Origin of the sequence: Pseudarthrobacter sp. NKDBFgelt (assembly GCF_046097905.1) — a bacterium.
GTDB lineage: Bacteria > Actinomycetota > Actinomycetes > Actinomycetales > Micrococcaceae > Arthrobacter > Arthrobacter polychromogenes.
The window spans coordinates 1-49850 of record NZ_JBJURL010000025.1; the positions used below are offsets into that span (position 1 = coordinate 1).

General features: G+C 65.9%; 54 protein-coding genes and 3 tRNA genes. 39 read left to right on the plus strand and 18 right to left on the minus strand.

Annotated features, from left to right (window positions below; translation table 11 throughout):
• From ACKAE7_RS08765 to ACKAE7_RS08780, 4 genes are all read left to right on the plus strand, one after another.
• Positions 1–720: PEP-utilizing enzyme (locus ACKAE7_RS08765; RefSeq protein WP_408978959.1), on the plus strand; the 720-nt coding region annotated here is incomplete at its 5' end.
• Positions 721–839: 119 nt separating this feature from the next.
• The gene (locus tag ACKAE7_RS08770; protein WP_408978960.1) at positions 840–2078 is read left to right on the plus strand and encodes a hypothetical protein; all 1239 of its coding nucleotides are present in this window, start codon (positions 840–842) and stop codon (positions 2076–2078) included.
• Positions 2075–3085, plus strand: coding sequence for an ATP-binding cassette domain-containing protein (locus tag ACKAE7_RS08775; RefSeq protein ID WP_408978961.1), 1011 nt, complete (start codon positions 2075–2077; stop codon positions 3083–3085). The genes ACKAE7_RS08770 and ACKAE7_RS08775 overlap by 4 nt, the downstream gene beginning before the upstream one ends.
• A 28-nt stretch (positions 3086–3113) precedes the next feature.
• Entirely contained in the window at positions 3114–3953 is an 840-nt protein-coding gene (locus tag ACKAE7_RS08780) for an ABC transporter permease (RefSeq protein WP_229666387.1), read from the plus strand.
• Between the two features lie 33 nt (positions 3954–3986).
• Here the strand turns inward: ACKAE7_RS08780 and ACKAE7_RS08785 are convergent, their stop codons facing one another.
• From ACKAE7_RS08785 to ACKAE7_RS08800, 4 genes are all read right to left on the minus strand, one after another.
• On the minus strand, positions 3987–4907 hold the full coding sequence (locus tag ACKAE7_RS08785) for a cation diffusion facilitator family transporter (protein WP_408978962.1): 921 nt from the start codon (positions 4905–4907) through the stop codon (positions 3987–3989).
• Between the two features lie 10 nt (positions 4908–4917).
• On the minus strand, positions 4918–5346 hold the full coding sequence (locus ACKAE7_RS08790; protein WP_408978963.1) for a metallopeptidase family protein: 429 nt from the start codon (positions 5344–5346) through the stop codon (positions 4918–4920).
• A 9-nt stretch (positions 5347–5355) separates the two neighbouring features.
• Entirely contained in the window at positions 5356–6339 is a 984-nt protein-coding gene (locus ACKAE7_RS08795) for a DMT family transporter (protein WP_408978964.1), read from the minus strand.
• Between the two features lie 86 nt (positions 6340–6425).
• Positions 6426–7469 (minus strand): PHP domain-containing protein, encoded by a 1044-nt coding sequence (locus ACKAE7_RS08800; RefSeq protein WP_408978965.1) that lies wholly within the window; start codon positions 7467–7469, stop codon positions 6426–6428.
• A gap of 165 nt (positions 7470–7634) precedes the next feature.
• On the opposite strand from ACKAE7_RS08800, the gene ACKAE7_RS08805 reads away from it, so the two are divergent.
• The 10 genes from ACKAE7_RS08805 (at position 7635) to ACKAE7_RS08850 (ending at position 14568) form a co-directional block, all read left to right on the plus strand.
• A tRNA-Glu gene (locus ACKAE7_RS08805) sits at positions 7635–7707 on the plus strand.
• Positions 7708–7798: 91 nt separating this feature from the next.
• Positions 7799–7872, plus strand: a tRNA-Asp gene (locus ACKAE7_RS08810).
• Positions 7873–7920: 48 nt separating this feature from the next.
• Positions 7921–7996, plus strand: a tRNA-Phe gene (locus ACKAE7_RS08815).
• A gap of 275 nt (positions 7997–8271) precedes the next feature.
• Entirely contained in the window at positions 8272–10134 is a 1863-nt protein-coding gene (locus ACKAE7_RS08820; RefSeq protein ID WP_188810373.1) for a BCCT family transporter, read from the plus strand.
• A 462-nt stretch (positions 10135–10596) separates the two neighbouring features.
• The gene (locus tag ACKAE7_RS08825) at positions 10597–12192 is read left to right on the plus strand and encodes a glycoside hydrolase family 68 protein (RefSeq protein WP_188731976.1); all 1596 of its coding nucleotides are present in this window, start codon (positions 10597–10599) and stop codon (positions 12190–12192) included.
• A 124-nt stretch (positions 12193–12316) separates the two neighbouring features.
• Positions 12317–12790: an Asp23/Gls24 family envelope stress response protein gene (locus ACKAE7_RS08830; RefSeq protein WP_188810375.1), complete on the plus strand. Its 474-nt coding sequence runs from the start codon at positions 12317–12319 to the stop codon at positions 12788–12790.
• The gene (locus ACKAE7_RS08835; protein WP_066273523.1) at positions 12787–12978 is read left to right on the plus strand and encodes a hypothetical protein; all 192 of its coding nucleotides are present in this window, start codon (positions 12787–12789) and stop codon (positions 12976–12978) included. The genes ACKAE7_RS08830 and ACKAE7_RS08835 overlap by 4 nt, the downstream gene beginning before the upstream one ends.
• Positions 12975–13355, plus strand: a complete 381-nt coding sequence (locus tag ACKAE7_RS08840) for a hypothetical protein (protein WP_408978966.1) — start codon at positions 12975–12977, stop codon at positions 13353–13355. The genes ACKAE7_RS08835 and ACKAE7_RS08840 overlap by 4 nt, the downstream gene beginning before the upstream one ends.
• Positions 13352–13960: a hypothetical protein gene (locus tag ACKAE7_RS08845; RefSeq protein WP_408978967.1), complete on the plus strand. Its 609-nt coding sequence runs from the start codon at positions 13352–13354 to the stop codon at positions 13958–13960. Before ACKAE7_RS08840 ends, ACKAE7_RS08845 begins: the two co-directional genes overlap by 4 nt.
• A complete protein-coding gene (locus tag ACKAE7_RS08850) occupies positions 13957–14568 on the plus strand; it encodes a hypothetical protein (RefSeq protein ID WP_408978968.1) in 612 nt (203 codons plus the stop codon). Before ACKAE7_RS08845 ends, ACKAE7_RS08850 begins: the two co-directional genes overlap by 4 nt.
• 7 nt (positions 14569–14575) lie before the next feature.
• Here the strand turns inward: ACKAE7_RS08850 and ACKAE7_RS08855 are convergent, their stop codons facing one another.
• Positions 14576–16378: a glycoside hydrolase family 13 protein gene (locus ACKAE7_RS08855; RefSeq protein ID WP_408978969.1), complete on the minus strand. Its 1803-nt coding sequence runs from the start codon at positions 16376–16378 to the stop codon at positions 14576–14578.
• A gap of 140 nt (positions 16379–16518) precedes the next feature.
• Here ACKAE7_RS08855 and ACKAE7_RS08860 point away from each other — a divergent pair, with 140 nt between their 5' ends.
• The 5 genes from ACKAE7_RS08860 to ACKAE7_RS08880 all read left to right on the plus strand — a co-directional run bounded on the left by ACKAE7_RS08860 (position 16519) and on the right by ACKAE7_RS08880 (position 21180).
• Positions 16519–17805, plus strand: coding sequence for an ABC transporter substrate-binding protein (locus ACKAE7_RS08860; RefSeq protein WP_408978970.1), 1287 nt, complete (start codon positions 16519–16521; stop codon positions 17803–17805).
• A gap of 6 nt (positions 17806–17811) precedes the next feature.
• Positions 17812–18849, plus strand: coding sequence for a carbohydrate ABC transporter permease (locus ACKAE7_RS08865; RefSeq protein WP_408978971.1), 1038 nt, complete (start codon positions 17812–17814; stop codon positions 18847–18849).
• Positions 18846–19742 carry a carbohydrate ABC transporter permease gene (locus ACKAE7_RS08870; RefSeq protein WP_408978972.1) on the plus strand — a complete coding sequence of 299 codons (897 nt, stop codon included), beginning with the start codon at positions 18846–18848 and terminating at the stop codon, positions 19740–19742. Before ACKAE7_RS08865 ends, ACKAE7_RS08870 begins: the two co-directional genes overlap by 4 nt.
• Positions 19739–19993: a hypothetical protein gene (locus ACKAE7_RS08875; RefSeq protein WP_408978973.1), complete on the plus strand. Its 255-nt coding sequence runs from the start codon at positions 19739–19741 to the stop codon at positions 19991–19993. Before ACKAE7_RS08870 ends, ACKAE7_RS08875 begins: the two co-directional genes overlap by 4 nt.
• Positions 19994–20127: 134 nt before the next feature.
• Positions 20128–21180, plus strand: coding sequence for a LacI family DNA-binding transcriptional regulator (locus ACKAE7_RS08880; protein WP_188810385.1), 1053 nt, complete (start codon positions 20128–20130; stop codon positions 21178–21180).
• Positions 21181–21229: 49 nt separating this feature from the next.
• On the opposite strand, the gene ACKAE7_RS08885 is transcribed toward ACKAE7_RS08880, so the two are convergent.
• Together ACKAE7_RS08885 and ACKAE7_RS08890 are read right to left on the minus strand one after the other, a co-directional pair.
• Positions 21230–22126, minus strand: a complete 897-nt coding sequence (locus tag ACKAE7_RS08885) for a hypothetical protein (RefSeq protein ID WP_188811363.1) — start codon at positions 22124–22126, stop codon at positions 21230–21232.
• A gap of 34 nt (positions 22127–22160) precedes the next feature.
• Positions 22161–22967 carry an exodeoxyribonuclease III gene (locus tag ACKAE7_RS08890; protein WP_191035356.1) on the minus strand — a complete coding sequence of 269 codons (807 nt, stop codon included), beginning with the start codon at positions 22965–22967 and terminating at the stop codon, positions 22161–22163.
• A gap of 256 nt (positions 22968–23223) precedes the next feature.
• On the opposite strand from ACKAE7_RS08890, the gene ACKAE7_RS08895 reads away from it, so the two are divergent.
• Genes ACKAE7_RS08895 through ACKAE7_RS08910 form a run of 4 tightly spaced genes read left to right on the plus strand, consistent with a single transcriptional unit; the run spans position 23224 to position 27603 of the window.
• Positions 23224–24723 (plus strand): CoA-acylating methylmalonate-semialdehyde dehydrogenase, encoded by a 1500-nt coding sequence (locus ACKAE7_RS08895; RefSeq protein WP_408978974.1) that lies wholly within the window; start codon positions 23224–23226, stop codon positions 24721–24723.
• Positions 24723–25838 (plus strand): enoyl-CoA hydratase/isomerase family protein, encoded by a 1116-nt coding sequence (locus ACKAE7_RS08900; RefSeq protein ID WP_408978975.1) that lies wholly within the window; start codon positions 24723–24725, stop codon positions 25836–25838. The genes ACKAE7_RS08895 and ACKAE7_RS08900 overlap by 1 nt, the downstream gene beginning before the upstream one ends.
• A 2-nt stretch (positions 25839–25840) precedes the next feature.
• The gene (gene mmsB / locus ACKAE7_RS08905) at positions 25841–26830 is read left to right on the plus strand and encodes a 3-hydroxyisobutyrate dehydrogenase (protein ID WP_408978976.1); all 990 of its coding nucleotides are present in this window, start codon (positions 25841–25843) and stop codon (positions 26828–26830) included.
• On the plus strand, positions 26827–27603 hold the full coding sequence (locus ACKAE7_RS08910) for an enoyl-CoA hydratase (protein ID WP_190613160.1): 777 nt from the start codon (positions 26827–26829) through the stop codon (positions 27601–27603). The genes mmsB and ACKAE7_RS08910 overlap by 4 nt, the downstream gene beginning before the upstream one ends.
• On the opposite strand, the gene ACKAE7_RS08915 is transcribed toward ACKAE7_RS08910, so the two are convergent.
• Positions 27590–28567, minus strand: a complete 978-nt coding sequence (locus ACKAE7_RS08915) for an NAD(P)/FAD-dependent oxidoreductase (RefSeq protein ID WP_408978977.1) — start codon at positions 28565–28567, stop codon at positions 27590–27592. The two genes, ACKAE7_RS08910 and ACKAE7_RS08915, sit on opposite strands and share 14 nt — an antisense overlap.
• A 90-nt stretch (positions 28568–28657) precedes the next feature.
• On the opposite strand from ACKAE7_RS08915, the gene ACKAE7_RS08920 reads away from it, so the two are divergent.
• Both ACKAE7_RS08920 and ACKAE7_RS08925 read left to right on the plus strand, forming a co-directional pair.
• A complete protein-coding gene (locus tag ACKAE7_RS08920; RefSeq protein WP_188811657.1) occupies positions 28658–29233 on the plus strand; it encodes a helix-turn-helix domain-containing protein in 576 nt (191 codons plus the stop codon).
• Between the two features lie 71 nt (positions 29234–29304).
• Complete coding sequence (locus tag ACKAE7_RS08925) at positions 29305–29958, plus strand: DedA family protein (protein WP_188811372.1); 654 nt, start codon at positions 29305–29307, stop codon at positions 29956–29958.
• A gap of 43 nt (positions 29959–30001) precedes the next feature.
• On the opposite strand, the gene ACKAE7_RS08930 is transcribed toward ACKAE7_RS08925, so the two are convergent.
• Positions 30002–30508, minus strand: a complete 507-nt coding sequence (locus tag ACKAE7_RS08930; protein ID WP_104188143.1) for a MarR family winged helix-turn-helix transcriptional regulator — start codon at positions 30506–30508, stop codon at positions 30002–30004.
• 148 nt (positions 30509–30656) lie between these two features.
• Here ACKAE7_RS08930 and ACKAE7_RS08935 point away from each other — a divergent pair, with 148 nt between their 5' ends.
• Positions 30657–31790, plus strand: a complete 1134-nt coding sequence (locus tag ACKAE7_RS08935; RefSeq protein ID WP_408978984.1) for an acyl-CoA dehydrogenase family protein — start codon at positions 30657–30659, stop codon at positions 31788–31790.
• Here the strand turns inward: ACKAE7_RS08935 and ACKAE7_RS08940 are convergent.
• From ACKAE7_RS08940 to ACKAE7_RS08965, 6 genes are all read right to left on the minus strand, one after another.
• Positions 31787–32572, minus strand: a complete 786-nt coding sequence (locus ACKAE7_RS08940) for a MerR family transcriptional regulator (protein WP_408978978.1) — start codon at positions 32570–32572, stop codon at positions 31787–31789. The two genes, ACKAE7_RS08935 and ACKAE7_RS08940, sit on opposite strands and share 4 nt — an antisense overlap.
• A gap of 33 nt (positions 32573–32605) precedes the next feature.
• Positions 32606–32959, minus strand: a complete 354-nt coding sequence (locus ACKAE7_RS08945; RefSeq protein ID WP_188811378.1) for a hypothetical protein — start codon at positions 32957–32959, stop codon at positions 32606–32608.
• A 146-nt stretch (positions 32960–33105) separates the two neighbouring features.
• On the minus strand, positions 33106–33309 hold the full coding sequence (locus ACKAE7_RS08950; RefSeq protein ID WP_013599688.1) for a cold-shock protein: 204 nt from the start codon (positions 33307–33309) through the stop codon (positions 33106–33108).
• 270 nt (positions 33310–33579) lie between these two features.
• Positions 33580–34770, minus strand: a complete 1191-nt coding sequence (locus ACKAE7_RS08955) for an acetyl-CoA acetyltransferase (protein WP_188811381.1) — start codon at positions 34768–34770, stop codon at positions 33580–33582.
• On the minus strand, positions 34767–35438 hold the full coding sequence (locus ACKAE7_RS08960; RefSeq protein WP_188811383.1) for a CoA transferase subunit B: 672 nt from the start codon (positions 35436–35438) through the stop codon (positions 34767–34769). Before ACKAE7_RS08960 ends, ACKAE7_RS08955 begins: the two co-directional genes overlap by 4 nt.
• Positions 35439–35471: 33 nt before the next feature.
• On the minus strand, positions 35472–36203 hold the full coding sequence (locus ACKAE7_RS08965; RefSeq protein ID WP_188811384.1) for a CoA transferase subunit A: 732 nt from the start codon (positions 36201–36203) through the stop codon (positions 35472–35474).
• Between the two features lie 176 nt (positions 36204–36379).
• Between ACKAE7_RS08965 and ACKAE7_RS08970 the strand changes: the two genes are divergently transcribed.
• Entirely contained in the window at positions 36380–37177 is a 798-nt protein-coding gene (locus tag ACKAE7_RS08970) for an IclR family transcriptional regulator (RefSeq protein ID WP_408978979.1), read from the plus strand.
• A gap of 4 nt (positions 37178–37181) precedes the next feature.
• Here the strand turns inward: ACKAE7_RS08970 and nadE are convergent, their stop codons facing one another.
• Entirely contained in the window at positions 37182–38036 is an 855-nt protein-coding gene (gene nadE, locus ACKAE7_RS08975; RefSeq protein ID WP_408978980.1) for an ammonia-dependent NAD(+) synthetase, read from the minus strand.
• Between the two features lie 74 nt (positions 38037–38110).
• On the opposite strand from nadE, the gene pyrE reads away from it, so the two are divergent.
• From pyrE to ACKAE7_RS08995, 4 genes are all read left to right on the plus strand, one after another.
• Complete coding sequence (gene pyrE / locus ACKAE7_RS08980) at positions 38111–38695, plus strand: orotate phosphoribosyltransferase (protein ID WP_188811390.1); 585 nt, start codon at positions 38111–38113, stop codon at positions 38693–38695.
• Positions 38696–38820: 125 nt separating this feature from the next.
• Positions 38821–39588 carry a GAF and ANTAR domain-containing protein gene (locus ACKAE7_RS08985; RefSeq protein ID WP_188811392.1) on the plus strand — a complete coding sequence of 256 codons (768 nt, stop codon included), beginning with the start codon at positions 38821–38823 and terminating at the stop codon, positions 39586–39588.
• Positions 39589–39699: 111 nt separating this feature from the next.
• Positions 39700–40323 (plus strand): hypothetical protein, encoded by a 624-nt coding sequence (locus ACKAE7_RS08990; RefSeq protein ID WP_408978981.1) that lies wholly within the window; start codon positions 39700–39702, stop codon positions 40321–40323.
• An 83-nt stretch (positions 40324–40406) separates the two neighbouring features.
• Positions 40407–41447, plus strand: a complete 1041-nt coding sequence (locus tag ACKAE7_RS08995; protein ID WP_190613149.1) for an alpha/beta fold hydrolase — start codon at positions 40407–40409, stop codon at positions 41445–41447.
• Between the two features lie 9 nt (positions 41448–41456).
• On the opposite strand, the gene ACKAE7_RS09000 is transcribed toward ACKAE7_RS08995, so the two are convergent.
• Positions 41457–42287: an HAD-IIA family hydrolase gene (locus ACKAE7_RS09000; protein ID WP_229666440.1), complete on the minus strand. Its 831-nt coding sequence runs from the start codon at positions 42285–42287 to the stop codon at positions 41457–41459.
• 52 nt (positions 42288–42339) lie between these two features.
• Between ACKAE7_RS09000 and ACKAE7_RS09005 the strand changes: the two genes are divergently transcribed.
• From ACKAE7_RS09005 to ACKAE7_RS09015, 3 genes are all read left to right on the plus strand, one after another.
• Positions 42340–43014: a TrmH family RNA methyltransferase gene (locus ACKAE7_RS09005; protein WP_188811399.1), complete on the plus strand. Its 675-nt coding sequence runs from the start codon at positions 42340–42342 to the stop codon at positions 43012–43014.
• A 115-nt stretch (positions 43015–43129) separates the two neighbouring features.
• The gene (gene fbaA, locus ACKAE7_RS09010) at positions 43130–44149 is read left to right on the plus strand and encodes a class II fructose-bisphosphate aldolase (RefSeq protein ID WP_188811400.1); all 1020 of its coding nucleotides are present in this window, start codon (positions 43130–43132) and stop codon (positions 44147–44149) included.
• The gene (locus ACKAE7_RS09015) at positions 44150–44572 is read left to right on the plus strand and encodes a DUF3151 domain-containing protein (protein ID WP_188811401.1); all 423 of its coding nucleotides are present in this window, start codon (positions 44150–44152) and stop codon (positions 44570–44572) included.
• Between the two features lie 75 nt (positions 44573–44647).
• On the opposite strand, the gene ACKAE7_RS09020 is transcribed toward ACKAE7_RS09015, so the two are convergent.
• Positions 44648–45280, minus strand: a complete 633-nt coding sequence (locus ACKAE7_RS09020; RefSeq protein WP_363956446.1) for a uracil-DNA glycosylase — start codon at positions 45278–45280, stop codon at positions 44648–44650.
• A gap of 327 nt (positions 45281–45607) precedes the next feature.
• On the opposite strand from ACKAE7_RS09020, the gene ACKAE7_RS09025 reads away from it, so the two are divergent.
• From ACKAE7_RS09025 to ACKAE7_RS09045, 5 genes are all read left to right on the plus strand, one after another.
• Entirely contained in the window at positions 45608–46669 is a 1062-nt protein-coding gene (locus ACKAE7_RS09025; RefSeq protein WP_066273598.1) for a M14 family zinc carboxypeptidase, read from the plus strand.
• Positions 46670–46928: 259 nt separating this feature from the next.
• The gene (locus ACKAE7_RS09030) at positions 46929–48218 is read left to right on the plus strand and encodes an adenylosuccinate synthase (protein ID WP_104188403.1); all 1290 of its coding nucleotides are present in this window, start codon (positions 46929–46931) and stop codon (positions 48216–48218) included.
• Between the two features lie 198 nt (positions 48219–48416).
• Positions 48417–48773, plus strand: a complete 357-nt coding sequence (locus ACKAE7_RS09035) for a YegP family protein (RefSeq protein WP_408978982.1) — start codon at positions 48417–48419, stop codon at positions 48771–48773.
• Between the two features lie 285 nt (positions 48774–49058).
• The gene (locus ACKAE7_RS09040) at positions 49059–49607 is read left to right on the plus strand and encodes an RNA polymerase sigma factor (protein WP_188811658.1); all 549 of its coding nucleotides are present in this window, start codon (positions 49059–49061) and stop codon (positions 49605–49607) included.
• A partial coding sequence (locus tag ACKAE7_RS09045) for a hypothetical protein (protein WP_408978983.1) occupies positions 49604–49850 on the plus strand: 247 nt, incomplete at its 3' end. The genes ACKAE7_RS09040 and ACKAE7_RS09045, both read left to right, overlap by 4 nt.

Below are 49850 nucleotides of genomic sequence, written 5' to 3' on the forward strand. Positions count from 1 at the left end.
CAGGTGTTTGGCACCGTCCACGCCCACCACGCGGGCCTGCGGCACCAGGCTGAAGCGTTCGGCCGCCTCGGCAGGCTGTTCGCCGGGCTGCGGGAAATGCCCAAATACCAGCTTGTCTTGGGGCTGGCGGAAGTGCGGAAGCAGGTGGCCCTGGTGGGAGCCGGGCTTGCGGCCGATGGCAGGCTGGACAGCCCGGAGGACATCTTCTTCCTCGATTTCGGGGAGGCCCGGCAGGCGCTCCAGGGCCCGGAGGCACAAGGGCCCCGGAATCTGCGTGAACTCGTGGTGGACCGGCGGGCCGCTTACGCCAGCGAGCTGGGCAGGCGCCACATCCCCAGGGCCCTGCTCTCGGACGGCACCGAACCCGAGGTACTGTACGCCGCCGCACGTGGTGCGGCGGGCAGCGCCACATTGTCCGGCAGCCCGGCCTCAGCGGGATCCGTCACCGCCCGGGCCCGCGTCATCCTGGACCCCGTAGGTGCCCACCTCGAACCCGGCGAGATCCTGGTGGCTCCGTCCACCGATCCGGGGTGGACGCCATTGTTCCTGACCGCCGGCGGCCTGGTGATGGAGATGGGCGGGCCCAACTCGCATGGCGCCGTAGTTGCCCGGGAGTACGGCATTCCGGCCGTGGTGGGGGTGCCGGAGGCCACCGTCCGGCTTGCCACGGGACAAAGAATAACGGTCGACGGCGGCGCCGGAACCATCGTGCCCGAATAGGCCCGCGGGTTCCCCGCCCTGCCCGGGCACTGCCCCCCACTGCCCCGCAGGCAGGTGTGGGGAGCCGTGCCGAGGCGTACCCTTGAGCTATGGACTCCCATCAAGGAGACGGCCGGACAATGAACCACCGGAATATGGGCGACCCCCTCACCACCAGGGCCGCAAAACAGCGCCGGAACCGCGCGTGGTTGCGGTGGGTTCCCGCCGTGGCTACACCTGCGGTGATCGCTGCCGGAGTGCTGGTGGGATCCATCCCGGCACGCGCCGGCGACGCCCTGGCGGACAAGACCCCGGCCGACGTACTTGCCCTCCTCGCCGGCCACAACACGCACACCTTCTCGGGCACGATTGAACAGGCCTCCGAGCTCGGGTTGCCGGAACTGCCTGCAACGGGCCCAAGTTCGGGTGCCGCGTCGGATGACCCCGCCGCCTCCGCGATCGAGATGCTCACCGGTGAGCATACGGCGAGGGTCTTCATGGACGGCAAGGCCAAAGTCCGTATCCAGGTGGTGGACCGGTTCGCCGAGCGGAACATCATCCGGCGGGACAACGATGTGTGGTTCTACTCGTCCAAGGACAACTCAACAGCGCACCTGACGTTGCCGGCCCATGCCCGCGACCTCCCGCTGGAAGACCCGGCATTGCCTGGCACCAGCCCGGAAAGCGCCACTCCTGAAGGCAGCATGGTCCCGCCGACGCCCCAGGATCTCGCGGCGAAGTTCCTCGCTAAAGCAGACAGCACAACGGCCGTGTCTGTTGGCCCGGACGTCCAGGTTGCCGGGCGCGCCGCCTATAACCTGGTCCTCGAGCCGCGCACCGGCGGCACGCTGGTGGGGATGATCGCCATCGCCGTGGATGGAGAAACCGGCATGCCGCTTTCCGTGGAGGTTACGGCACGCGGGGCAGGAGAGCCTGCCTTCAGGACGGGCTTCACCAGCCTTTCGCTGGACGCACCGGATGCCGCCCTGTTCAACTTCGTGCCACCGCCGGGCAGCACGGTTGAAGAGCTTCAGTTCCAGCATCCTGTGCACCCGTCCACCGGCCCAGGGGTGCCCGGTTACCCCGGAGCGCACACCGATCCGGAGCAGCTTGCGGCCGGCATCAAGGACAAGGCCGGCTCCTACCTGGCCGGGACCGGCTGGGAAACGGTTGTGGAACTGCCGGCGGAAAGCGGAGCCGGTGCAAAGCTCGGCACCGCGCTGGCGCAGAATCCGCTGCTCAGCCAGGCAGCCGTCGTCGTTCCTGGCGGGCGGCTGCTCTCCAGCGCACTCTTCAACGTCCTGCTGACCGACGACGGCCGCGTCTTTGCGGGCATGGTCCCGGCTGACAGGCTGCAAGCCGCATCCTCCGCCCCGTGACGGGACCCGCAGGGGTTCCGGGACGGCGGACGTACGGCCTGACCATCGAGACGCTGGGCCTGACCAAGCGCTTCGGGCAGCAGGTGGCCGTGGACAGCCTGGATCTCGCGGTGCCGTCAGGCGCGGTGTTTGGCTTCCTGGGCCCCAACGGCTCGGGAAAGACCACCACCATCCGGATGCTGCTGGGCCTCGCCGCGGCGTCCGCAGGGACCGTCAGGATGCTGGGAAAGGAGATGCCCGGCAGCTTCCAGGATGTCCTGCCACGGGTGGGGGCGCTCGTGGAGGGGCCCGCCTTCTATCCGTTCCTTTCGGGGACCGCGAACCTCCACCGGCTGGACGCCGCCGGCCGGCACGCGGATCCCGCCACCCGCCGGGAACGGGTGGGCCTGGCCCTGGAACGGGTAGGGCTTGGCCACGCCGCCGGCAAGCGGGTCCACGCGTACTCGCTCGGCATGAAGCAACGGCTGGGCATCGCCAACGCCCTCCTGTCCCCCCGCGAACTGCTGGTGCTGGATGAACCCACGAACGGACTGGACCCGCAGGGCACCCGGGAAGTTCGGAACCTGGTCCGGTCCCTGGCAGCAGACGGGACCACTGTTTTCGTCTCCAGCCACCTGCTCGCCGAAGTTGAACAGATCTGCACGCACGCGGCCGTCATGAGCGCCGGCCGCCTCGTGGCGCAGGGCCCGCTGGCCGAACTGCGCCGGTCCGGGAGCTCGCGCCTGCGCCTGGTGACCCCGGACGCGGGTCCGGCGTCGTCGGTCCTGGCAACGCTGGGGCTGTCCCCGGAAACAGGGGCTGGCCAGCCGGATGGGGACGTGGTGCTGGCTGCCCTGGCAGCGCCGGGATTCCCGCCGGAGGCCGGGGCGGGGCGTCCCGCCCCGGAGGACATTGTTGCGGAGCTCGTCAAGGCAGGCGTCCGCGTGCGCGGTTTCGCGGTGGAACGGGAGAGCCTCGAGGACCGGTTTGTTGAACTGACGGGGGAGGGGTTCGACGTTGCCCAGTAGTGCGAAGGAGAAGTCGAAGGCGGAGGGCATGTCGGCCGTGGCGGGACCGCGGGGAGCCGGCATGTCCCTCCTGCTGTCCGAAATCGCGGTCCTGTTCCGGCGGCGCCGAACCTGGGCCCTGCTGCTCGCGCTGGCCGCCATTCCGGTGCTGATTGCCGTGGCCGTGAGGGTCTCTTCGGCGGTTCCTCCCGGGCGCGGCCCGGCCTTCCTGGACCGGATCACGCAGAACGGCCTGTTCGTCGCGTTCACGGCAATGCTGGTGTCCGTCCCCCTGTTCCTGCCGCTGACAGTGGGTGTGGTGGCGGGGGACACCATCGCGGGCGAGGCCAACCTGGGAACGCTGCGGTACCTGCTGGTTGCGCCGGCGGGCCGGGTCCGGCTGCTGCTGGTGAAATATGCCGGAGCCCTGGCGTTCTGCCTCGCTGCACCCCTCACAGTTGCCCTCGCCGGAGCCGCCATCGGTGCCGCCCTTTTCCCCGTGGGCCCCGTGACCTTGCTGTCCGGGGATGTCATCGAGCCGCCGGAGGCCGTGCTCCGGCTCCTCCTGATCTCGGCGTACCTGGCCGTTTCCCTGGCCGGGCTGTCCGCCATAGGCCTGTTCCTGTCCACGCTGACCGTGGTTCCGGTGGGCGCCATGGCAGCCACAGTGGTGCTCTCGGTGGTATCCCAGGTCCTCGACCAGCTGCCGCAGCTCGAGTGGCTGCACCCGTGGCTGTTCAGCCATTACTGGCTGGGCTTCGGGGACCTGCTCCGCCAGCCCGTGCTGTGGGACTCGTTCGCCAGCAATGCGCTGCTGCAGGCCGGATACGTGGCCGTGTTCGGCGCACTCGCCTACGGCCGGTTCGTCACCAAGGACGTCTTGAGCTAAGCCGGGGTCAGGAATCCCGGCCGGCACGCGTCCTCAGGCGTGCTGGTGCGCCTCGTGTTCTGAATGGCTGGCGGGCTCCAGCTGGAACGTGCAATGGTCGGTATCGAAGTGCGAGCCCAGGCAGGTGATCAGCTTGTCCAGCAACTGGTCGGCGCCGCGGGCGTTGAGCACCCCGTCCTCCACCACCACGTGCGCCGAGAAGACCGGGACGCCGGAGGTGATGGTCCAGATGTGGATGTCGTGCACGTCCGTGACTCCCTCCACGGACAGGATGTGTTCGCGGATCATCTGCACTTCCACGCCCTTGGGACTGGCCTCCAGCAGCACATCCACCACGTCGCGGAGCAGGCTCCAGGCCCGGGGCAGGATCATCAGGGCGATGATGACGGACGCGATGGTGTCCGCCGCCTGGAACCCGGTCGCCATGATCACCACGGCCGCGGCGATCACGGCGAAGGAACCCAGAAGGTCGCCCAGGACCTCCAGGTAGGCGCCCCGCACGTTGAGGCTCTCCCGGTGCGCTCCGCGCAGGATCACCAGGGACGCCACGTTTGCGGCGGCGCCCAGGACGGCGGCGAACAGCATGATGTCCGTCTGCACGTCCGGCGCCGCACCGATCCGGCGGATCGCCTCGCTGAAGATGACCACGGAGATCACGATCAGGATCAGGGCATTTGCCAGCGCAGCCAGTACCTCCGCCCGCTGGTACCCGTAAGTCCTTTGGTCGCTGGCAGGCCGCCCTGCAATCCACGCAGCCAGCAGGGCGATTGTTACGCCCGCTGCGTCTGAGAGCATGTGGCCGGCATCGGCAAGCAGGGACAGCGAGCCCGAGAGGACCGCGCCGGCAACCTGGACCAGGACCACGGACAGCGTGATGGCAAGGACGGCAATAAGCCGTTTCCGGTGCCGCCCTGTTGCTGTGATGCCGTGGGTGTGGCTGTGGTCGTGTCCCATGCCTATAAGGCTAGCCCCAGCCGAGCTCGTGCAGCCGGTCGTCATCAATCCCGAAGTGGTGGGCGATCTCATGCACGACGGTCACGGCCACTTCGTGGATGACGTCCTCCCGGGACGCGCAGATGTCCAGGATGGGCTCCCGGAAGATAGTGATCCTGTCCGGCAGGGACCCGGCGTCCCACCAGGAGTCCCGCTCGGTCAGGGGGACGCCCTCATAGAGTCCCAGCAGGACGGTGTCCGGGTCCTCCCCGGGCTTCGGGAAATAGTCGTCCTCAATGAACACCGCAACGTTGTCCATGGCGCGGGCCAGCTTGTCCGGGATGCTGTCCAGGGCGTCCTGGACAGCGGCCTCGAAGTCGTCCTCGGACATGGTGAAGCGGAGCGGTTCGCTGGGGCCCCCAGGGGCGGTGGGCAGGCCCGGCGGCAGGCTGGCTGGCATACTCCGACTCTAGCGGGAACCGGCCGCCCCGGCTCCCCGCGGATTCCGGCTCCTCCGCCGGGTCAGCGCCACGCCCACCAGGCAGAGCAGGCCGCCCACCAGGCCCAGCAAGGCAGGAACCTCGCCCAGCAGGACCCAGGAAATCAGGATGGTGGTCCCGGGAACCAGGTAGGTGGTGGCGGCCAGCTTTCCGGCGTCCACCAGCGAGAGCGCGTACGCCCAGGTGGTGAAGGCAATGGCAGTGGGGAAGATCCCCAGATAGACGAGCCCCCATGTTGCCTGCGGCGGTGCCGCCTGCACTTCGCTGACCAGCTGGCCTGCAAAGGGCAGGCAGCAGAGCGCACCCACCAGGATCCCGAACCAGGTGGCCTGCGCGGCCGGAAATTTCCGCAGCACAGGCTTCTGGATGATGACGCTGACGGCGGCGAGCACGGCGGCAAGGAGGCACAGCAGCACGCCTGCCACGTCCGTCGTCGCCCCTTCCCCGGGCGCGGAAGGCTGGGCTGATCCGAAGGCGATCAGCGCCACACCGGCGAACGCAACCAGGCTTCCGATGATGAGCCACCGCGGGAAGCCCTCCTTGAGGAAGATGCCGGCCATGATGGCCACCAGGATGGGGTTCACGTTGATCAGCAGGGCGCTGGTGCCCGCATCAAGCACGTGCTCGGCGGCGTTCAGCGCCACGTTGTACCCGCCGAACCACATCACCCCGTAGGCCAGGATCGGCCACCATTCCCGGCCCCTCGGCAGGAGCCGGGTCCTCAGCAGCTGCGGCAGGACCAGCAGGGAGAGCACGACGGCGGCAATCGCCAGCCTGCCGAGCGTCAGGGAGCCTGGGGAGAAGTGGGGGCCGATAGCCCGGATCCCCACGAAGGCGGACGCCCAGAGGACCACGGTGACCACCATCGCTGCCACGCCGAGGGCCCTGACCGGGGGTGCGGCGGTGCGGGGAGGTGCGGGGGCAGTCCGGTTGGCGGGGCTGGTTGAAGGCATGCAGCAAATCTATCCGGGCGCAGGGGCAGCTGACTGGCGGAAATCGGCCACGTCTGCGCAACTTCCTGCCAAAGTCGGCCTGGGGGCTATTGCGGCGCCGCCCATTCCAGCAGGCGTTCCAGGGGCCAGGTGGTGATGATCCGGTCGGCGGCAACGCCGTTCTTCTCCGCGCGCTCGGCGCCGTACTGCAGGAAGTCGAGCTGGCCGGGTGCATGGGCGTCGCTGTCGATCGAGAACAGGCAGCCGGCGTCGAGGGCGAGCTGGATCAGCGCATCGGGCGGGTCCTGGCGTTCCGGCCGGGAATTGATTTCCACCGCCACGTTGTGTTCGGCGCAGGCGGCGAACACCTCCTTGGCATCGAAGTCCGACGGCGGCCTCGTGCCGCGGGAGCCCTCCACCAGGCGCCCGGTGCAGTGGCCCAGGACGTTGGTGTGCGGGTCCTGGATGCCGCCGAGCATGCGGCGGGTCATGGTCCTGCTGTCCGCGCGCAGCTTTGAATGGACGCTGGCAACCACAATGTCCAGGCGGTCAAGCAGTTCCGGGTCCTGGTCCAGTTCCCCCGATTCCAGGATGTCCACCTCGATGCCTGCCAGCAGCCGGACCGGCCTGCCCGGCTGGCCGCCGTCACCTGGAACGGGGCCGGCATTGATCGACTCCACCACGTCCAGCTGCCGGAGCAGGCGTTCGGCGGAAAGCCCGTTCGCAATGGTGAGGTTGGGCGAGTGGTCTGTCAGTGCGAGGTATTCCCTTCCCAGTACCCCGGCGGCAGCCACCATCAGCTCAATGGGGGAGCCGCCGTCGGACCAGTCACTGTGGCTGTGCAGGTCTCCCCGCAGCATCTCCCGGAGCTCGGCCCCTCCGGACGCCAGCGGCTTGGCCCCCTTCTCCCGGAGATCCGCCAGGTACTCGGGAACCTGGCCTTCCACCGACTGGCGGATCACCTGGTAGGTCCGGTCACCGATGCCCTTCATGGATTTCAGCCGGCCGTTTTCGGCACGGGCGGCCACTTCCTCCGGCGGCAGCGGGCTGATGGCCGCCGCTGCCTTGCGGAATGCCTGGACCTTGAAAGTGGCAGCGCGTCCGCGCTCCAGCCAGAAGGCGATCTCATTGAGTGCTGCTACGGCATCCATCCGTCCATCTTCACCCGTCCCGCCCGCTCCGTGGCGGTGTTTTTGGCCGATTTTGGATAATTCCTGCCTAGGCCCTATAGTTTTAGAGTCCAGTTCGGAGAAACGCAGAGGACAAAGACGGAAAGCCCCGCTTGACGCCTTTTATTTTGTTCCGAACGGGTTCTGGCCCCCATCGTCTAGCGGCCTAGGACACCGCCCTTTCACGGCGGCGGCACGGGTTCGAATCCCGTTGGGGGTACGCAAGGAACTGGTCAAACAGGCAGAAAATGTCTGGTAGGCTGGAAGCCTTGAAAAAAGCGGTAGAGATACTGCGGAAGCAAGAAACGCAAGGCCCTGTAGCGCAGTTGGTTAGCGCGCCGCCCTGTCACGGCGGAGGTCGCGGGTTCAAGTCCCGTCAGGGTCGCTCTGATTGTTGGAAGAGATTCCGGCTGTCATGGTGACTAGTCACCTAGGCTCTGTAGCTCAGTTGGTAGAGCGTTCGACTGAAAATCGAAAGGTCACCGGATCGACGCCGGTCGGAGCCACCACTGGGAAGCATCAGTTCTTCGGAACTGGTGCTTTTCTTATTTCCTGGGCCTACAGTTAATGGGCCCGCATGGAGCACGTCTCGATCCGGCATCAATACCCCCGGGGCCGGCCAATTTCCCGCCCCGCCGCTTTTCGGGTTCCGTAAAATTGCTGGCTGCACAGCCGTGGACACACGGCAGCGGCATAAGAGAACACACACGAACAGACGAACGTACACGAGACGAACCTGCACAACGCAGTCTGAGCGCGCACAGCGCATAAGGAGAAACTGGGAATGTCCGCCACACCTGGCACCAGGACCATCAGCCAACCACCGGGGGAAACACCGCCCGCCCATAAGAAAGCGGCGGATCGGCCGCCCGGAACCGGCGGTCAGCAACTCGCCAGATGGGTCTTCTGGCCCGCAGCCGGAACCATCATTGTTTTTGTCCTCTTCGCGACGATTTTCCCTGCTGCTGCCACAGAGATCTTCACCACCATCCAAGGCAACGTCATCAACTGGTTCGGCTGGTATTACGTTGCCGCCGTTGCGCTCTTCGTGGCGTTTTCCCTCTGGATTGGCCTTAGCCACTATGGCGACATCAAACTGGGCAAGGACGAGGATGAGCCGGAGTTCTCCGTCATGTCCTGGTTCGCCCTGCTCTTCGCGGCCGGCATGGGCATCGGACTTGTCTTCTTCGGTGTGGCAGAGCCGCTGAACCATTTTGCCGCACCCCGGCCCGGTGTTGAAGGATCCCCCCTGGTGCTCGCCCAGCAGGCGATGACGCAGACCTACCTCCACTGGGGCCTCCATGCCTGGGCCATCTACGTTGTGGTGGGCGTATCGATTGCCTACGCAGTCCACCGCAGGAACCGCCCCATCTCTATCCGCTGGACGCTTGAGCCGCTCCTGGGGCGCAAGCGCGTTTCCGGCGGGTGGGGCAACCTGATCGACGTCGTGGCCCTGGTAGGCACGCTGTTCGGTGTTGCCACCTCCCTGGGCCTTGGCGTCCTGCAGATCTCCGCCGGCCTTGAACAGGCCAACATCATCCAGGCCACCACCATGACGCAGATCGGGTTGATCCTCTGCATCATCACGCTGACCATCATTTCGGTGGTGTCCGGTGTGGGCAAGGGCATGAAGTGGCTCTCCAACACCAACCTGGTCCTGGCCGCGCTGCTGATGCTGGTGGTGCTGTTTACCGGGCCCACGCTGTTCCTGCTGCGTGAGTTCGTGCAGTCGATCGGGCACTACCTCCAGAACGTTGTAGGCCTTACCTTCAACACGCTGGCATTTTCAGGCGCAGAGGGAGAGGCATGGCAGGCCGCCTGGACCACCTTCTACTGGGGCTGGTGGATCTCCTGGGCGCCGTTCGTCGGTATCTTCATCGCCCGTATTTCCAAGGGCCGCACCGTCCGGCAGTTCGTCGCCGGCGTGCTCCTGGTACCCACCGCCATGGGCTTCCTGTGGTTCTCCGTCCTGGGCGGCGCCGCCATCCACCGCGAGCTGTTCGGCAGCGGCGGGCTCATCGGCGACGACGGCACCGTGGATACCGAGGGCGCCCTGTTCAACCTGCTCGGCAGCCTGCCCGGCGGGGTTGTCCTCACCGCCGGCGCGATTCTCCTGATAGCCATCTTCTTCATCACGTCGGCAGACTCCGGTGCCCTGGTCATGGGTATGATCTCCACCGGCGGAGACGTGGAACCCAGGAACTGGTTGCGCATCTTCTGGGCACTGGCCGCCGCCGCTGTTGCCATCGCCCTGCTCCTGGCCAATGGACTGCAGGCGATCCAAACCGCGGCCATCCTTACCGCGGTGCCCTTCAGCGTGGTCATCATCCTGATGTGTATCTCCACGGCCAAGGCCTTTCATCGGGAGCATGAGACCCTGATGCGCGCACAACGTAAGCTGGCCCGCGACCAGATGGCCGCCCATGTCACGGAGCAGGTCCAGGACTCCATGCATGACTCGGTCCAGGAGCACTACCAGGAGCACGTCGCGGAACAGATCCACGACTCCGTCCAGGAGCACTACCAGGAGCACTTGGCGGATCAGGTCCAGGACCAGGTCAGCGAAGCCGTGGAGGCCCATCTGACCGAACGCCTGGCCGCGGGCGAGGCTGCAGACGCCACGGCTGCGCGAACACCCAAGGCGTAGTCCGGCCGCCCGACGCGCGGTTTTCGGCTTCTGAGGGAGGCACCTGCCCAGCCCGGGCAGGTGCCTCCCTTTTCCGTGCCCGGACCACAAAACGGTCCTGGCCAAGGGGTGGCATTTCTCACCTTTGCGCGGCCAAAAGGCAACATTTGATCTTGGCTGAAGGTTGTGGCACGCGCGCGTTAGGGGTTAGGTGTAAGCGCTTGCGCAAAAGTGGCCAATGCCCGGAATCGGGCGATGAAACCTGGTTTGATCTCTCCCTTGGAGCCTGTCTACGGTGGAAACACGGCCAGGAAAGCACCACCATCCGGGCCTCTTCTACGGGGACCACCCAACCCCGTTCCCCCTTGATACAACGGCGTCCCCGATGACGCCTGCCGTGTCCCCGGGGGCCGTCGAAGTTCGAAGGGCATGGGCATCCGCCCGTCTTCCACGAACAGTCATAACTCCGCGAGAAGAGCAACAATGCACAAGCACCCCCAATCACCCCGGATGCTGCGGTGGCGCCCCGCCGCCGCAGCACTGGCCACCGCCGTGGCTGCCTCGGCCTTCCTGGCCGTTCCCTCGGCGCAGGCCAACGAGCCGGCAGATCCGCCGGCCGCCGAGCAGATGCCGGCCCCCACCCCCGGATTCCCCCTCCCCACGGAACACACGCAGGAAGCTTTCGACCCGGCGTCGGACTTCACCTCCAAGTGGACCCGCGCCGACGCCAAGCAGATCATGGCGCAGAGCGACCCCACTGTTGCCCCCGGTGAGAACTCCATGAGCCCGGACGTCACCATGCCGGAAATCCCGGAGGATTTCCCCACCATGAACGAGGACGTGTGGGTCTGGGACACCTGGTCCCTCACCGACGAAAACGCGAACCAGATCAGCTACAAGGGCTGGGACGTCATCTTCTCGCTCGTGGCAGACCGGCACGCCGGCTACGGCTTCGACCAGCGCCACTGGAACGCGCGCATCGGCTACTTCTTCCGCAAGACCAACGCGGATCCGGCCAAGGACAAGTGGAACTACGGCGGCCACGTCTTCGCCGACGGCGCCTCCATCGGCAACACCGAATGGTCCGGCTCCACCCGCCTGATGCAGGGCAACCAGGTGAACGTGTTCTACACGGCCACCACGTTCTACGACATCGCCGAACGGAACGCAGGCGGCGGCGGCATCGCCCCGGATGCGTCCATCGCCAAGGCCCTGGGCAAGATCCATGCAGACGAGAATGGCGTCACCTTCGACGGGTTCAAGCACACCAACCTGCTTGAGCCTGATGGGGAGATGTACCAGACCAAGGAACAGAACCCGGGCTTCGCCTTCCGCGACCCCTACACCTTTGCCGACCCGGCCCACCCCGGCAAGACCTTCATGGTCTTCGAAGGCAACACCGGCGGCACGCGCGGCGAGTACGAGTGCAAGCCCGAAGACCTCGGGTACCGCCCCGGCGATGCCAATGCCGAGTCCGTTGACGAGGTCAACAGCAGCGGAGCCTACTACCAGACAGCGAACGTCGGCCTGGCAGTGGCGGACAACAAGGACCTGACCAAGTGGTCCTTCCTGCCGCCGATCCTCTCCGCCAACTGCGTGAACGACCAGACCGAGCGTCCGCAGATCTTCATCCAGAATGAGGGCGGCAAGAACAAGTACTACCTGTTCACCATCAGCCACCAGTTCACCTACGCAGCCGGCATGCGCGGCCCGGACGGCGTCTACGGCTTCGTCGGCGACGGCGTCCGCTCGGACTACCAGCCCATGAACAACAGCGGCCTGGCCCTGGGCTCGCCCACGGACCTGAACCTGCCGTCCGAGTCCCCGGAGGCACCCACCCCGAACCAGAACGGCCGCCAGTTCCAGGCCTACTCGCACTACGTGCAGCCGGGCGGACTGGTGCAGTCGTTCATCGACAACGTGAACGGCGTACGCGGCGGCTCGCTGTCGCCCACCGTGAAGATCAACTTCCGGGACGGCATCTCGCAGGTGGACCGCAGCTTCGGCCAGGACGGCCTTGGCCCGTTCGGCTACCTGCCCACCAACCTCCGCGTTGGCGGCGAGGGCCACTACAAGTAAAACCGACTGCCCCCTAAATGCAGTTTAGGTACAGGCAGGGACGTCCGGATCAGGGCGCCCCTGCCTGCTGCCGTTAAGGCACCGCCGGGGATAGGGTGGGGATCAACAGAAGGGGGAGTGCCTGATGGAATACCAGAACCCACAACCCAGCCAGGGGCTACAACAGCGGGCCGCGCCGGTTCCCGTACCCGGCCCCGGCCGAACCGTTATTTCCGAGACAGCCGTCGCCAAGGTGGCGGGCATAGCAGCCCGCTCCGTTCCCGGTGTCTATTCCCTGGGCTCTGTCCCGTCACGCGCGCTCGGTGCCATCCGCGACGCCGTCGGCAGTTCCGACCATGCCGCCGGTGTGCGGGCCGAAGTCGGTGAAACACAGGTTGCCGTGGACATCAGCCTGGTTGCGAGTTACGGGACACCGCTCCACTCGTTGGCCAACGCCGTGCGTGCCGCCGTCTACCGGGCGGTCGAGGAGCTCGTGGGGCTGCAGGTGATCGAGGTAAACGTGGAAGTCACCGACGTCTACATTCCGCCTCCGGTCAAACCCGCCGTTTCCGGACCGACTGACGTTTCCGGCACGGCCGGAAGGGAGGCGCTGCTGTGAACCTCACCGTGGCCGGCGCAGCAATGGGTGCCTTCGTCGCCTTCATGTCCCTGCAGTTCGGGTTATGGGGCTTCCTGGTTTCCCTCCTCTTTATGGCCATCGGGGCACTCCTGGGCAGGGCCGCCGAAGGGAAACTGGACCTTCGCGGGGTCCTGGACGCCATCATCGGCCGGCGCTCGTCCTCATGAGCTCCACAGCCCCGGCGGTCCGGGGCCAACAGCTGAGCGGCCACAACCGCATCAGTACCCAGGCCCTGACAAGCCTCGCCAAGGCCGCAGCAGCCCAATTCCTCGGGGTGGAGCCGGACGACGTGCGCGCTGACTGGACGGACGACGACGGCCTGCTGGCGCTGTCCCTCGTCGCACCTATCAGCATGCCGCCGCTGAGTGCGGTGGTCCAGGATCCCTCGAGCGTTGACAAGACCGGTGGTTCCATGTGGGACCGGACCGTGAGGGCAAAGGCCGGCATCCTGGCGGCGGTGGCGGAGCTCAGCGGTTCCGGGCTGAGCCGGGTGGACATCAGGATTACGGGGGCAAAGATCAGTGAAGGGGGGCGCGTGCAATGAGCCGCGATGGTGAAGGCCAAAGCCCGGATATGGACCGGATCCTGCGCCGTGAAACCCGGTCAACGCGTGCTGCGGTGGCCACCGCAGCGGCCGTCCTGGTCATTGTGCTGGCAGCCTATGGGCTCCTCGAAGCAGGCGTCCACGCAATTGGGCAAACGGCCTGGCTGATCGAGCCGCAGGTGGCTGCGGAGCGCCTGGTTGCGCTGCCGGCGGGGATCCCTCCATTGTTGCTGGGCGCCATCGGCGCGGTACTGGCCATGGCCGGCCTGGTGTTCCTCCTCAATGGGGTTCTGCCTGGACGCCGCGCCCGCCACCGTATGGGTGCTGGCCGGGAAGCCGCGGGCCCGGCCGTTGTGGTGGACGATGAAGTCATCGCTTCCTCGCTGGCCCGGCGCGCCCGGCTTGCTGCGAACGTCACGCCGGAACAGGTCATGGTGGTGGTCTCCCGGCGGCAGGTAGTGGTGAATGTCCGTCCCACCTCGGGTGTGCCTGTAAACCAGGATTCTGTCCTCGCGGCAGTCCGCAGCGAAGTGGACGCCATGGCACTGGATCCCTTGCCCGAGGTGCGCGTGAACGTGGCGACATCCGGAGTGATCGGCGCATGAACAGTACCCCCACCGTTCTCAACCGCATCCTGGTCGCGGCACTGGGACTTCTGCTGCTTGGAGTTGGCTGCCTGCTGATGTTGCTGGCCGCTGTTCCCGCCGTGGCCTCCTGGTGGCGGGCATGGTCCGCGGACGCATGGAGCGGAATCAACGCGGCGTTCAATGCCACCCGGTTTCCGGGGCGGCCCGAAAGCTGGCTGTGGATCCTGGTGGCACTGGCCCTGCTGGTGCTGATTGGCCTCATGGTGGCCTGGGTTGCCCAGCAGGGCAAAGGGCGGACCGATGTGCTGGCCGTCGAGTATGATCCCGGTGAGGTCCCGGGTGACGTGCGGATCGGCGGGGGAGTGGCGGAGCAGGCGCTGAAGCATGCGCTCGCGCACCGTCCCGACCTCGCCGGCGCCACGGTGACCACCTACGACGTCAAAGGCATGCCCGCGCTGAAGGTCCGGCTCCTTCCGCGGCAGGGCGTGGCGCCGCACTTGCTCGCCGACGAGGTGTCGGTGCTGGTATCAGCCCTGGAACAGGCGGTGGGAAAGAACATTCCCGTGCTGATCCATATCGGAGCCGGAGCGCGGACGCGCTTCCGCAGGGCAGAGCGCGTCCGCTGACCGTCTTCTAGTTCCGGGTCAGGTACACGGCGCAGTCCACGGGAACCTCCTGCAGCAGCTCCCACTCCGCGGCAGGCTCCGGTCCGCTGGAGAGCGCCACGGCCCAGCCGTCGGGGATGGGCGCGGACGCGAAACCCATGTTGGCGAGGATCAGGACATCACGGTTGTGGAAGGCCAGCAGGCCGCTTTCCGGTGCGTGGACCTCGGCCCAGGCCAGGGAGCCGGTGCCGAGGCGCCGGGCGGTCCGGAAGGCGAGTGCTGCGCGGTACAGCTCCAGGGTGGACCCTTCCTCGGCATCCTGCTGGTTGGCGGCAAGTGGCCCAAATTCGGCAGGCTGGGGAAGCCATGGGGACGCCGGTTCGCCCGGGAATGAATCCGCGAAGCCGTAACCGGGCTTGTCCGCAGCCCACGGAAGCGGTACCCGGCAGCCGTCACGTCCGGTTTCTGCGCCCTGGGTACGGAAGAACGTGGGGTCCTGCCGCGCCTCGTCCGGAAGCGTGGTGTGCTCGGGGAGTCCCAGTTCCTCGCCCTGGTACAGGTAGGCGGAGCCGGGCAGCGCCAGCTCAACCATGGTCGCCGCGCGGGCGCGGGCAAGCCCCAGGGCCGTGTCCGGCTGCTCATCGTCCCCGGCGATGCCCTTGGGGAACGTGGTGGGGTCCGTGAGCCCGAAGCGGGTGGAATGGCGGACGGTGTCGTGGTTGCTCAGCACCCAGGTGCAGGGGGCACCCACGGCTTGGGCCGCCTTGAGCGATGCGTCGATCGCCTCTGCCATGCGCTCGGCGTCCCAGCCGGCCATCAGGAAATCGAAGTTGAAGGCCTGCTGCATCTCATCCGGCCGGACGTAGAGCGCCAGCCGTTCGGCCGGTTCCACCCAGGCCTCGGCCACCATCATCCGGTCGCTGCCGTACTCGGACAGGACGCGGTGCCAGTCCCGGTAGATGTCGTGCACGCCGTCCTGGTCGAAGAAGGGCGAGGGCGGATACACCGGGGATACCGCGCGGTGCGGCTCTTCCGCGTTGGTGTGGGCGCCGGGTGCATCACCTGGAGGGGACGGTTCCCGTGGAACCTCGGAAGTGCCTTCCACCATGGCGGCCACCCCTTCCCAGTCCGGAAGGCCCTCCTCCTTGACCATCCCGTGGGCTACGTCCACACGGAAACCGTCAACACCGCGGTCCAGCCAGAAGCGGAGGACAGAGCGCATTTCCTCCCGTACCTCCTGGTTTTCCCAGTTCAGGTCCGGCTGCTTGGTGTCGAAGAGATGCAGGTACCACTCTCCTGCGGAACCGTCCGCCTCGGTGACCCGGGTCCAAGCGGCTCCGCCAAAAATCGACTTCCAGTTATTGGGTGCCCGGTTGCCGTCACCGGACCCCGGCACCTCGTCCTTGCCAGGACGGAAAATGTAACGCTCCCGTTCGAGGGACCCGGGCGGGGCGCTGAGCGCAGCCCGGAACCAGTCGTGCTCGTCCGAGGTGTGGTTGGGGACGAGGTCCACGATGACCTTCAGCCCGCGCCGGTGAGCTTCCTGCAACATGGCGTCGAAGTCCTCGAGGGAACCAAAAAGGGGATCAACCTGCCGGTAATCAGCCACGTCGTAGCCGCCGTCGGCCTGCGGGGACTTGTAGAACGGGGAAAGCCAGATGGCATCCACGCCCAGCCGCTCCAGGTAGGGCAAGCGGTCCAAAACCCCGCGCAGGTCGCCCATGCCGTCGCCATTGCCGTCGGCGAAGGAGCGGGGGTAGATCTGGTAGACGACGGCGTCGGCCCACCATTCCCCGGTTTGGTCAGAGGCAGGAACGCTCGGCTTGGACATTAGGTTCCTCTCAGATAACTTTTTGATGTAAACGCTTGCATTGCCGACAGCAACCTTACTAGTGTGATGGTCACCACAACAACCTCACCAAACAACCGCACTGTCGACTTACTTGTCACTCAGCGAGGAGCTTCAAGCTAATGAAAACCCCTAGATTCCTACTCCCGGCTGCCACCGCCGGCGTTTTGGCCCTGACCCTCACCGCTTGCGGCGGAGGAGGTGGAGGCGGGACCGCGGGAGGCGGCAGTGACGCCGAAGCCAACCTCGAGGGCCGCGGGCCCATCACGTATGTACAGGGTAAGGACAACAGCAACGTGGTCCGTCCCCTCCTGGACAAGTGGAATGCTGCGCACCCGGATGAGCAGGTGACGTTCAAGGAGCAGACCGACCAGGCAGACCAGCAGCACGATGACCTGGTCCAGAACTTCCAGGCCAAGAACGAAAACTACGATGTCGTCAGTGTCGACGTCGTCTGGACTGCGGAATTTGCAGCCCGCGGATGGCTCCAGCCGCTTGAAGGCGCCATGGCCATCCCAACGGACGGTATGCTTGAGCCCACCGTTGAAGCAGGCTCCTACCAGGACAAGCTCTACACCGCTCCGGTGTCCTCTGATGGCGGCATCCTCTACTACCGCAAGGACCTGGTTCCGGAAGCACCCAAGACCTGGGCGGAGATGATGGAGATGTGCTCCATCGCCAAGGAAAATAACATCGGCTGCTACTCGGGTCAGTTCAAGCAGTACGAAGGCCTGACCGTGAATGCTTCCGAGGCCATCAACTCTGCCGGCGGCTCCGTGCTCGGCGACGACGGCAAGCCCAACCTGACCACGCCCGAGGCCGAGCAAGGCCTCAACAACCTGGTTGAAGCATTCAAGAACGGCAACATCCCAGCCGAAGCCATCACCTACCAGGAAGAGGAAAGCCGCCGCGCATTCCAGGAAGGCAAGCTGCTGTTCCACCGCAACTGGCCCTACGTCTACAACCTGGCCACCACAGAGGGCTCCTCGCAGGTGAAGGACGTCCTGGGCATGGCCGCACTTCCGGGCAAAGATGGCCCCGGTGCTTCTTCACTCGGTGGACACAATGCCGCAATCAGCGTCTACTCCAAGAACAAGGCCACGGCCCTGGACTTCGTGAAGTTCCTCATCGAAGAAGAACAGCAGAAGTTCTTCGCTACCCAGGGTTCGCTCGCTCCGGTCCTTGGCGACCTCTACGAAGACCAGGAACTCGTTGCCAAGCTTCCGTACCTTCCTGTCCTGAAGACCTCCATCGAGAACGCTGTACCGCGCCCGGTTACTCCCTTCTACCCGGCCGTTACCCAGGCCATCCAGGAGAACTCCTACGCTGCACTGAAGGGTGAGAAGTCTGCTGAACAGGCGCTGGCCGACATGCAGAAGTCCATCGAGTCCGCCGGCGCAGGATCGTAATAAACCATGGCTACCGAATTGGGCCCGACGCCGGCAACCAAGCCGGCGTCGGGCGGGACCCCGGTCCACCACGGCCCCAAGGGCGTAGGGGAAGACAACAAAATCCTCAGCCAAGGTAAGTGGGCCTCATGGCTTCTTGCCCCGACCATCATCGCCTTGGGCATCGTGATCGTTTACCCGATCATCAGCGCACTCATCATGTCCTTCCAGAAGGACGCCGGACTGGACCCTGCCACCGGCCTGTTCACGGCCGGTGGTCCGGCTGGCATCCAGAACTACGTGAACTGGCTTGGCCAGCAGTGCGCAGCCCCTGGCGGCGGCACTGTCGCCTGCCCGCCCGGCACGCTGGGCGGCCAGTTCTGGAACGCAACCGGAACCACGTTCCTTTTCACCGTTGTCACGGTCAGCTTTGAGACCGTGCTCGGGTTCTGGATGGCCATGATCATGGCACGCACCTTCAAGGGCCGCAGCCTCGTCCGCGCCGCTGTCCTGGTGCCTTGGGCCATCCCCACCGCCGTCACCGCCCAGCTGTGGCTCTTCATCTTCGCCTTCGAGGGCATCGCCAATAAGATGTTCAATGCCTCCATCCTGTGGACCGGAAGTGAGTGGCCGGCCAAGTGGGCCGTGATCATCGCGGACACGTGGAAGACAACGCCGTTCATGGCACTGCTGATCCTTGCGGGCCTGCAGATGATTCCGGCGGATGTTTACGAAGCAGCCAAGGTGGACGGTGCCACTGCCTGGCAGCGGTTCCGGCTCATCACGCTTCCGCTGGTGAAGCCGGCGCTGATGGTGGCCATCCTGTTCCGTACCCTGGATGCCCTGCGCATGTTCGACCTTCCGTACATCCTCACTGGCGGTGCCAACAACACCACCACGCTGTCCATCCTGGTGATTAACCAGATCAGGCAAGGGTTCAACTCAGCGGCGGCCTTGTCCACCATTACGTTCATCATCATTTTCCTGGTCGCATTCATTTTCGTCCGGTTCCTTGGTGCGAACGTTGTGGAGCAAAGCGGAGCCACGGGTAAGGGGAAGAAATGACAACCACGGCTGCCTCTACGGCTTTGCGGGCCAAACAGGATAAAGGACGCAAGGCCGCCCAGAATCGGGAGAAGTGGGCGCAGGGACGAACCTACATCAGCGCAGCGGTCATCCTGGTCTGGTGCCTGGCTCCTGCGTACTGGATGGTGGTGACGGCGTTCCGTGAAGTGGGCTATACGTACGACACCTCGCTGCTGCCCACCCACGTCACTTTGGACAACTTCGCCACCGCGTTCGACACGTCCTTCGGAAACCGGTTTGGCCAGGCTCTGCTCAACAGCGTCATCATCGGTACCGTCGTGACGATCGTTTCCCTGCTAATCGGGGTGTTCGCGGCCTATGCCCTGGCCCGCTTGAACTTCAGGTTCAAGTTCCTGGTACTTGGTTTTATCCTGGGCGCCTCCATGTTCCCCGGCGTTGCCCTGATCACCCCGCTGTTCCAGCTGTTCACCAACATCGGCTGGATGGGAACCTACCAGGCACTGATCATTCCGAACATTTCCTTCGTCCTGCCGCTCACCGTCTACACGCTGACCTCCTTCTTCCGCGAAATGCCGTGGGAGCTGGAGGAGTCAGCCCGTGTTGACGGCTGCACGCAGGGCCAGGCATTCCGGAAAGTGATCATGCCCCTGGCTGCTCCGGCGATCTTCACCACGGCAATCCTGGCGTTCATTTCATCCTGGAACGAGTTCCTGATCGCCAGCCAGCTGTCGAATGACGCCACGCAGCCGGTCACGGTTGCCATCGCCAGCTTTGCCGGTGCCCAGCCGAACCAGATTCCCTACACGGCCATCATGGCCGCGGGCACCATTGTCACCATTCCGCTGGTGATCCTGGTGCTGGTGCTCCAGCGTAAGATCATTGCCGGCCTGACGGCTGGTGCGGTCAAGTGACGCACCCTTCAGCGCAAGGCGGGCACAACGAAGGCTTCGTGCGTCCTGAGCGCCGCCGGGCCAGGTCCGGCGAGGATTTTGACATCATCATCGGGTTCCTCAGCTTCTGGGCCCTGGTCCTGCTGGTGGTCACTGTCTGGATGGAGGTGACGGCGCAGCCCGCCCTCGGCTGGGCGTTGGGCCTGCTGGCCACGCTCCTGGCGCTGTATGGAATGGTGCGGCTGCGGCGGCGGTTGCCGGACCGGAGGTAAAACTTCCGGTTCGGCCCGCCGCCGGGCACCCGGGCAGGTAACACTGCGATGCAAGCCGGCGCCCGAAATACCATTGCAGGGGGCATCGCACAGAAGCAGGGCGCATGCCTGCAGGGAGTATATGAGGGGACACCGTGGCACGCACAAGTGAAAGGTCTCAACGGGGCGGCCACAGCGGGGTCAGCATTGAAGACGTGGCGGCAGCCGCGGGAGTGTCCACCGCCACCGTGTCCCGGGCGGTACGGGGTCTGCCCCGGGTGTCACCGGCAACGCGGCAAAAGATCCTCGAAGTGGCTGGAGACCTGGGCTATGTGGCCTCCAGCTCGGCCTCGGGCCTTGCCACAGGCCGGACCAAGACCATCGGGGTGCTGGCGCCTTTTGTGAGCCGGTGGTTCTTTTCCAAGGCCATCGAAGGCGCGGACCGGGAGCTGCACGCCCGCAACTACAACCTGTCCCTGTTCAATCTGGGCGGGCACGGCAGCAACCGGGAACGGCTCTTCAGTAAGACCATGGTCTACAAACAGATCGATGCGCTGCTGGTCCTGTGTATGGCGCTGACCCATGAGGAACTCGAGCATCTGCAGAAAATCGACATACCCCTGGTGGTGGTGGGCGGCCACGTCGAGGAATGCGCCTACATCGGGATAGACGACTACGCGGCAGCCTCCACCGCCGTCCGCCACCTGATCGACCTGGGCCACCGGGATATTGCACTGCTGCACGGCGACGACGAGACGGACCTGAACTTCGACGTCCCCCGCGTCCGCATCCTGGCGTTCAAGGACGTGATGACGGCGGCCGGGCTTCCCACCCGGCCTGAATGGGATGAATGGGGCGACTTCACGGTCCGCAGCGGACAGGCCGCTTTCCGCCGGCTCTGGTCCAAACCGGGGACCAAACCCACCGCCATCTTCTGTGCCTCGGATGAGATGGCCATGGGCGTGATCTTCGAAGCTTCCCGCCTCGGGGTCCGGGTGCCGGAAGACCTGTCCGTCGTGGGAATCGACAACCATGATTTCGCTGAGGCCGTGGGCCTGACAACGGTGGGCCAGCGGCCCGACGAGCAGGCCGAGCTGGCCACCAAGATGCTCCTTGATGAACTGGACGGGCAGGTTGGATCGGTCCAGTCCGCCGTCGCGCCCCACGAACTGATTGTCAGAAGGACGACGGCGCCGCCACAGTCCTAGCGCCGCCCCGGTCAAGGGGACGGCTGGGGTATGCGCCGCCAGGGCCAGCCTAGGAGGCGCGCGCCAGCTGCCGGATGGGAATCCAGCGGGACGCCAGGCGTCGGTAGGCGGCAGCAGCACCGGTCATGTCGCCCTCCGCGAGGCACTCGATGCCCAGCCTGATGTCCATGGGGGATTCGTCCGGGTACACCTTGTCCGCGACAGCACCGTAATCGAGCTCCACCATGGAATCCACGTGGAACAGTTCAAGCCACTCGGTGAGCTGGGCAAGATCGTCCAGCATGTCCAGGTCCGGCGCCGCCAGGGCCAGGTTGGCCACCGCGTAGCGGGCACGCTCCAAAGCCTCGGTGATGGGCGCCCACACCCGCACTGTGACGATCCGCCCCCCGGCTTCCACAACGTCCTTGTGGTCCGACTCCATGAACAGCGAGAACCAGCTGAACGGGATTCCCCATGTGGATGCCCGGGTGTGCACGCGGGTGGAGCCGTCGCGGGCCTTCACCTGGTCGATCCGTTCCTGGTGCTTGTCCCGCTGTTCCTCGGGGATCAGCAGTTCCGCCAGCGGGCCGTGGATGCCCTCCATCAGGGCGTTGGCGGCCAGGCCCGCGCGCAGCACCAGCTGGCTGGGGCAGTACAGCAGCACAGGCTCAGCGCCGGCTCCGTCGGCAGATGGTTCGCTGTCGCTGCCGCCGGCCGGTGCCGGGGCGGCGGTGACGCGCACCAGGTCTGTGCGTCCGGTGGGGAAGGGGTCGCCTCCGGAGCGCGTGATGCGCCCCAGCGAAGCAAGCAGTTCGGCGTTTTCGACGGCGGCGCGGGAGGCAGCACGCGCCCCTGCCTCCTGGATCGCCTGCCGTTGCTCTTCGGGGAAGGCGTCCAGCGGTTCGTAGACGCGCAGGGTCGACGAGAACGGCAGGCCGGCCTGGCCCCGGTAGAGGTTTCCGGTCACGACGGCCTCCTTGCGTGGGTCCAGGTCACGGTCATCAGTCCGCCAGTTCCACCAGCACGGGTGCGTGGTCCGACGCTCCCTTGCCTTTACGCTCCTCGCGGTCAATCGAAGCGCCGGTGACGCGTGCTGCCAACGCCGGGGAGGCCAGCACGAAGTCGATCCGCATGCCTTCCTTCTTGGGGAAGCGCAGCTGGGTGTAGTCCCAGTAGGTGTACACGCCCGGTCCCGGCGTGTAGGGGCGCACCACATCGGTGAAGCCTGCCGACTCGAAGGCATGGAAGGCGGCGCGTTCCGGCGGGCTGACGTGCGTGTACCGGTTGTTGACGAAGAGGTCGATGTCCCACACGTCCTCGTCGAACGGCGCGATGTTCCAGTCACCCATCAGGGCCACCTGGGCACCCGGGTCCTGCGCGACGAGCTCCTGGGCGTGGGTCTTCAGGCTTTCCAGCCACTTGAGCTTGTAGGGCATGTGTTCGTCGTCCAGGGAACGGCCGTTGGGGACATAGAGGCTCCAGATGCGGACTCCGGCGCAGGTTGCAGCCATGGCGCGGGCCTCCTGGACCGGGTCCTTGCCTGCTTTGCCGAAGGAGGGCTGGTCAAGGAACGTCCGCTCAACGTCCTCCAGCCCCACGCGGGAAGCGATGGCAACTCCGTTCCACTGGTTCACGCCGAAGTGGGCCACCTCGTAGCCCATCCGCTCAAAGAGCTCCCACGGGAAGTTGTCGTCCTTGCATTTCGTCTCCTGGATGGCCAGGACGTCGCAGTCGCTGCGCTGAAGCCAGGCTTCAACACGGTCGGCGCGGGCACGGAGCGAGTTCACATTCCAGGTAGCTATCTTCACAGTTCCTAACCTACCTTGAGCGCCGGAATTGCGGACCCGGAAGTGCCGCCGAAACGGGGCACAACGGCGCGGACACGCCCGTGCATGCAGCTCTATTCGGCAGCATTAGGCACCCATGTGGCCCGGCACGGCGGTGCCTGCCATGTGGCTGGGACAGTGGAACAAGGACGGGCAACGTCCGGTGGAAGTTAGTAGGAAGTCCGAGTATATTCGCAACCAGAAATGACCTGGATCACATGCGAAGGAGCGTGCAGTCATGGTCCGTGAACTCTCCCACTACATCGGCGGCCATCACGCAGCAGGCCTGTCGGGCCGCTTTGGCGACGTCTTCGACCCCTGTACCGGCCAGGTCCAGGCCCGCGTGCCGCTTGCCGGCGGGGATGAGGTGCAGAACGCTGTGGCCGTCGCGGAGAAGGCGCAGGTGGAGTGGGCGGCCATGAACCCCCAGCGCCGGGGGAGGATTTTGCTGCGCTTCGTGGACCTGGTCAACCGGGACCTGGACGTGCTCGCCCGGCTGCTGTCCTCCGAACACGGGAAGACACTCGCTGATTCGAAAGGCGACATCCAGCGGGGCCTGGAGGTGGTGGAGTTCGCCGCCGGGGCGCCGCACCTGCTCAAGGGTGAGTTCTCCAGCGACGCCGGACCGGGGATAGACATCCACTCGCTGCGCCAGCCCCTGGGTGTGGTGGCGGGCATTACGCCGTTCAACTTTCCGGCCATGATCCCGTTGTGGAAGTCCGGCCCTGCCCTGGCCGCCGGCAACGCGTTCATCCTGAAACCCTCCGAACGGGACCCCTCGGTGCCGCTCCGGCTGGCCGAACTTTACACGGAAGCCGGCGTCCCGGACGGGGTGTTCAACGTGGTCAATGGCGACAAGAAGGCCGTGGACGCGCTGCTGGAGGATCCGCGCGTCAAGGCGGTGGGCTTTGTGGGTTCCACCCCGATTGCCCAATACATCTACGCCACGGCCGCCGCCCACGGAAAGCGGGCCCAGTGCTTCGGCGGGGCCAAGAACCACATGGTGATCATGCCCGACGCCGATCTGGACCAGGCAGCGGACGCCCTCATCGGCGCCGGCTACGGCTCCGCCGGGGAGCGCTGCATGGCCATCTCCGTTGCGGTACCGGTGGGGGAGGAAACAGCGGACCGGCTGGTGGCCAAACTCCAGGAGCGCGTCGCAGCCCTCAAGGTGGGCCACAGCCTTGACCAGGAGTCCGACTTCGGCCCGGTGGTGTCCGCGGATGCCAGGGAACGCATCGAGGGCTACATCCAGGCGGGGGCTGACGCCGGGGCCACCCTCCTGGCGGACGGCCGGGGACTCAATGTGCCGGGCCACGAGGACGGCTTCTGGGTAGGGCCCACCCTTTTCGACCACGTCACCACGGACATGGCGATCTACCGCAACGAGATCTTCGGCCCTGTCCTGTGCGTGGTCCGGGCGGCAGACTACGATGAAGCGCTCGAGCTGTGCACCAGGAACGAGTTCGGCAACGGCGTGGCCATCTTCACGCGCGACGGTGATGCCGCCCGCGATTTCGCCACCCGGGTGGACGTGGGCATGGTGGGCATCAACGTCCCCATCCCCGTGCCCATCGCCTACTACACGTTCGGCGGCTGGAAGGCCTCGGGATTCGGCGACCTGAACCAGCATGGCGCGGACGCTTTCCGCTTCTATACCAAGACCAAAACGGTGACCACGCGGTGGCCCTCGGGAATACGGCACGGAGCAAGCTTCGTGATGCCGGAAGGAAGTTGATGACGCACAGCGCACCACAGGGCACGGCTGATACAGGGGTTTCAGTGGACAGCAGGGAGGTGCTGTTCGAGCGCCGCGGCCGGCTGGGCGTCATTACCCTCAACAGGCCCAGGGCGGTCAACGCTCTCACGGCCGGCATGGTGGGGCAGCTCCTGGAGCAGCTCACCGCCTGGGCGGACGACGACGGCGTTGCCACGGTCCTGGTGCAGGGCGCCGGAGACCGGGGCCTCTGCGCCGGCGGCGACATTGTGGCCATCTATCGGGACATGCTGGAAGGTGGGGAACGGACCGCGCATTTCTGGGCAACCGAGTACCGGGTCAACTCCCTGATCGCCCGCTATCCCAAACCCTACGTGGCAGTGATGGACGGGCTGGTGCTGGGCGGCGGCGTCGGAATTTCCGCCCACGGGTCCGTGCGGGTGGTCACCGAACGCACCCGGACAGGGATGCCGGAAACCACCATCGGCTTTGCACCCGATGTGGGAGGGACGTTCCTGCTGTCCCGCGCCCCGGGCGAAACGGGCACCCACGCAGGCCTGACCGGCGCACACCTGGACGGAGCGGATGCGCTGTACCTTGGCCTGGCCAGCCACTTCGTCCCGTCCGAAAAACTGCCCGCCCTCGTGGCCGCGCTGGAAAACGAAACGGCGGAAGCCGCCGTCGTGCGTTACGGCACGGAGGCCCCGCCCTCGCCACTGCAGGGACAGCGGGACTGGATCGACGCCTGCTACTCCGCAGATGACGCCGAGGAAATCGTCCGGCGCCTGCGGGGACGCGAAGGAGAAGGAAGCGCCGAGGCCTTCCAGGCGGCGGACGCCATCGAGGCGAAGTCGCCCACGTCGGTGAAGGTCACGCTGGCCGCCCTCCGCCGCGTGAAAGGCCGCACCCTGGACGAGGCCCTGGCGCAGGAGTACCGGGTGGGCCTGCGGTTCCTGGAAGCGCCGGATTTCCGGGAGGGCATCCGGGCGCAGGTGGTGGACAAGGACCGGAACCCCCGCTGGAACCCGGCCACCCTGGCGGACGTGACGCCGGAACAGGTGGAGCGCTTTTTTGAGCCCCTGGGGAGCCGGGAACTGGACCTTCGGGGCGTGGAACCGCAGCAAAAAGGAGCCTGACCATGAGTGATAAATACACTGTCGCCTTCCTGGGCCTCGGCCACATGGGCGGTCCGATGGCCGTGAACCTGGTCAAGGCGGGTTATGCGGTGGCCGGCTTCGACGTGGTGCCGGCGGCCCTGGACGCCGCCACAGCCAGCGGCGTCCCGGTCGCGGCGGGCGCTGTTGAAGCCGTCTCCGGGGCTGACGTGGTCCTCACCATGTTCCCCAGCGGCCGGCATGTCCTGGATGCCTATCGTGGCCGGGAGGGGCAGCCCGGACTGCTGGCGGCGGCGAAGCCCGGGACCATGTTCCTGGACTGCTCCACGATCAACGTGGACGAGGCCAGGGAAGCAGCATCCCTCGCCATTGATGCCGGCCACCGCTCCGTGGATGCCCCGGTCTCCGGCGGCGTAGTGGGGGCCGAAGCAGGCACCCTCACCTTCATGGTGGGCGGGGACGCCGCGGACTTTGAGGCTGCGCGGCCGCTGCTGGACGTGATGGGCAGGCGCGTTGTCCACTGCGGTGCCCATGGCGCAGGCCAGGCTGCGAAGATCTGCAACAACCTGATTCTGGGCGTCTCCATGATCGCCGTCAGCGAGGCATTTGTCTTGGGGGAGAAGCTGGGCCTGAGCCACCAGGCGCTGTTCGATGTGGCCTCCGCGGCGTCCGGACAGTGCTGGGCGCTCACCACCAACTGCCCGGTGCCCGGCCCCGTTCCCACCAGCCCCGCCAACCGCGGCTACCAGCCAGGTTTTGCCGGCGCCCTGATGGCCAAGGACCTCTCATTGGCCGTCAATGCCCTCAACAGCACCGGGGTGGCTGCCCGGATGGGCCCGCTCGCCGCGGAAATCTACGATACGTTTGCGGCAGGGGAGGGCGCGGGAAGGGACTTTTCCGGCATCATCACCGACATCCGCGATATGTCCGGCCACAGGGCGGACGGCGGACCAGAGAACTCAGCTGGCAGTGCGTCGCACGGCGCAGCGCAGGACGACGGGAGCCCGGAGTGACCGAATACGCGAACATCCTCGTGGAGCAGCGGGGGCGGGTGGGCCTGGTGACATTGAACCGCCCGCAGGCCCTGAATGCCCTGGACAAGGCCACCATGGAGGAACTGGTGGCCGCGGTGAAGGCCATGGACGCCGATCCCGGAGTGGGGGCGGTTGTTATTACCGGCTCCGGCAAGGCCTTCGCAGCCGGCGCCGACATCAAGGAGATGGCGGCGCAGGGCTACATGGACATGTACGCAGCCGACTGGTTCCGCGGCTGGGAGGACTTCACCCGGCTGCGCATCCCCACCATTGCGGCCGTCTCGGGATTCGCCCTTGGCGGGGGCTGTGAACTGGCCATGATGTGCGATCTGATCATCGCCGGCGACAACGCGAAGTTTGGGCAGCCGGAAATCAACCTGGGCGTCCTGCCCGGCATGGGCGGCTCACAGCGGCTGACCCGAGCCGTGGGCAAAGCCAAGGCCATGGATCTAATCCTTACGGGGCGGTTCATCGGGGCGGAGGAGGCCGACCGCTGCGGCCTGGTGTCCCGGGTGGTCCCCGCCGAGGACGTGGTGGACGAGGCCTTGAAGGCCGCAGAGGTGATCGCCTCCAAGTCCAGGCCGGTGGCCATGGTTGCCAAGGAAGCCGTGAACGCCGCCTTCGAGACCGGTCTGGCCCAGGGGGTCCTGTTCGAGCGCCGGCTGTTCCACTCCCTCTTCGCCACCGAGGACCAGAAGGAAGGCATGGCGGCGTTCACGGAGAAGCGCCAGCCGGAGTTCAGGCACCGGTAGGGGACAGCGACCTCCGGTAGGCGTCGATGTCCGCTGCCAGTTCCTCCGCCATGAGGTGGTTGTTAATGACGACGGCGGTCCAGGCGGCAGTGGCCGCAGAGGCCAGCACCTGCGCCTTCAGGTCCGTGACGTTGCCGGCGGCCCAGACGCCGGGGACGGGCGTGCCGCCGTCGGCATCCGTTTCAAGGTAGGTTCCCGCTCCTGACGGATGTTCGGACGGACCCAGGCCAAGACCGGCAAAGGCGTCCAGCCGGGCATGGACGCGGGGCCCCACCACCAGCGCCTCCACGGCAACCTCCGGACCTCCGGCCAAGGCGACGCCACGCAGCCGGTCACGTTCAACCCGGACAGCTTCGGCAACCCCGTCCACCACCCGGATGCCGCGCGCCGCCAGCTGTTCGTATTCGGCGTCGGACGGGGCAACCCTGTTGTTCAGGAAGAGCGTGATGGTGCTGCTCCACTGCCGGAAGAGCAGGGCCTGGTGCACAGACCACGGGCCGTTCCCCAGGATGCCGATGGCCTGGTCCCGCACTTCCCAGCCGTGGCAGAACGGGCAGTGCAGCACGTCCCTGCTCCAGCGCTCACGCAGCCCGTCGACGGGGGGCAGCTCGTCCGTGAGCCCGGTGGCAATCAGCAGGCGCCGGCCGCGCAACTGCGTGCCGTCGTCGAGCGTTACATGGAAGCCCTGCGCCAGGCCGCCGCCGGCAGCCACGACCCTGCCGTGGACCACGGCAGCCCCGTAGCCCTCAGCCTCCGTTCGGGCGATGGCAAGGAGCTCACCGGGGCTGATCCCGTCGCGGGACAGGAATCCGTGGACACCGGCGGCAGGGGCGTTGCGCGGTTCCCCGCTGTCCACCACGGCTACGGACCGGCGGCTGCGGCCCAGCATCTGGGCCGCACTCAGTCCGGCAGCGCCGCCGCCAACAACCAGGACGTCATGGAGTGTTTCGAAGTTTTCAGTCATGGCTCCCATGCTGCTGCGTTCCGTTCGGACTGGCAAAGTATTTTGCTGGAATGGCAATATGGCTCCATGGATATGGGAGCCGAAAGCGGCATGGACGGGGGAACGGACGCTGTGCTTGCGGCGGTTGGACCGCGGCTCAGGGCGCTCCGCCTGGCCCGGGACATCACCCTGTCAGCGTTGGCAGACGCCACGGGCATCTCGGTGAGCACGCTCTCCAGGCTGGAGTCCGGCCAGCGGCGGCCAAACCTCGAGCTGCTGCTGCCCCTGGCGAAGGCCTATCACGTCCCGCTTGATGAACTGGTGGGTGCACCCGCAACGGGGGATCCCCGGGTGCACCTGCGGCCCATCACAGCGCGGGGGATGACCATCATTCCGCTCACCCGGAAGCCGGGCGGCATCCAGGCCTACAAGCACATCCTTCCGGCTGGGCCGCTGGACCAGCCCAACCCGCAGGTGCACGAGGGCTACGAGTGGCTGTACGTTCTCAACGGAAAGCTCCGTATGGTGCTGGGCAGCCAGGACCTGGTCCTGGGGGCGGGGGAGGCCGCCGAGTTCGATACCCGCGTGCCGCACTGGTTCGGCCGGGCGGATGGAAAGCCGGTTGAATTCCTCAGCCTTTTCGGCACCCAAGGGGAGCGGATGCACGTGCGTTCCCGGCCGTCCTGACCTTGGTCCAGCTTTTTCCCAGCTGCCTAGGGTAGACAGGACGGGACGGCCGGAAGCAGATGGGGAGTTCTATGTGGGGAATGGCGGCAGGCGCTGGCGGCTCAACTGACAATTTGACCGGCCTGGTGGGCGTTGCTGCCCGGACCATAGAGCACATGGGCGAGTGGGGCGTGGGTGCTTTCACCCTCGCCGAAACGGTGGTTCCGCCCATCCCCAGCGAGGTGATCCTGCCGTTGGCCGGCTACCTCGCCAAACAGGGTTCCCTGCAGCTGATCCTCGTCTTTGTCACCAGCACCCTGGGGGCCTACCTTGGTGCGCTGTTCCTTTACTGGCTGGGCGCGAAGCTGGGCCTTCAACGTTCCATCCGCGGGCTGTCCAGGCTCCCCCTGGTGGACCAGGAGGACTTTGAGAAGGCGGCTGGATGGTTCCGCCGCCACGGCAGGTCCTCCATCTTCTTCGGCCGGCTGCTCCCCGGTGTCCGCAGCCTGATTTCCCTCCCGGCCGGAGCGTCAGGGATGCCCCTGGCCACCTTCAGCGTGTACACCCTGGCGGGCAGCGGACTGTGGAACGGGGCCCTGATCGGCCTGGGGTACCTGCTGGGCACCCAATACCAGTTGATCGAGCAGTATTCCAGGTTCCTGAACTACGCTGTCTACGCTGCGCTGGGCGTGACGGTAGCCCTGCTCGTGGTGCGGCGGCTCAAACGGGAAAAAGTCCGACGCTGACGGGCCCATCCAGAAAGCCGCGCTTCACGCCCCAGGCCACGCATCACTCCTCGAAGTCGCCGGCGTTCCGGCGGAAGGCGCCGAGGATGCGGATCAAGTGGTCCACGTCGCCGGGGTCGAACCCCGGGGCGCTGAACACCTCGGCGTTGAGCGCCGCCGTCGAACGCTTCGCCAAGGTGCGCCCCGCGGTGGTGAGCTCAATCAGCGTGGTCCTGCCGTCGGTGGGATGCGGGGACCGGTCCACCAGGCCCGCCCGCTCAAGCCGGTCCACCGCATTGGTGATGGACGTGGGGTGGACCTGGAGCAGTGCGCTCGCCTTATTCATGGGCAGTGAGCCCTTCCTGGTGAAACTCAGCAGTGCCAGGAGTTCATAGCGGGCAAACGTCAGCCCGAACGGTTTGAGCGTGGACTCGATCCTGGCCAGCAGGATCTGCTGCGTCCGCATGATGGCGGTGATGGCAGCCATGGGAGCCGCGACGTCCGCCCAGCCATGTTCCTCCCAGTTCCGCCGTGCCTCGGCAATGGGATCGCGGGACAATGGGGTACCCATCGAACACCTTTCGTTCGGGTGACGCGCATCACTCTTTCGTCAGCGATGTGAATATACTAGGACATCCAATGGTTGGGCGAAGCGGAGGTGGATGCCGGTGGGGCCGGAAGGAAGCGGCGAAGCGCTCCCCTTTCCCGACGCCGACCTCATGTACGTTGCGGACCTCCTGGCAGGGCCTGAGCGGGAGCGGTACCTTCGCGTCCGTGAATTCCTGCAGGACCGCGTGCGGGGGCAATCCATTCCGTACTGGAACCGTGAAGAGTTCCCTTTCCATCTCCTTGCCGAGATGGGCGGATATGGACTGGGTGCCCTCCAGGTGGACGGCAGCTCCATCCTCCTCAAGGGCCTGATGTACGTGGAGCTGGCCAGGGCGGACGTGTCCCTCTCCGCCCTCACGGGCATCCACAATGAGCTCATTGTGGGCACCATCAAGGAGTTGGGATCCGCGGAACAGAAGCTCCGCTGGCTGCCAGGCCTTGAAGCCTTCACCAGCCTTGGGGCGTTTGCGCTGACGGAACCGGACCATGGGTCCGACATCTCCGGCGGGCTCGCGACCTCAGCCAGGCTGGACGGCGCCGAATGGATCCTGAACGGCGCCAAGCGCTGGATCGGGGCCGGCACCATCGCCGACTTCGCCCTGGTCTGGGCACGCGACGTGGAGGACCACCAGGTCAAGGCCTTCCTGGTGGAGACGGACAGGCCCGGCTACACGGCTGCCAAAATCTGCAACAAGATCGGCCTGCGGATCATGCAGAATGCGGACATCACGCTGCAGGACGTTCGGATTCCGGCGGCCAACCTGCTGCCCGGGGCCACCTCCTTCGCCAAGGCCAACGACTTACTGCGGGATTCCCGGGCCTGGGTGGGCTGGCAGGCCGCCGGAATCCAGCTCGCCGCGTTCGATATAGCCCGCTCCTACTCACTGGCGCGCCGTCAGTTCGGCAAGGGGCTGGCACAGTTCCAGCTGGTCCAGCAGCAGCTTGCGGACATCCTGGGAAACGCCACGGCCTCGCTCGCGCTGATGGTACAGCTTGCACGGATTCAGGAGGAGGGGAAGCTGGAGATGGCGCAGGCGGCCCTGGCCAAAGCCACCACCACCAGGCTGGCCCGCGCGTCGGTGGCGATGGGCCGGTCGCTGCTGGGCGGCAACGGCATCAGTGCCGACTTCGAAATGGGCAAGCTGTTCGGCGATGCAGAAATCCTGTACACCTACGAAGGCAGCTACGAGATCAACTCCCTCATCGTGGGGCGGGCCGTGACCGGGAAGTCGGCGTTCGCCTAGAGATGCTTCTCTGCGTAAGCCAGCAGCGCGTCGCGCACGAAGCCTGCTCCTTGCTCGCCGCCATAATTGGCCGCGAACCGGGCATCGGCAACATACATCTCCGCCAGGCCCACAACATAGCCCTTGACGTCTCCGCCGTCCTCCGCGGCCGGGGTGCCCGGGATGGACGTCAGCCACGCAACGTGCCGCCGCGCCAGGTCCTGCGCCTCAGGGCCGGCAGGGGAAAGCCCTGAACCTGCAGCAGCTATCCAGTCGTTGCCCAGCTTCGCAGCGCGGGACTTCCACTCCCGCTGTTCCACCGCACCCATTCCACGCCACCAGGCGTCGCTTTTCGCGTAGGAGTCCTTGCCCCAGCGCTCTTCCACCTCGTCCTTGTACTGCGTGTGGTCGAACCCGTCGAACATCTTTTCCGCCACCATGTCTCCTCCGTCTTTCAGTGTTTCAATGGTTTGCCGGACGGATGCCATCTGCTTCGTGAGCCGTTCCTGCTCCTGCGCCAGCCACTCCAGGTGCCGGCCCAGGGCCTTGGCAGGATCCGTCTGCCGGCGGAAAACCTCGGCAATGGCCGGCAGTCCGAGGCCAAGTTCCCGCAGCAGGAGGATCCGCTGCAGCTGCAGGAGGGCGGCGCCGTCGTAATAGCGGTAGCCGTTGCTGCCCACGCGGCTGGGCTTCAGCAGCCCAATCTCGTCGTAATGCCGCAGCGTACGGCTGGTGGTGCCGGCGAGCCGTGCCACGTCCTGGATGGACCAGTCAGGCCCCGCCTTGGCATCCGTTGCTTCCATGGTCTGAGCGTAGGGGTTGACGTTGCGTCAAGGTCAAGCAGGTTTTTCCGGGAATCCGTGCCCGCGTGGACGGCGGTGTCCGGACCGGTTCCGGGCCTGCGCCACGAGGCGCCTGAAGGCGAAAATGAAGACTGCCTCGATGGCCAGCATCAGGCCCACGAGCAGCCACTGCCCCCGGGCGGCGAAGACAATGCATCCGGTCAGCGCCAGGACAGTTCCCAGCGCCAGCGTGTAAATGGCGAACCCGACCGCGACGCGCGCGCTGCGGACGCCGGTGCGGAACCCGAAGCCCAGGGGTTCACCGCCGGGGTGACCGGGAACGCGGTCGGGCGCGGCCGGGCCCAGTTGGTCGAACTCTTCCCAAGGGTCCTGGTCCTGTCCCGTCACCCTCCGATTGTCCCAAATTTCGGAACTCGAAGGGTTGGTGGCCAGGGGCGGCGGGCAACAAAACAGCGGCCCCTCCAGCAAAATGCTGGAGAAGCCGCTGCAGGATACGGGGTTCCGCCGGCGCGGGGCCGGCGGTCACCTAAGCCTTAGAGCGGGCGGATGTTTTCCGCCTGCGGGCCCTTGGGGCCCTGGGTCACATCGAATTCAACCTTCTGGTTCTCATCGAGTGAGCGGTATCCGCTGCTGGCGATTGCGGAGTAGTGGGCGAAAACGTCAGCGGACCCGTCATCGGGGGCAATGAAGCCAAAACCCTTTTCGGCGTTGAACCATTTAACTGTGCCTGTTGCCATGGCTGCATTCCTTCGTGTGACTCTGATTCTCTCCCCGTGCCATCGGCCCGGAGTGCGAGGAGAACGTCCCCCGCAGTCCCCAACGTACGGGGCGCAGGCCGTGCGTGCAAGGGTTAGGCAACATTTGGCGAGGTCAGCGCATCCCTTCGCGGCGGATAGCGGTGGCAATCGCGGCCGCCCGGGTGTCCACGAACCCCCTAGGAGTTTTTGTCCAGATATGCAGGGTTGCGGGCCGCCGAAGTCTGCATATCTGGACAAAAACTCTTCGGGTTAGAGGGCCTCCAGGATGCTCACGTAGTTGGCGATGCCCACCCCGCCCATGTTCTGGACGGCTGCGCGGCGGGGGTTGGCAAGCTGCATGCCGCCAGCGGTTCCGGTGAGCTGCATCGCGGAGATGACGTGCTGTGACACCCCTGTGGCGCCCACGGGGTGGCCCTTGGCCTTCAGCCCGCCGGAGACGTTCACGGGCAGCTTGCCGTCCTTGAAGACCCACCCTTCTTCGATGGCCCGGGCGCCCCTGCCCGGCTCGGTCAGGCCCATGGCCTCGTACATGAGCAGTTCCGCGATGGTGAAGCAGTCATGGACTTCGGCGAAGTCCAGGTCATCGAGTCCGACGCCGGCCATCGCCAAGGCGCGCTGCCAGGACACGCGGGTGGCTTCGAACGCCGTGGGGTCCCTGCGGGCGGCGGGGAAGAAGTCGTTTGCCTGGCCGAAGCCGGCGAGGCGGACCGGCGCAGTGGCGCCTCCGGTAGGGGCCACGGACAGCACGACGGCGGCGGCGCCGTCTGAGACGGGGGAACAGTCCGTGCGGCGCAGCGGATCAGCCACCATGGGGTTCTTGTCCGACACGGTGCGGCAGAACTCCTCGCCGAGGTCCTTGCGGAGCTGGGCGTAGGGGTTGTCCACGCCGTTGCGGTGGTTCTTCGCGGCGATGGAGCCCAGGACGTCACCCAGGTTCCCGTCGCCGTACCGCTTCCCGTAGTGCTTGGCCACCTCGGCGAAGAGCCCGGTGAAACCGGTGGTGGATGCTTTGCCGGCCATGTCGTAGTCCGCACCCAGCAGCCCGGCCCCCACAACCTCGGCCCCGGCGTGCGTCATCTTCTCCGCCCCGATCACGAGTACTGTCTTCGCCGTGCCCGCGAGCAGGGATTTCGTGCCCTGCTGGAACGCGGCGGAGCCTGAGGCGCAGGCGTTCTCCACCCGTGTGGCTGGAACGTTGGCCAGGTCCGGCGAGACCTGCAGTGCGAGAGAGGACGGGAACGCCAGCGGCATCATGCCTGAGTTGAACTGGCCCAGGTAGATCTCGTCGATCTGGCCCGGCTCGATCCCGGCATTCGCAATCGCCTCGGTGGCAACCTGGACGATCAGTGACTCCAGGGTATCGTCCGCCAGCTTACCGAACCGGCTGTGCCCCCAACCGGTCAGCAGGACATCCTTGCCGAACTGTTCCCGCAGGCTCATGCCGCCACTTCCTCGTTGTCCAGTTCCACGACAAACTCTGTTCCGGTCTTCTCCCGGATCTCCTCAACCGTGACCCCAGGCGCCAGGCGGGTGAGCGTCAGCTGCCGCCTGCCGTCGTCGTCCTTGACCAGGTCAAACACCGCGAGGTCGCTGATGATCCGGTCCACGCAGCCCAGCCCGGTGAGCGGCAGGGTGCACTCCGTCACGATCTTGGCAGTGCCGTCCTTGGCATTGTGCTCGGTGAGGACCACCACGCGCGGGGTTCCGGCCACGAGGTCCATGGCCCCGCCCATGCCTTTGACCATCTTGCCGGGGATGGTCCAGTTGGCGAGGTCGCCGCTGCCGGAGACCTGCATGGCGCCGAGGATGGCAACTTTGACGTGTCCGCCCCGGATCATGCCGAACGAGGTGGCGGAGTCGAAGATGCTGCCGCCCGGGAGCACGGTGACCGTCTGCTTGCCGGCGTTGATCAGGTCCGCGTCCTCCTCGCCCTCGTAGGGGAAGGGGCCCATGCCCAGCAGGCCGTTCTCGCTTTGCAGGACCACGCGGACGCCGTCCGGCAGGTTGTTGGCCACCAGCGTTGGGATGCCGATGCCCAGGTTCACGTAGTCGCCGTCGTTCAATTCTTCGGCCGCAATCGCAGCCATTTCATCCCTGGTCCAGGCCATGGGGTTCTCCTTTTCGGTAGGTAGGGAAGGGGATCAGGCCGGCACGGCTTCGGACGCTGCACGGCGAGAAGCCGGACGCACCGTGCGCTGCTCGATGTCCTTGACCCGGTCCCGGGCCTGCACGAGTCGCTGCACGTACACGCCGGGGGTGACGATGTGATTGGGATCCAGGTGGCCCGGTTCCACAATCACTTCGGCTTCGGCGATGGTCAGGAGGCCGGCGGTGGCAACGATGGGATTAAAGTTCCGGGCCGTGTAGCGGTAGATAAGGTTTCCGTCCGTGTCTGCAGTGTGCGCATGGACAAGCGCGACGTCGGCGCGGATGGCGCGCTCGCGGACGTACGTTTCGCCGTCGAACACCTCGTGCGGCTTGCCTTCGGCAACGAGGGTGCCCACTCCGGTCCTGGTGTAGAAGGCGGGGATGCCTGCTCCGCCGGCGCGGAGCCGTTCTGCCAGGGTGCCCTGCGGGGTGAACTCCACCTCCAGCTGGCCGGCCAGGTACTGCTCGGCAAACAGCTTGTTCTCGCCGACATAGCTGGCGATGACCTTACGGACCTGCCCCGCATCGATCAGGATGCCCAGGCCTTTGCCGTCCACCCCCATGTTGTTCGAGACCACCGTCAAGTCCTTCACTCCGGAGTCCCGGACGGCCTCTATCAGATCCGCGGGGATCCCGCTGAGGCCGAACCCGCCCACAGCGAGTGTCATGCCGTCCCGCAGGACGTCCTCCAGGGCAGCGGCGGCAGTGGACTGAAGCTTTGTCATGACTCTCCTCATCGAGCATCCGGCTCTTATCCACTTTGTGGACAAGATTTCTGAAAGTGGACATTACGAGGGTTCCCTAAGGCTGTCAAGGAGCGGATTTGTCGTCGAAAAGCGCGAAATTCACAGTATGGACGGTACGATGTTGACTATCCATAATGTGGACGTAAAGGGAGAATATGAACACGTCGCCGGTACAGGGAGCCCAAGTGGTGAGCCGGATTGCAGGGTTGTTACGGCTCGTGGGCAGGAGCGCGGAGGGCATGGCGCTCACCGGTCTGGTCAAGGAATCCGGCCTTACCCGGCCCACCGTCCACCGCCTCCTCTCCTCACTCGCATCGGAGGGGCTGCTGGACCACGACGCCGTTTCCGGCAACTGGGTGCTGGGTCCGGAGATCCTCCTGATGGGGTCGGTGGCAGCAGCGCGGTTTCCCCTCGAGGACATCGCCCGGCCCAGCCTCCGCCGGCTGGCCGAAGCCACCGGCGAGAGCGCCTTCTTTTCCATCCGCCGTGGCTCCGAAACAGTGTGCCTGCTGCGGGAGGAGGGCAGCTTCCCAGTGCGGTCCTTCGTCCTGCACGAGGGCGTGCGCTTCCCGCTGGGCGTTGCCTCGGCCGGCACTGCGATCATGGCCTTCCTGCCGGAAGCCGAGCAGGAAGAGCTGCTCGCTCACTGGGCCGAGCACGCGGGTGCTTTCGCTGCGTCACACACCGGGGACCGGGTCCGGGCCAACCTCGCCCAGACCCGGCTGGCGGGATACTCGGTGAATCCGGGCCTTGTCCTGGAAGGGAGCTGGGGAATGGGCGCCGCGGTGTTCGATGCCTCCGGCAGGCCCGCCTGGGCGCTCTCCCTTACCGGCATCGAGCCGCGCTTCAAGCCCGAGCGGCAGGAGGAACTGGGCAGCCTCCTGATGGCCGAGGCGCACCGCATCACCCAGCAGCTGGGCGGAGCGGGGGACAAGGGGCGCTCGCCCCGCTGAAACCCTACAGTCCGGTGCGGGGCTCCTCGGGGCCCTGGTGCTTCCACCAGGTATCAAAGATGGTGACCGGGACGGTGCGCTTGTGCCGCGTGCGCAGGTATTTCTCCTCGATGGACGCAGCCGCGGATTCAGGCACCTCACGGCCTTCGAGGTAGTCGTCGATCTGGTCGTAGCTCAGGCCGAGCTCGTCCTCGTCGGTGCGGCCAGGCCTGTCGTCCAGCAGGTCCGCCGTGGGCACTTTTTCCCAGACGCGGGCGGGGGCGCCGAGCTCGGCCAGCAGGGCCCGGTTCTGCCGCTTGTTCAGGCCGAACAGCGGAAGGATGTCCGCGCCGCCGTCGCCGTACTTGGTGAAGAAGCCTGTCACGGACTCTGCGCCGTGGTCCGTGCCGATGACCAGGTAGTTGTGTTCTCCCGCCAGCGCATACTGGGCGATCATTCGGGTGCGTGCCTTGGTGTTGCCCTTGTGGAAGTCGGAAATTTCCGAGCCCACGGTCTTCTCGAACTCATCCTCGAACCCGTCCACGGCAGCCGAGATGTTGAACGTCCACTGGGTCTTGGGCTGGATGAAGTCCAGGGCAGCCTGGGCATCCTCCTCGTCGTGCTGGACGCCATAGGGCAGCCGTACCGCCACGAAGTTTGCGTCCACCCCTTCGGCTTCGAGTTCTTCCACCGCCAGCTGGGCCAGCTTCCCGGCCAGGGATGAGTCAAGCCCGCCGGAAATGCCCAGGACGAAGCCCTTGGTATGGGTGGCCTTAAGGTAGTCCTTCAGGAATGTGACGCGATTGCGCACCTCCCCGGCGGGGTCGATCCGGGGCTGGACGCCCATTTCCTCAATGATCTTTGCCTGGAGTTCGCGCATATGGTCCAGACTAGCCAGCCGCGGCGACAGGCCTCAAGCATCCACACCGGCCCGCCCGCACTAAACTGGAGACCATGACTTCCCCCAGTGACACTGCAGTGGATACTGCAGCCGCCCGTGCCCGACTGCTGGAACTGATCAAGGAACTCGCCGTGGTCCGCGGCAAGGTAACCCTGTCCAGCGGAGCCGAGGCTGACTACTACATCGACCTCCGCCGGATCACGCTGCACCACGAGGCCTCCAAGCTGGTGGGCCAGGTGATGCTTGCCCTGGCGGACGACGCCGGCATCGACTTTGAGTGCGCAGGCGGGCTCACCATGGGCGCGGACCCGGTAGGTACGGCAGTGATGCACGCCGCCGTGGACGCCGGGCGGACTGTCGACGCGTTTGTGGTCCGCAAGGCGCAGAAGTCCTACGGCATGGGCCGCCAGGTGGAGGGCCCCTCCGTGGAAGGCCGCAACGTCCTGGTGCTGGAGGATACGTCCACCACAGGCGGCTCCGCGCTGACGGCTGTGGAAGGCGTCCGGAAGGCCGGAGGCAACGTGGTGGCCGTGGCCGTCATCGTAGACCGCGACACCGGAGCCAAGGAAAAGATCGAGGCCGAAGCCGGCGTGCCCTACCTGTTCGCGTTCGGCAAGGACGAGCTCGGCCTGTCCTGAGCATTCGTCACAACGGTGTTTAGGTCCATCGGGCCGGCTGCGGCGGGCGCCGGCCCGTTGGACCGCAACGCGGGGCTGTTCTATCATTTGCGATAACCCCTCTTCCCGTACGGAGAACGTGCACCATGCTCCCCCCTGAACAGCCCTTGAGTACCACCGACCAGGTCCAGAACCTCATTTTGGAAAGTGCCGACTTCGAGGACTTCCTCAACGAACTGGCGCGTTTTTCCGCCCACCAGATGGCCGGCGGCGGCGACGACGCCCTGTGCGGCATCACGCTCCTCCGTGACCGGAAGGCCGCCACCATCGGCTGGAGCAGCGATTCGGCCAGGGAAGTGGATGAGATCCAGTACTCCCTCGCGCAGGGCCCCTGCCTCACCGCCGCCAAGGAGGAACGCGAAGTCAACGTTCCGGACCTGTTTGAGGAGAACCGCTGGGGTCCCGACTACGCTGCGGCGGTTGCCTCCCATGGGCTGCGTTCGGTACTGTCCCTGCCCTTCATCCTCCACGGGGAGGCCAAGGCTGCGCTTAACTTGTACTCGGACGCCCCGCACAAATTCGATGAGCGTGCCGTTGCGAGGGCACGCGAATTCACCCGCGAAATCTCCCAGGCGCTGCGCCTGGCCGTGCGGTTCTCCCTCCACACTGACAGCGCCGCCAACCTCCGCGCCACCCTGGAGTCCCGGACCATCATCGACCTCGCCATAGGAATCGTGATGGCCCAGAACAGGTGCAGCCAGGAGGCCGCAGTTGCCATCCTCACCGAGGCCTCCAGCAACACCAACACCAAGCTCAGGGATATCGCCAAGTCCCTGGTGGACTCGGTGGGAGGCGTTGGCACCCGCACGCATTTCCAGGAGCCGGGAAAGCGGCAGGCTGACCAAAGCGCGTAGCCGGCAACCAGCCCACCTCGTTGTTACTGGCGGGTTGTGCCCGGCTTCCGTGGGGGGTTACGCTTACCGAGGTTGAGCCGTCGGCCATAGACACCCTCTTTTGGAGTACCTATGGACCGCGCATTAAATGCATTCGTTAACCTTGATGTCCCCGCCGACGTCGTCCGCATTGATATCAGGGGCAGCCTGAACCAAAGCTCCCGCCCCGAGCTCGTGCACATTGTCCGGCGCGTCCGCCGGATGGGCATCCGCTCCCACATCCACGTTGAACTCTCCGGGGCTGGGAAGGTGGAGTCCTCTGCCCTTGCCGGTCTCCGGAGCGACCTCAACTCCATCGACAGCGATACGCTGCCGGGGATTTACGGTAACGGCGTTTCATTGGCCTTTTCCCCAAGCGCCGATGGATGGGCCGGGCAGCCAGACCCGACCCAGCAGCCGCTGCCACTCATCGACGTCCTCACCGACGTGACGGAGAACGGCGAGGACTTTGCTGATGGCTACCCGCTGGTGCCGACCGGACGCCTGGAAGACTTGTGCGGCCGTCCGCTGGAGGAGTACTCGGACGCCGAACTGCTAACTGCAAGCGACTGGATTTTCGGCCTGCTGGACACCCCCAGTGCTTTCGCCGGCCCGGACCTGCTGGGCCGGTACAACGACATTGGACTGGAGTTCCGCAGGCGCCGGCAGGAGGACGCGGTACCTCTTACCGCCTCGGAGGGCCAGGCAGCCAGTTGAGAGGTGCCTGCTGACCGGGCGTCACTCAATGGTTACACCGGGATTCTTGCGGCAGCGTCTTCCATTGTGCATACGGTAGAGGCGTGCCGTATGAGGGGGAGGTTAGTCCGCAGGGCCGGCCCGTGGTCCCGGGGGCGCGGCTGCTGGCAGAAGGTGCTGCCCTCAAACAGTTCTCACGGCGTGGCTTCCTGGCAGGCACCGGTGCTGCCGGGCTGCTCGCGGCAGACATGCTGCTGACCCGGGAGGTGCAGGCCCAGCGCCGCACGGACCGGATCCTCACTGTTGCCGACGACTTCGCCGACACATACTACCCGGACGCCAGCTGGTTCCTGTTCCCCGGATACAAGACCAGCTGGGAGGAGTCGCAGTGGATCCTCAACTCGCTCCGCGGGGCCCTGAACAAGCGGGCACGGCTGGCTGCGGTGGGGTACTCCAACCAGGGCCTGGATATAGACGACATCGTCATTGCCGTCATCGAGCACGTCCGGGCCCAGAAACTCACGAAGCTGTTCTTCTACGGCCACAGTTTCGGCGGAATGGTGGCCACCCAGGTTGCTGCCCGGCTCCTGGAAATCCACGGGGTGGAGGTTCAGTTCATCGTGCTGGACTCAAGCCCCTACAGCAAGCACGATGTCCTGGACCAGAGCTGGTTCGACGGCGTGGTGTTCCTGTACGAGCGGGGCTTCCGGTTCCCGTCCACCCTTCGCGGCGGGTACGAGCTTGGTGAGCGGGTCATCCACAAGGACGAGCGGACCTGGCGCCAGATCCTTGACCAGACCCTCGAACAGCTTTCCCCGATTGCTCCCTCGAGCCTGCTGATCCAGTCCGAATCGGCCTACATCTACTACTTCGACGGCAGCAGGTTCGCCGGCAAGCTGGGTGGCGCCAAGATGGCCTACATCGGCAACCCCCGGGACCGCACGGTCCGCTACCAGACGGCGGTGGAGGCCTGGGCCGTGGCGTTCAAGGCGAACATGGTCTCGAGCAGCCTCCACACCGAAGGCGCCAGGCCGGCCCACGCAAGCCCCGGATGGAACCCCAACGTGTACCGGCCGGTCCTTGAACAGCTGCTGGACGAGCACTTCCCGCTTCCGCGCGGCGGATCCCGGGTGACAGTCTTCTAGGGCCCCCTGCTAGATCTGGTTCTTCAGGTCGGCCACGGAGTTCAGGACCTGGTTGGGCCGGAACGGGTATGAACCGATGTCGTCGCGCTGGGTGATGCCGGTCAGGACCAGGACGGTGTGCAGGCCGGCTTCCATGCCCGCGATGATGTCCGTGTCCATCCGGTCCCCGATCATCGCCGTAGTCTCGGAGTGGGCATCGATCTGGTTCATGGCCGAGCGGAACATCATCGGGTTGGGCTTGCCCACAATGTAGGGCTCTCGTCCGGTTGCCTTGGTGATGAGTGCTGCGATGGCCCCGGTGGCCGGCATGGGGCCGTCCTTGGACGGCCCGGTGGCGTCCGGGTTGGTGGCGATGAAGCGTGCACCGGCCAGGATGAGGCGGATGGCCATGGTGATCGCCTCGAAGGAATACGTGCGGGTTTCGCCGAGAACGACGAAGTCCGGGTCCTGGTCGGTGAGGATGAAGCCTGCCTCGTGCAGCGCCGTCGTAAGTCCTGCCTCACCGATGGTGTAGGCGCGGTTCCCTGATCCGGAACCTTCCACCTGGTTCTTCAGGAACTGGGCGGTGGCCAGGGCCGAGGTCCAGATGTTCTCTTCGGGGACCTCCAGACCGGACGCTCGCAGCCTGGCAGCCAGGTCGCGCGGGGTGAAGATGGAGTTGTTGGTGAGCACCAGGAAGCGCTTGGACGTGTCCACCCAGCGCTGGATGAGCTCGGCGGCGCCGGGAACTGCCTGGTTCTCGTGGACCAGCACACCGTCCATGTCCGTGAGCCAGCACTCGATCTCCTGGCCACTGCGGTATACCGCCGGGTTTCCTGCTACCTGGTCTGCTTCTGCCACGTCTACCTCCACGGGTGATGAATGCTCCAGTGGTCCAGTCTAGTGTTGAGGGGTGAACCAAGCGCCCGGCCTCCCAGACGAACCCGACCCCCAACCTGAGGAGGCCCGCCCGCACATGGCGGAGGTCGGCGTCGGGCCCTGGGAAGGTGAACTGCCGGAAGGGGACCACTGGGACCCCGATCTCCTCGCCGACGGCGACCGCCGCAACGTCCTGGACAAATACCGGTACTGGAAGCACGAGGCGATCGTTGCGGAACTGGACTCGCGGCGCCACAACTTCCACGTAGCCATCGAGAACTGGCAGCACGACCTGAACATCGGCACGGTGGTGCGCACCGCCAATGCGTTCCTCGCGAAGGAAGTGCACATCATCGGACGACGCCGGTGGAACCGGCGGGGCGCCATGGTCACCGACCGCTACCAGCACGTCCGCCACCATCCCACGGTTGAAGACTTCGTAGCCTGGGCGGAGGGGGAGGGGCTGGCGATCATCGGGATCGATATCTTCCCCGATTCGGTTCCGCTGGAAACCTACGAACTGCCCAAGGACTGCGTCCTGGTGTTCGGCCAGGAAGGGCCCGGGCTGACGCCGGAGGTCCATGAGGCCGCCGTGGCCACCCTGTCCATCGAACAGTTCGGCTCCACCCGGTCCATCAACGCGGCCTCCGCCGCAGCCATCGCCATGCACGCCTGGGTGCGCCGGCACGTGTTCAACCAGCACGTGTAGTGCGGCGGAGCGTAATCCGGAACACTCTTTGGGCGTCAATGACTAGGATGGTGCTAGCCGTAAGCGGTACTCCAGGGTTACCAGCCCACAGACGAACCTCAGCATAGGAGTCAGCATGCCCATTGCAACCCCAGAGATCTACTCCGAGATGATCGACCGCGCAAAGGCGGGCGGCTTCGCATTCCCGGCCGTGAACGTGACGTCCTCGCAGACGCTGAACGCGGCCCTGCGCGGCTTCGCCGAAGCCGAGTCCGACGGCATCGTCCAGGTCTCCACCGGCGGTGCGGCCTACTGGTCCGGCGCCTCCACCAAGGACATGGTTGCCGGTTCCCTTGGCTTCGCGGCGTTCGCCCGCGAAGTGGCCAAGAACTACGGCGTCAACATCGCCCTGCACACGGACCACTGCCCCAAGGACAAGCTGGACGGCTTTGTCCTGCCCCTGCTCGCTGCCTCCGAGGCTGAGGTCAAGGCCGGCCGCAACCCGATCTTCAACTCGCACATGTGGGACGGCTCCGCCGAGACCCTGCAGGAGAACCTGCGCATCGCCCGCGAACTGCTGGAGCGCACCGCTGCCGCCAAGATGATCCTCGAGGTCGAAATCGGCACCGTGGGCGGCGAGGAAGACGGCGTTGAGAACGAGATCAACGAGAAGCTCTACACCACGGTGGAAGACGCCCTGGCCACCATCGATGCCCTCGGCTCCGGCGAGAACGGCCGCTACATCACGGCCCTCACCTTCGGCAACGTCCACGGCGTGTACAAGCCCGGCGGCGTCAAGCTCCGTCCGGAGATCCTGAAGGACATCCAGGCCCAGGTGGGTGCGAAGATCGGCAAGGACAGCCCGTTCGACCTCGTCTTCCACGGCGGCTCCGGCTCTTCGGACCAGGAGATCGCCGACGCAGTCTCCTACGGCACCATCAAGATGAACATCGACACCGACACCCAGTACGCCTACACGCGCCCGGTTGCCGACCACATGTTCAAGAACTACGACGGCGTCCTGAAGGTCGACGGCGAGGTTGGCAACAAGAAGACCTACGACCCGCGCGTCTGGGGCGCCTCCGCCGAAGCCGGCCTGGCAGCCCGCGTGGTGGAAGCCACCAAGCAGCTCGGTTCGGCCGGAAAGACCTTCTAGATGTCGGACGAGTTCCGCCGGAATTTGATGGGCCCGGAGCCCACGCTCCTGCCTGCCGAGACCGAGGTCTACGAGCAGCTGGACGCGGGCCAGGAGGCCCTGGACCTCGTGGCCAAGCACCCCACCTCGTCGCTGTTGTGGGCCGTGCTGGCCGAGGAGGCCTGGGCGGAGGGGCGCACCATCGATTCCTACGCCTACTCCCGGGTGGGCTACCACCGGGGACTGGACTCGCTGCGCCGCAACGGCTGGCGCGGCGTGGGGCCCATCCCGTGGGAGCATGGGCCCAACCGGGGGTTCCTGCGGGCCCTGTACTCGCTGGGCCGGGCTTCCGCCGCCATCGGCGAGGCGGAGGAGCCTGAGCGGATCGAGAAGTTCCTCAACGACTCCGACCCGTCGGCGAAGGCTGCCATCGAGGCGAAGTAACAGGCACTGAATAAAGCACGACGGCGGGTGGTCACCTTTGGGAAAAGGTGGCCACCCGCCGTCGTAAGCGGTGATTCAGCTGGCTTTCTGCAGGCCCGTCCGCGCCATGGCATCGGTGTAGGCGACGCGCATGTCCTCGAGGTACTCCTCCTGGCGGGCCGGCGAACCGGCGAACGCGCGGCCGCTGAGGGAACGCACTTTGTAGGTCTTCAGTCCGCGGCGCCACAGCAGCGGAACTTCGGTCTTCAGCAGCAGGTTGGCGAGCCGGTTGGCCTCGGTGCCGTGCGCCACGATCACCGACGCGCGGGGAACCAGCGCCAGGAACTTCAGGAGCGGCTTGAGGCCAGCGGAGATCTGGTCCGGGGTGAACTTTCCGTTGGGCTCTCCCGGGAGGTGCCACGGGTGCACGTTCCACGGCATCACGAATTCGGGGCGAAGGCCCAGTTTCCACTGGATGCCGAGCATCCTGGTCACGGCATCGTGGTCCCCGGGGGTGATGAAACCGGACTTGTCGGCCTCGCCGATGTTCGAGTACAGGCTGATGATGCGGCACTCGTCCACGTCGTGCATGGGGTCGACGTAGGGCACCACGGTGCCGGGCTTGGCGTCCTGCAGGGAATCGCACAGTTCATTGACGGCCGCGACGTTGGGTTCATAGCGGCGGCTCAGGAGTTGCTCATGGAAAGATTCGGGTGCCAGTGCTGTCATGTAGTGCTTGGTCTCCTGCGGGGATTGGTGTTGCTGCCACCACGGAAATGGGCGCACGATGGCGCGCTACATCCGCGGTGGTTGAAATGGGGTGGGCCGATTCCTGGTCGGCCTTTCCCAGTTTAGCAAGCCCCGCAAAACGAAACGCCGGTCCGAGGCAACCAATAAACGCGTGGCACAGGGTTTCGCAACGTAATAACTGACTGCAGATTCCTGTCACGCCCATTGACAGCATTCGTTCAGGTTGGTTGGCTTTTGTCACAGCTCGCACATGGGGGATTACCGCTGGCTGGACACACCCTATGCACTCGAAAGAGGTACCGCACCGTGAGAAAAACCCTGGCAACCTTCAGGACCCTGGCATTAACGGGAGCCCTGGCGCTGGCGGCAGTGACCGTCCCGGCACCGGCCCTCGCCGTAGGCGAAGGCCCCAACTATGACGGCAACGGCCAGATCACCACATCGAAGCTTGCCACTTATGACCAGATGGTTGCGTTCCTCAAAGACCAGGACGCCCGCCAGCCCGCCATGGAGCTGGAAGTCATCGGCCAAACGGTCAAAGGCCGGGACATCCACCTGGTCAAGTACATTTCGGACCCCGCCAAACCCACCATCCTCTACCTGACGCAGCAGCACGGCAACGAACAGCTCACCACCGAGGGCGCCCTGGAATTCGTCAAGCACCTGGGCACCGGCAAGTCAGGGGACATCCTTGACGGCGTTAACATCCTCGTTGTTCCCATGCTTAACGCCGACGGTGCCATGGGGGACGTGAACTTCTCCTTGGAGGACTACATCGCCAAGGGTGACCGCAACATGACCCGCTACAACGCGAACGAAGTGGACCTCAACAGGGACCACGTGGCCAAGGTCCAGCCTGAAACGCAGGCGCTGCACAACAACGTGATGCGCAAGTATCAGGTGGACTACATGATCGACCTGCACCACCAGGGCACCCGCAGCGAACGCGACGGCAAGCTGGTGTCCGGCTCGATCCTGTACCCCACCACGCCCAATGCCGATCCGGCAGTGGTGGAGAAGTCCAAGCAGCTGGGCGCGGTGGTCTTCGACAATGTCGACTCCACCGGCTGGGGCCACCTGGGCAAGTACGTGGGCGGCAGCGCCGAGACCATCAGCCGCAATGGCATCGCCGTGGAGTACGGCATTGCGACGCTGCTCTTCGAGATGCGCGGCATGTCCGACCACTACCTGGACGGTTACGCGCTGGGGCTGCGGAGCAACGGCTACCTGATCAAGCAGACAGTCACCACGCTGACCGCCACCGCCGCTGCCATCGCTGACGGTTCAATCGCCGACGCCGACACTTCCTTCTGGGACAGCCTCGCCACCCAGACCTCCCGCCCGGGAGAGGAAGCCGACGACGAGTAGCAGCCCACGCTGACGCCCCGCCGCGGTCCCGTCCTGCAGCAGCCCCTGCGCTGCGGGAAGGGCCGCGGCGGACCAACGAGTGGACAAAGTCGCCCATCGGCTAAACTTGGGTGGTAAGGGCCCCGGAACTCTTGCGTCGCTGTGCCGCCATCGGACCAGTGACAGCCGGTACATTCGGGGCATTCTCATGAACGGCGCTGCGCAGGACCGCCACAGTGTGGCCGGAACCGGGCAGCCCGAACGAATGGGGGAGGATCCCATGCCAGCAATTGTGATCGTAGGAGCCCAGTGGGGCGACGAAGGAAAAGGCAAGGCCACCGACCTGCTCGGCGGCCGTGTTGACTACGTCGTCAAGCCGAACGGCGGCAACAACGCCGGGCACACCGTCGTCGTAGGCGGTGAAAAGTACGAACTCAAGCTGCTGCCGGCAGGCATTCTCAGCCCCAACGCGGTCCCCATCATCGGCAACGGCTGCGTGGTCAACCTTGAGGCCCTCTTCCAGGAAATCGACGGCCTGCAGGCCCGCGGCGCCGACACCTCAAAGCTCCGCGTCTCCGCCAACGCCCACCTGGTGGCCCCGTACCACCAGGTTCTGGACAAGGTCACCGAGCGCTTCCTCGGCAGCCGCGCCATCGGCACCACCGGCCGCGGCATCGGTCCGGCCTACATGGACAAAGTGGCCAGGCTGGGCATCCGCGTGCAGGACGTCTTTGACGAGTCCATCCTCCGGCAGAAGGTGGAAGGCTCCCTCCGCCAGAAGAACGAACTCCTGGTCAAGGTCTACAACCGCCGCAGCGTCGTGGTGGATGAGATCGTGGACTACTTCCTGTCCTTCGCTGAACGGCTCCGCCCGCTGGTCATCGACAGCACGCTGGTCCTGAACACCGCGCTGGACGAGGGCAAGGTGGTCCTGATGGAGGGCGGCCAGGCAACGTTCCTGGACGTGGACCACGGCACCTACCCGTTCGTGACCTCCTCCAATCCCACGGCCGGCGGCGCGTCCGTTGGTTCGGGCATCGGGCCCACGCGCATTTCACGCTCCATCGGCATCATCAAGGCCTACACCACCCGCGTTGGTGCCGGGCCGTTCCCCACGGAACTCTTTGACGAGATGGGCATGTACCTCCAGAAGACCGGCGGTGAGTTCGGCGTCAACACCGGACGCCCCCGCCGCTGCGGCTGGTACGACGCCGTCCTGGCCCGCCACGCTTCGCGGGTCAACGGCTTCACGGACTACTTCGTCACCAAGCTGGACGTCCTCACCGGCATCGAGCAGATCCCTGTCTGCGTGGCCTACGACGTCGACGGCGTCCGGCACGACGAAATGCCCATGACGCAGACCGAGTTCCACCATGCCGTACCGATTTTCGAGTACTTCGAGGGCTGGACCGAGGACATCACCGGCGCCCGCACCCTCGCGGACCTCCCGGAGAACGCGCGCAACTACGTCCTGGCTCTCGAGAAGCTGTCCGGGACGCGCTTCTCCGCCATCGGCGTGGGCCCGGACCGGGACCAGACCATCGTGGTGAACGACCTCATCAACGACTGACCGGTCCGTGACCGGGTAGAAGCAGGAAATTACGACGGCGGCGGGGCACCTTTGCAAAGGTGTCCCGCCGCTTGTGTCTGCCCGGGCGGGAAGGCCCTGCGGCAATTTACACAGGGTTAACGTGGTTGGTCTTGTGAGGTTGCAGGGAAGCCCGCGAGACTCGTTTGTACACCCTGTGACTCCGAGGAAGGACTTGCCATGGCCGGGAAATTCGAGGCATTTGTTGACTCTGATTCGTCTTTCAGGTTCCGGCTCCTGGCTCCTGACGGCGCAGTGATGGCCGTGTCCGGCCCTTACCAGGACAAGGCCGCCCTTGCTGCCGGCATCGCCGCCGTCCGGGAGTGCGCCGGCACCGGACTGGTCACAGATCTTTGTTCCGCCGGGGCCGCAGCCCGCCAGGCCCGCGTCCCTGCTCCGGCGGAGAAACCGGTCCCGGCTGCACCCCGGACCGAGTGCGACGACCAGCGCGTCCCCGCCGGAGGGCACACCTTCGTTTTCGCCAAGGGCCCGCGGCGGCAGGGCACCCGGCCCCGCTGGACTGCCGCGGCCCGCTGACCTGCAAAAGTTTTCAAAGTTTTTCCGTGAGCGCGTAACCCTTTGCGTGCCTGCAGCGATTACCCCTATGTAGCGCCGGCCTGGAACTTGTCCCCCATCACGTTCCAGGCCGGCTCTTTCACTTTCCGACGGCAGAGGCAGCTGCCTTGTCGGACCGGCAGCAGACGCGTGGCGGTCCCGGGCGGTGGTTACTGAGCGGTAAAGTGAGGCGGGGAAAAGGCGTTCCGCAAGCCGGACGGCCTCTCCGCGCAAACAACCCCATCTTTGACCGAAAGCTCCACGTCCGTGACTGATGCCCTGACAGACGAGGCCCTGGACGGCCCCGCCGGGACAGCAGTGTTCAGCGTTGTCTACCGGACGTATGCATCACAGGTCCTGGGCTATCTGACGGCCCGGGGAGTCGAGGATCCGGAGGCAGCCATGCAGGAAGTGTTCCTCTCCGTCCTGCCGCGTCTTGGCTCGGTGCACGGGGGAGCCACCGGGCTGCGCACCTTCATCTTTTCGGTGGCCCATGCCCGCATGGTGGACGACCACCGGCGCCAGAGCCGTACTCCCGCCAAGCTCCCGTTTGAACCTGAGCTGGACCTGCGCGAGGATTCGTCGGCGGAAACAGAAGCGCTGGAGCGGATAGCACCGCAGGAGGTCCTTGGCCTGCTGGATGCGCTGCCGCAGGACCAGCGCGAGGTACTGGCCCTCCGCCTCGTGGCCGGGCTTACCGTGGAGCAGTCCGCGGAAGCCATGGGCAAGAGCGAGGGCGCAGTAAAGCAGCTACAGCGCCGGGCGCTCCTGAAGCTCCGGGAACTTGCGGACGTTAAGGAATACCTGAAGCCATGACACCACAAGCGCACCGCACAGCGGACGCTGTGGAGGAGATACTCCTCGACGCGGGCCTTGGGCAGGACGCGGACCTGCGCCGGGCCCTCCTGGCCGTAGGTTCGTTGGCGGACCTGCCCGTGCCGGCTCCCACGGGACAGCTGGCTGCCCTGTTGGCCGCCGGTACCTGCGATGCAGCAGGGAAGGACGCCCAGGGCAGCGATACGGCCCAGGGGAGCCCGGGCGTCCTTCCCTGCTGCATCG

What these genes read in the sequence shown, in the direction of transcription:
- ACKAE7_RS08770 (WP_408978960.1), top strand. Translation starts at nt 840, where the DNA reads ATGAACCACCGGAATATGGGCGACCCCCTCACCACCAGGGCCGCAAAA.
- ACKAE7_RS08780 (WP_229666387.1), top strand. Translation starts at nt 3,114, where the DNA reads ATGTCGGCCGTGGCGGGACCGCGGGGAGCCGGCATGTCCCTCCTGCTG.
- ACKAE7_RS08785 (WP_408978962.1), bottom strand. Translation starts at nt 4,907, where the DNA reads ATGGGACACGACCACAGCCACACCCACGGCATCACAGCAACAGGGCGG.
- ACKAE7_RS08790 (WP_408978963.1), bottom strand. Translation starts at nt 5,346, where the DNA reads ATGCCAGCCAGCCTGCCGCCGGGCCTGCCCACCGCCCCTGGGGGCCCC.
- ACKAE7_RS08795 (WP_408978964.1), bottom strand. Translation starts at nt 6,339, where the DNA reads ATGCCTTCAACCAGCCCCGCCAACCGGACTGCCCCCGCACCTCCCCGC.
- ACKAE7_RS08800 (WP_408978965.1), bottom strand. Translation starts at nt 7,469, where the DNA reads ATGGATGCCGTAGCAGCACTCAATGAGATCGCCTTCTGGCTGGAGCGC.
- ACKAE7_RS08820 (WP_188810373.1), top strand. Translation starts at nt 8,272, where the DNA reads ATGTCCGCCACACCTGGCACCAGGACCATCAGCCAACCACCGGGGGAA.
- ACKAE7_RS08825 (WP_188731976.1), top strand. Translation starts at nt 10,597, where the DNA reads ATGCACAAGCACCCCCAATCACCCCGGATGCTGCGGTGGCGCCCCGCC.
- ACKAE7_RS08830 (WP_188810375.1), top strand. Translation starts at nt 12,317, where the DNA reads ATGGAATACCAGAACCCACAACCCAGCCAGGGGCTACAACAGCGGGCC.
- ACKAE7_RS08840 (WP_408978966.1), top strand. Translation starts at nt 12,975, where the DNA reads ATGAGCTCCACAGCCCCGGCGGTCCGGGGCCAACAGCTGAGCGGCCAC.
- ACKAE7_RS08845 (WP_408978967.1), top strand. Translation starts at nt 13,352, where the DNA reads ATGAGCCGCGATGGTGAAGGCCAAAGCCCGGATATGGACCGGATCCTG.
- ACKAE7_RS08850 (WP_408978968.1), top strand. Translation starts at nt 13,957, where the DNA reads ATGAACAGTACCCCCACCGTTCTCAACCGCATCCTGGTCGCGGCACTG.
- ACKAE7_RS08855 (WP_408978969.1), bottom strand. Translation starts at nt 16,378, where the DNA reads ATGTCCAAGCCGAGCGTTCCTGCCTCTGACCAAACCGGGGAATGGTGG.
- ACKAE7_RS08860 (WP_408978970.1), top strand. Translation starts at nt 16,519, where the DNA reads ATGAAAACCCCTAGATTCCTACTCCCGGCTGCCACCGCCGGCGTTTTG.
- ACKAE7_RS08865 (WP_408978971.1), top strand. Translation starts at nt 17,812, where the DNA reads ATGGCTACCGAATTGGGCCCGACGCCGGCAACCAAGCCGGCGTCGGGC.
- ACKAE7_RS08870 (WP_408978972.1), top strand. Translation starts at nt 18,846, where the DNA reads ATGACAACCACGGCTGCCTCTACGGCTTTGCGGGCCAAACAGGATAAA.
- ACKAE7_RS08895 (WP_408978974.1), top strand. Translation starts at nt 23,224, where the DNA reads ATGGTCCGTGAACTCTCCCACTACATCGGCGGCCATCACGCAGCAGGC.
- ACKAE7_RS08900 (WP_408978975.1), top strand. Translation starts at nt 24,723, where the DNA reads ATGACGCACAGCGCACCACAGGGCACGGCTGATACAGGGGTTTCAGTG.
- mmsB (WP_408978976.1), top strand. Translation starts at nt 25,841, where the DNA reads ATGAGTGATAAATACACTGTCGCCTTCCTGGGCCTCGGCCACATGGGC.
- ACKAE7_RS08915 (WP_408978977.1), bottom strand. Translation starts at nt 28,567, where the DNA reads ATGACTGAAAACTTCGAAACACTCCATGACGTCCTGGTTGTTGGCGGC.
- ACKAE7_RS08920 (WP_188811657.1), top strand. Translation starts at nt 28,658, where the DNA reads ATGGACGGGGGAACGGACGCTGTGCTTGCGGCGGTTGGACCGCGGCTC.
- ACKAE7_RS08925 (WP_188811372.1), top strand. Translation starts at nt 29,305, where the DNA reads ATGTGGGGAATGGCGGCAGGCGCTGGCGGCTCAACTGACAATTTGACC.
- ACKAE7_RS08930 (WP_104188143.1), bottom strand. Translation starts at nt 30,508, where the DNA reads ATGGGTACCCCATTGTCCCGCGATCCCATTGCCGAGGCACGGCGGAAC.
- ACKAE7_RS08935 (WP_408978984.1), top strand. Translation starts at nt 30,657, where the DNA reads ATGTACGTTGCGGACCTCCTGGCAGGGCCTGAGCGGGAGCGGTACCTT.
- ACKAE7_RS08940 (WP_408978978.1), bottom strand. Translation starts at nt 32,572, where the DNA reads ATGGAAGCAACGGATGCCAAGGCGGGGCCTGACTGGTCCATCCAGGAC.
- ACKAE7_RS08950 (WP_013599688.1), bottom strand. Translation starts at nt 33,309, where the DNA reads ATGGCAACAGGCACAGTTAAATGGTTCAACGCCGAAAAGGGTTTTGGC.
- ACKAE7_RS08955 (WP_188811381.1), bottom strand. Translation starts at nt 34,770, where the DNA reads ATGAGCCTGCGGGAACAGTTCGGCAAGGATGTCCTGCTGACCGGTTGG.
- ACKAE7_RS08960 (WP_188811383.1), bottom strand. Translation starts at nt 35,438, where the DNA reads ATGGCCTGGACCAGGGATGAAATGGCTGCGATTGCGGCCGAAGAATTG.
- ACKAE7_RS08965 (WP_188811384.1), bottom strand. Translation starts at nt 36,203, where the DNA reads ATGACAAAGCTTCAGTCCACTGCCGCCGCTGCCCTGGAGGACGTCCTG.
- ACKAE7_RS08970 (WP_408978979.1), top strand. Translation starts at nt 36,380, where the DNA reads ATGAACACGTCGCCGGTACAGGGAGCCCAAGTGGTGAGCCGGATTGCA.
- nadE (WP_408978980.1), bottom strand. Translation starts at nt 38,036, where the DNA reads ATGCGCGAACTCCAGGCAAAGATCATTGAGGAAATGGGCGTCCAGCCC.
- pyrE (WP_188811390.1), top strand. Translation starts at nt 38,111, where the DNA reads ATGACTTCCCCCAGTGACACTGCAGTGGATACTGCAGCCGCCCGTGCC.
- ACKAE7_RS08985 (WP_188811392.1), top strand. Translation starts at nt 38,821, where the DNA reads ATGCTCCCCCCTGAACAGCCCTTGAGTACCACCGACCAGGTCCAGAAC.
- ACKAE7_RS08990 (WP_408978981.1), top strand. Translation starts at nt 39,700, where the DNA reads ATGGACCGCGCATTAAATGCATTCGTTAACCTTGATGTCCCCGCCGAC.
- fbaA (WP_188811400.1), top strand. Translation starts at nt 43,130, where the DNA reads ATGCCCATTGCAACCCCAGAGATCTACTCCGAGATGATCGACCGCGCA.
- ACKAE7_RS09015 (WP_188811401.1), top strand. Translation starts at nt 44,150, where the DNA reads ATGTCGGACGAGTTCCGCCGGAATTTGATGGGCCCGGAGCCCACGCTC.
- ACKAE7_RS09020 (WP_363956446.1), bottom strand. Translation starts at nt 45,280, where the DNA reads ATGACAGCACTGGCACCCGAATCTTTCCATGAGCAACTCCTGAGCCGC.
- ACKAE7_RS09030 (WP_104188403.1), top strand. Translation starts at nt 46,929, where the DNA reads ATGCCAGCAATTGTGATCGTAGGAGCCCAGTGGGGCGACGAAGGAAAA.
- ACKAE7_RS09035 (WP_408978982.1), top strand. Translation starts at nt 48,417, where the DNA reads ATGGCCGGGAAATTCGAGGCATTTGTTGACTCTGATTCGTCTTTCAGG.